The sequence below is a fragment of the Aureimonas sp. AU12 genome (genome assembly GCF_001463705.1).
Classification (GTDB): Bacteria; Pseudomonadota; Alphaproteobacteria; order Rhizobiales; family Rhizobiaceae; genus Aureimonas.
On record NZ_BBWH01000021.1, the window covers coordinates 1 to 56437 of the forward strand.

Below are 56437 nucleotides of genomic sequence, written 5' to 3' on the forward strand. Positions count from 1 at the left end.
CCTGTCCTAGCCCACCCGCCCGCCCGTTTGAAGGCGGCGAGACGATGGCGCGGTCTCGCAGTCTTCTCGTTCGAACGCAAAGAGGGCCGGGCGCCGCGTGGCGACACCCGGCCCCGGACGGCCGCCCGCAGAAGGGACGGGACGCGAACGGCCGTTGGGATGGGGCGCAGCCTCTTTCGCGGCAGCGCCCGGTCGGGATGGTGGCCGTCCAGCCAGCGATGAGGGGAGGTCGGGAACCCTCAGCTTTTCGCTGGGGCTCCCGACCCCGAACGGCTGCCCGCAGAAGGGACGGAATGCAGGCGGCCGTTTGGCGGGGGACGGATCGACGGCGATCCGCCCGGATGAGGGCTGGCGCCGCGCGGCGAGGGTGCGCGGGCCGGATGGAGGTGTGCGAGGTCGGGAACCCCCTTCGAGGTTCCCGACCCCAAGCGGCTGCGTCGGAAGGGACGGGACGCCGCTGCCGTTGGCGAAGAGGCGGGGCCGCGATGCGGCCGAGCCTCGATGAAAAACTTTGTGCGCCTTCCTAGCCGCCGAAGCCGAGGCGGCTGGCCGGGCTGGAGGCGCGGCGCTCCTCGTTTCGGAACCGGTCGAAGTCGCGGCGGTCGTATCCGCGCGTCCAGCCGAGACGCTCGGAGCCGAGAATGTCCCCGTCGCCGGCATCGAGCGCGATGCGGAACACCGCACCGTTGGCCCGCACGGCGGTGACGACGTAGCGGTCGCGGCGCAGACGGATGTCCTCGATCCCGACGAAACCCGAGCGTCGAAGAATCCGCTCGATGCGCTGCTCCGACAGGACGCCGTGCGCCGCACCGCGTCCCTCCTCGCTGCCCTGGCCGCGGAACGCCTCGTCGTTGCGAAGGGCCTCGCGACGGGGCTCGAGCCGTGCGCTGCGCCAGTCGAGCCCGTCGTCGCGCTCCACCCCGATGCCTCCGGCCGGTGCGGCCGAGGCGGGCAGTGCGACAGCCCAAACGCCGAGCGAGACCAGAAGCGCTGCGAGAACCCGTATCATGCCAACCTCCCGACGGATGCCGGATGAACGCCGGCGGCTCTGGGGGACCCCTGCCGCTCGAAGGAGCGGCTGCGGATCGTTGGAGCCACCATGATGCCGATCACGTGAACGGGATCGGAAGGCGACGTTCATTTTCGGTTCAGGCTGCGGGCGCGATCGCCCGGCCTTGCGAAAGCGCCTTGGAAACAGGACGATGCGGCCTGTCGGAAAATTCGCATGCGGCGATCTTGAAGCGTTTTTTCCGCTTTCCCATCTGAACCTTGCGGTCGCCGAAACGGGGCCGCTGGCCATCGGGACCATCGCCGCCTCGGGCGGGATGCTCTTATCCCATCGCTACGTTCGCAAACCTGTTGCTTCCTATGGAGAACGATCATGCGTGCTTATGATTTCGCCCCCCTCTATCGCTCCACCGTCGGCTTCGACCGGCTCTTCTCCAAGCTCGACACGCTCGGCACGGCCGAGAACACGCAGAGCTATCCGCCCTACAACATCGAGCGCACCGGCGAGAACGCCTACCGCATCACCATGGCGGTGGCCGGCTTCGGCGAGAGCGAACTCTCGATCGAGTCGCGCGAGAACGGGCTGACCGTGACCGGCGAGAAGGCCGAAGAGAAGAGCGAGGGCTCCGAGTTCCTCTATCGTGGGATCGCGGGCCGCGCCTTCGAGCGCCGCTTCCAACTGGCCGAGCATGTCGAGGTGAAGGGGGCGACGTTGAAGAACGGTCTCCTGCACATCGATCTCGTCCGCGTCATTCCCGAGGCGCTGAAGCCCCGCAAGATCGAGATCGCCACGGCCAATGCCAACGCGCGGTCGATTGAGGCCACCGCCGCCTGATCACGGGCGGAGCGGGATAGAAGAGGAAAGCGGCGTCCTTCGGGGCGCCGTTTTTCGTTGAGCGGCGGTCGTTTTGAGTGGCAGCTCGCGGCCAGGTCGGAGGCGGGTCCGGATCCCTGGCTTTTGCAGCGTTGGTGGCTCTTGCCCGCTGCCTTGACCGAAAGCCGCGCGGCGAAATCATGCCGACGTCTCGGCATGGATCCCGGGTCGAGCCCGGGATGACGAGAGGTTTTCGGTGTCGGGGGAGAGTGAAAGAGGTTGGCTGCGGCGTGGTCCGTCAGCCTCTCGGCCTCTTCTTCAGGCGATAGCGGCGGCGAAGCGGGTGACGTCGGCGGGGTCGGTGGACCAGCTGGTGACCAGCCGGATGAGCTGTTCGTCCTCGCCGATCAGCGTCGGGCTGCCGTGGGGCGGGTTCCAGTCGTAGAAGACGGCGCCCTCGGACCGCAGCTTGGCGGCGGTGGTCTTCTCGACGATGGCGAAAACCTCGTTGGTGCGCGTGTTCCAGGCCTCGCGCGCATGGGTGGAGCGGCGGATCCCCTCGCGCAGGGCATCCGCCATCGCGTTGGAATGGGCGGCGAGCTTCAGCCACAGGCCCTCGTCGAGATAGGCGAGAAGCTGCGCCGCGACGAAGCGGGTCTTCGAGAAGAGCTGGGCGCCGCGCTTGCGGATGTAGGGAAACTGCCGGGCCTTGTCGGGGTCGAAGAAGACCACCGCCTCGGCGCACCAGCAGCCGTTCTTGGTGGCGCCGAAGGAGAGGATGTCGACGCCCGCGCGCCAGGTCATCTCGGCGGGCGAGGCGTTGGTGGCGACGAGCGCGTTGGCGAAGCGCGCGCCGTCCATGTGCAGCGTCAGGTCGCGCTCGTGGGCGATGCCGGCGATCACCTCGATCTCGTCCACGCTGTAGAGCGTGCCGGCCTCGCCCGGCTGCGACACGGTGACCGCCATCGGCTGTCCCGCATGGATGAAGTCCGGCCGGAAGCGGGCGAGCTCGCGTCGGAGGTTGTAGGGGTCGATGAGGCCGTTCGCCCCGTCCACCGGCGCCATGCGCGCGCCGTGGGTGAAGAATTCGGGCGCGCCGCACTCATCCTCCACCACATGCGCCTCGCGGTGACAGAGCACCACGCCGCCCGGCCGGTTGACGGCGGCAAAGGACAGCGAGTTGGCGGCGGTGCCGGTGCCCACGAAGAACACGGCGACCTCGCGCTCGAACACCTCGTTGAAACGCCGCTCCACCGCCTTGTCGATGTCGCTGGCGCCGTAGGCGGCCGCCATGCCGGCGGCGTTGGCCTCAAGCGAGGCATTGATCGCCGGATGGGCGCCGGACCAGTTGTCGGATGCAAAGATCATGGGGCCTGCCTACCGCCTCGCCGGGCGCCGAACAAGACGGGAGATCCGATGCCGCGGCGCACCCCGCTTCAACTCGCGCGCGGGCCGGGTTAGAACGGATCTTGTCGGAGGCGCGCAAGTCTGGCATAAGCTCGGCAATAGGTCAGCATTGCTGCCCTAAATGCGCGGGCTTGAGGGCCCGGCGCGAGACGCGAGACGACAGCCTGAGCCAGCGGCGCGGACGACCCGAGGGTCGAACCGTGCCCGTCGGGCTGCGAGGAAGGGGGCCGGTCCATGGTGGGACGGCGCCCCGCGAAACGAGGGAGACCGCCGTGATGACGAACGAGACGCCATCCATCATCGAGGACGCCGCCGCGACGGTCGCGAACGCCCCGATCACCGCGGTCAAACCCCGGACCCTGCCGAAGCGCCAAGGGCTTTACGATCCGCGCCGCGAGCACGATGCCTGCGGCGTCGGCTTCATCGCGCACATGAAGAACCAGAAGTCGCACTCGATCGTCGAGAAGGGGCTCCAGATCCTGGAGAACCTGACGCATCGCGGCGCCGTCGGTGCCGATCCGCTGATGGGCGACGGCGCGGGCATGCTCGTGCAGATCCCACACGAATTCCTTAAGGCCGAGATGGCCGGACAGGGCGTCGAACTCCCCGAGGTCGGCCAGTACGGCGTCGGCTTCGTCTTCATGCCGCAGGACGAGACGCGCCGCCTGCACTTCAAGGAGCTCTTCGAGAAGGCCGCGGCCGAAGAGGGCCAGACCGTGCTCGGCTGGCGCGACGTGCCGGTCGACAACGCCTCGCTGTCGAAGGCGCCCGAGATCATGGCGACCGAGCCGGTGCATCGGCAGGTCTTCATCGCGCGCGCGCCTTCGGTGGAGAGCGACGACGATTTCGAGCGCAAGCTCTTCATCATCCGCAAGGTCGTGTCGAACCGCGTCTATGCGGAAGCGGCCGGCGAGGAATCCGACTTCTACGTCGTGTCGCTCTCCTCGCGCACGGTGGTCTACAAGGGCATGTTCCTCGCCTATCAGGTCGGCGCCTACTACCGCGACCTGAAGGACCCGCGCTTCGAGACGGCGCTCGCGCTCGTCCACCAGCGCTTCTCGACGAACACCTTCCCCTCCTGGAAGCTCGCCCACCCCTACCGGATGGTCGCCCATAACGGCGAGATCAACACGCTGCGCGGCAACGTCAACTGGATGGCGGCGCGTCAGGCTTCGGTGGATTCCGAGCTCTTCGGCAACGACATCTCCAAGCTCTGGCCGATCTCCTACGAGGGCCAGTCGGACACGGCGTGCTTCGACAACGCGCTCGAATTCCTGTGCGAGGGCGGCTACCCGCTGGCGCATGCGATGATGATGCTCATTCCCGAGGCGTGGTCGGGCAACAAGGAAATGGCGCCCGAGCGCCGCGCCTTCTACGAGTATCACGCCGCGCTGATGGAGCCCTGGGACGGGCCGGCGGCGGTGTGCTTCACCGACGGTCGCCAGATCGGCGCGACGCTCGACCGCAACGGCCTGCGGCCGGCGCGCTATGTCGTGACCGACGACGATCTGGTGATCCTCGCCTCGGAAGCCGGCACGCTGGAGATCCCGGAGGAGCGGATCGTCAAGAAGTGGCGCCTGCAGCCGGGCAAGATGCTGCTCATCGATCTCGAGAAGGGTCGCATCGTCTCCGACGAGGATATCAAGGGCGAGATCGCGTCGGCCAATCCCTACAAGGACTGGCTGAAGTCGACGCAGCTCATCCTCGAGGACCTGAAGCCCGTGGCGCCGCGCGCCTCGCGCGCCGACGTGTCGCTGCTCGATCGCCAGCAGGCCTTCGGCTACACGCAGGAGGACACGCGCATCCTGATGGCGCCGATGGCGACCACCGGCCAGGAAGCCATCGGCTCGATGGGCACGGACACGCCGATCTCCGCCATGTCGGAGAAGTCGAAGCTCCTCTACACCTATTTCAAGCAGAACTTCGCGCAGGTCACCAACCCGCCGATCGACCCGATCCGCGAGGAGCTCGTCATGAGCCTTGTGTCCTTCATCGGTCCGCGCCCCAACATCTTCGATCTCGAGGGCACTTCGCGCCGCAAGCGGCTGGAGGTGCGCCAGCCGATCCTCACGAACGGCGATCTCGAGAAGATCCGCACGATCGGCCACACCGAGGACCGTTTCGACACCAAGACGATCGACACGACCTATCCCGTGGTGCAGGGCGCCGAGGGTATGGCCGGGGCGCTCGACCGCCTGTGCGAGCGCGCGGAAGCGGCGGTGGTGGGCGGCTACAACATCATCATCCTGTCGGACCGGCAGGTCGGGCCGGATCGCATCCCGATCCCGGCGCTGCTCGCCTGCGCCGCCGTGCATCATCACCTGATCCGCAAGGGCCTGCGCACCGCCGCCGGCCTCGTGGTGGAATCGGGCGAGCCGCGCGAGGTCCATCACTTCGCCTGTCTTGCCGGCTACGGCGCCGAGGCGATCAACCCGTATCTGGCCTTCGACACGCTGCTCGGCATGCACGAGCGCGGCGACTTCCCGCCCGAGGTCGACGCCAAGGAAATCGTCTCGCGCTTCATCAAGTCGGTCGGCAAGGGCCTTCTCAAGGTCATGTCCAAGATGGGCATCTCGACCTACCAGTCCTATTGCGGCGCGCAGATCTTCGATGCGATCGGGCTGCAATCGGGTTTCGTCGAGCGCTACTTCTTCGGCACGGCGACGACGATCGAGGGCGTCGGCCTCGACGAGATCGCCCGCGAGACGGTGGAGCGCCACACGCTCGCCTTCTCCGACGATCCCGTGCTGGCGCGCTCGCTCGAGATCGGCGGCGAATACGCCTACCGCATGCGCGGCGAGGCCCATATCTGGTCGCCGGACGCGGTGGCGACGCTGCAGCATGCGGTGCGCCTCGAATCCTACGAGAAGTATCGCGAATACGCCGCGCTGGTGAACGAGTCCGACGTCGCCAACTCCTCGATCCGCGGCCTGTTCAAGATCAAGATGGCCGAGGAACTGGGTCTTGCGCCCGTTCCGCTCGACGACGTGGAATCGGCGGCGACGATCGTGCGTCGCTTCTCCACCGGCGCCATGAGCTTCGGCTCGATCTCGCGCGAGGCGCATGCGACGCTCGCCGTCGCGATGAACCGGATCGGCGGCAAGTCCAACACGGGCGAGGGCGGCGAGGAGCCCGACCGCTATCTCAAGCTCGTGGACGGCACGCAGAACCCGGAACGCTCGGCGATCAAGCAGGTGGCCTCCGGCCGCTTCGGCGTGACCACCGAGTATCTCGTCAATGCCGACATGCTGCAGATCAAGGTCGCGCAGGGCGCCAAGCCCGGCGAGGGCGGGCAGCTGCCCGGCCACAAGGTCGACGCGACGATCGCCAAGACCCGCCATTCCACCCCCGGCGTCGGCCTGATCTCGCCGCCGCCGCACCACGACATCTATTCGATCGAGGATCTGGCGCAGCTCATCTTCGACCTGAAGAACGTCAACCCGGAAGCCGCGATCTCGGTGAAGCTGGTGTCGGAGGTCGGCGTCGGCACGGTGGCCGCGGGCGTCGCCAAGGCGCGCGCCGACCACATCATCGTGTCGGGCTACGACGGCGGCACCGGCGCCTCGCCGCTGACCTCGATCAAGCATGCCGGCTCACCTTGGGAAATGGGTCTCGCCGAGACGCAGCAGACGCTGGTGCTGAACGGTCTTCGCTCGCGCATCGCGCTGCAGGTCGACGGCGGGCTCCGTACGGGCCGCGACGTGGTGATCGGCGCGCTGCTCGGCGCCGACGAGTTCGGCTTCTCCACCGGTCCGCTGATCGCGGCCGGCTGCATCATGATGCGCAAGTGCCACCTCAACACCTGCCCCGTCGGCGTCGCCACGCAGGACCCGGTTCTGCGCAAGCGCTTCAAGGGCACGCCCGAGCACGTCATCAACTTCTTCTTCTTCATCGCCGAAGAGGTCCGCGAGATCATGGCGGCGATGGGCGTTCGCACGGTTGCCGAACTCGTCGGCCACTCCGAGCGCCTCGACAAGCGGGAAATGATCGATCACTGGAAGGCGCGCGGGCTCGACTTCACCCGGATGTTCTACAAGCCCGAGGCGGCGCACGAGGAGACGCTCTGGACGCAGCGCCAGAAGCATCCGATCGACGACGTGCTCGACCGCAAGCTGATCGCCGAGGCGATGCCGGCGTTGCAGACGCGCCAGCAGGTGACGATCAACACCGCGATCTCCAACGTCGACCGTTCGGCCGGCGCCATGCTGTCGGGCGAGGTCGCCAAGCGCTACGGCATGAAGGGGCTCGCCGACGACACGATCAAGGTGCGGCTCACCGGCACTGCCGGCCAGAGCTTCGGCGCGTTCCTTGCCCGCGGCGTCACGTTCGAGCTGGTGGGCGACGGCAACGACTATGTCGGCAAGGGCCTGTCGGGCGGCAAGCTGATCGTGCGGCCGCGCGAGGACACCCGCATCGTACCGGAGGAGTCGATCATCATCGGCAACACCGTGCTCTACGGCGCGATCTCGGGCGAGTGCTACTTCCGGGGCGTGGCGGGCGAGCGCTTCGCGGTGCGCAACTCCGGCGCCATCGCGGTGGTCGAGGGCGTCGGCGACCATGGCTGCGAGTACATGACCGGCGGCGTCGTCGTCATCCTCGGGCACACGGGCCGCAACTTCGCGGCCGGCATGTCCGGCGGCATCGCCTATGTCTACGACCCCGAAGGCAACTTCGCCGATCGCTGCAACATGGCGATGGTGGAACTCGAGCCGGTGCCGGAAGAGGACGACCTCCTCGAGAAGCTGCACCATCACGGCGGCGACCTCCAGCACAAGGGCCGGGTCGACGTCTCCTCCTCGATGACCGGGCACGACGACGAGCGGCTCTACCAGCTGATCTCCAACCATCTCCACTACACGGGCTCGGCCCGCGCCAAGGAGATGCTGGACAGCTGGGAGACCTACCGTCCGAAATTCGTGAAGGTCATGCCGGTCGAATACCGCCGGGCGCTTCTCGAAATGGAGCGCATGCGCATGGGCATCGCCGCGGAGTAGCCACGCGCTGGCTTGCCGCTATATCGCCGACGAGAGGCCGCGACCGGTGTCGCGGCCTTTTTCGTCAGGGGAGAGCAAGCATGGCCGATCTCAAGCTCTGGGGCTTCAACGGCTCCACCTATGTCCGCACGGTGCGGATGCTGCTCGCCGAGAAGGGCGTGACCGACTACGAGCAGGATCCGGTGAACGTGCTGGCCGGCGAGCCGCACAGCCCCGAACATCTCCAGCGCCATCCGTTCGGCAAGGTGCCGGTCATCGAGCACCAGGGCTTCCGCGTCATCGAGACGGCGGCGATCACGCGCTACCTCAACTCCGCGTTGCAGGGCCACGACCTCGTGCCCGCCGAGCCGCGCGACGTCGCGCGCATGGACATGGTGATCTCGATCATCGACTCTTATGGCTACGGGTCCATCCTCGGCGGCGTCGTCGCCTATCATCTCTTCCCCGAGTTCGTCGGCGGCAAGAACGAGAAGGCCCATCACGAGGGGATCGAGAAGGGCAAGGCGGTCATCACCGAGCTCATGAAGATCAAGGGCGCCTCGCCCTTCCTCGCGGGCGACGACCTCTCGATCGCCGATCTCTATCTCGCGCCGCTCATCACCTACGTCGCGATGACGCCGCACAAGGACGAGTTCCTGGCTCTTCCCGGCATGGCCGATTGGTGGACGCGCATCGGCGCCCTCGACAGCTTCAAGGCGACGGCCCCGCAATAAGGAAACACTGAGGCCGCTCGTCGCCCTCGCGCGTTCGAAGGCGACGGCCGTCCGGCATCCGCCCACCCCTTGCGGCCCTTCCGAAAATAGGGCAGTAGTGCTGTCGCATTTAGCGTGCGCGATCGTGGCTTCGGCTGCGACCGTCCCAGCTCGGCCGGCACGCGAAGTTTGGACGCGTTCTATTTGGGCGCGGGTTCGTGTAAGGACGGTCCGAAGGCTCGGCGCGGGTCATATCCCGCCGGGCCTTTTCGCTGCGAGCGGACCCGAATGCGGACGGCTACGGCCATCGACCGCCGCGTCGATGGAATTGGGGACATCGGATCGCCCGCGCACGTCTCGTGCCGATCGGGCGTCCGTCAGGGACGGGAGTGGCGCATGGGTAAGGTCACGGGCTTTCTCGAGATCGATCGGCAGACGGCGAAATACCAGCCGGCGTCGGATCGCATCCGCCATTTCCGCGAGTTCACCCTGCCGATGTCCGACGCCGAAGTCGGCAAGCAGGCGGCGCGCTGCATGGATTGCGGCATCCCCTATTGCCACGGCCCGACCGGTTGCCCCGTCCACAACCAGATCCCCGACTGGAACGACCTCGTCTATGCCGGCGACTGGGAGACGGCCGTCCGCAACCTGCATTCGACGAACAACTTCCCCGAATTCACCGGCCGCATCTGTCCCGCCCCGTGCGAGGAGGCCTGCACCCTCAATCTCGAGGACTCGCCGGTCGCCATCAAGACGGTGGAGCAGGCGCTCGCCGACAAGGCCTACAAGCTCGGCCTCGTGGTGCCGCAGCCCGCGACCACGCAGTCCGGCAAGCGCGTCGCGGTGATCGGCTCGGGGCCGGCCGGTCTGGCCGCCGCCCAGCAGCTCGGCCGCGCCGGGCACCGCGTCGACGTGTTCGAGCGCGAGTCGAAGCCGGGCGGCCTGCTGCGCTATGGCATTCCCGACTTCAAGATGGAGAAGCACTGGATCGACAAGCGCGTCGAGCAGATCTCGGGCGAGGGCGTCACCTTCCATTGCGGCGTCGAGATCGGTCGCGACCGGATGCTCGCCGACCTTCAGGCCGAGTACGACGCGATCGTCTATTGCGGCGGCGCCGAGCGTCCGCGCGATGCCGGCATCCCCAATCACGGCCTGTCGGGCATCCACGACGCCATGCCCTATCTCGTGCAGCAGAACCGGCGCGTCGGCGGCGAGCCGGTGCAGAGCCGCGGCTGGGCCGCAGGCGAGATCTGGGCCGGTGCCAAGCATGTCGTGGTGGTCGGCGGCGGCGACACGGCGTCCGACTGCGTCGGCACCGCCTTCCGCCAGGGCGCGGTGAAGGTCACGCAGCTCGACATCCGGCCACAGCCGCCCAAGACCGAGAACAAGCTGGAAGTCTGGCCCTACTGGGCGACGAAGATGCGCACTTCCTCATCACAGGCCGAGGGCGCGGTGCGCGAGTTCCAGGTGGCGACGCTCGAATTCGTCGGCGAGGACGGCGTCCTGACCGGCGTCAAATGCGCCGAGGTCGACGAGCGTCGCAAGCCGATCGCCGGCACCGAGTTCGTGATCAAGGCCGACCTCGCCTTCATCGCCATCGGCTTCGCCGGACCGTTCGAGACCGGGCTCCTCGCCGAAGCCGGCGAGGCCCTGTCGAAGAAGGCCGACAGCCGCGGCAACGTCGCGGTGGCCGCCGACGACACGTCCTACCGCACCTCGATGGACAAGCTCTATGTGGCGGGCGACGTGCGCCGCGGCCAATCGCTCGTGGTCTGGGCGATCCGCGAGGGCCGGCAGGCCGCGCGCGCGGTGGATCTCGAACTCATGGGTACGACGACCTTGCCGCGCTGAGCGGCATCGATCCGGACATGCACAGGAAAGGCGGTCTCGCGGGGCCGCCTTTTTTCATGGGACGAAGTGTCGCGAGGTCTCTCGCGGCGACGGGGAGCGGCGACCGGGAGGGGCGCTCGTCCGCCGACGAGGGGTTCGGTCGGGCGGCGAGCGACGCTCGGAACCGGGGTTACGGCGTGGATGCGCCGCCGGCGGGCGCGGGGACGAGGGCGCCGGCGGCTTTGGCGGCCGCGGCGGCTGCATCGTCGGCGGAGGCTGCAGCCGAGCCGGCGCGGCGCAATTCGTCGAGCGTCGTCGAGCCGCGAAAGACGATGGCGTTGTCGCGTGTTGCCGGCGCCACGGCGGTGCCGCGGCCCGTCCAGTTGAACTGGTCGGCGCGCCCTTCGGCGGCGGCGACGGGCGAGCCGCCACGCACGAGGTTGTCGCGCGGGCTGCCGGCGCCGGCCGGGGTCGCCGTCTTGGCCGCACCGCCGAGCAGCGTTTCGCCGCCATCGAGGCCGGGATCGCCGAAGGACATGGGCGGCGTCGCGACGGCCGTCGCGGCCTGGCTGGCGACGCCCGGCAATTCGGCGGCCGAAAGCTGCTGTGTTCCGAGGCTGGCGACGAGATCGTCGACGTTCAGGCCGAGGATCTTCGTCACCGGCTTCTCGACGAAATAGGCGAGCTTGTCCTGACCCGCGGGCGTCATTGTGATGCCGTCCGAATTGCGCAGTCGCACGGTCTGGCCGGCCATGTCCGGCCCGGAGGCGGCGAAGGCGCCGGCCGCATCCGTGAAGCCGCCCCAGACATCGACGAACTCGCCGCCGACCCGCAGCGCCGCCGTGCGGTAGAGGTCGTTGAAATAGACCATGTCCTCGCTGGCGCGATCGGACTGGAAGGCGGGCATGCCGACCCAGACGAGCGGCACGCCCTTCGCCTTCACGGCGTCGGCGAGCGCCGCGACGCGGTCCGCATAGGCGCTCGCCCATTCGGGCGTGCGCAGCGCCAGCGTCGAGGAGCCCTGGCGCAGCGCCTGCCGGTCGTTCGAGCCGAGCATCACCACCACGGCGGCGGGCTTCGCCTCGTCGATGGCTGCGCCGATCGAGGCGGGCCAGTCGTAATGGTCGTCGCGCACCAGTCCGGAGGAGCCGTTGGCGCGTCCGACGACGCGGATCTCGCGGCTCTCGGCGACGGCATCCTCGAGGCCGGTGGCCAGCGAAGCGGCCATGAAGTCGCCGACCACGAGGATGGTGCGGGCGGTCGCGCTCTTTTCGACGGGCGCAGCGGCCACGGCGGCGGCAGCGCCGGCCCCGGCACCCGCGGCGGCCGTCGTTGCAGCGCGGCGGGCGGACGCCGAGCCCGGCCGGGCGGCGCTCTGCGCCTGCGCGGGCTTGCGTTGTTTGCGGACCTTCTTGATCACCCGGCGGGGCGCCGGCGCGCCGTCCTGGAACTGAGCCGGCGGGCGCGCCTGCTGGGGCGTGCCGAACAGCATGTCGAGGATGCCGCGCCGCTGCTGGGCCTCGGCCGGCGCGGGCATGGAGACGAGCCCCGCACAGCCGAGGGCGAGGACGAGCGAGACGGACAGGAGCCCTTCGCCGAAGCGTGTGCGACCGGTCCGCTGGCCCATGATGATCAATGCCTCCTGAGAAGGTCGAGCAGCGCCTTCGAGGCGTTGCCGTCCTCCGCGACGCCGGTGCGGCGCTGATAGGCGGTGATCGCCGTCTTCGATCCCTCGCCGATCTTGCCGTCGATCTTGCCGTCGTACAAGCCGTGCTGCGTCAGGCGCTGCTGCATCTCGTAGCGCTCCTGCATCGAAAGCGGCGTGTAGCCGCGCGGCCAGGACTGCGCGAAGTCGCCGCCGCCGCCGATCCGGTCGGCGAGATGGCCGACGGCGAGGGCGTACTTGTCGGCATTGTTGTAGCGCTTGATGACGAAGAAGTTCTTCGTCATCAGGAAGGCCGGGCCGTTCGCGCCGGCCGGCATCACCAGGTTGGCGTTGTCGCCGCCATTGGGGAAGGGGCGGCCGTTGGCGCGGCGGAAGCCGAGCTTCTCCCAGGCCGCGAGCGTCCGGTTGGAGCCCTTCAGCTTGGCGGCGCCGGCCGGCGCCACGATCTCGTAGCCCCAGGTCTTGCCGGACTGCCAGCCGTTCTTCTTCAGAAGATTGGCGGCGGTGGCGAGCGCGTCGGGCACCGAGCGCCAGATGTCGGGATGGCCGTTGCCGTCCATGTCCACCGCATAGGCCTGGTAGCTCGTCGGGATGAACTGGGTGTGGCCCATGGCGCCGGCCCAGGAGCCGGTGAGCCCTTCGGGCGTCACGTGGCCGGCCTGCACGATCTTGAGGGCGGCGATGAGCTGCTGGCGGGCGAACTTGGCGCGCTTGGGGTCCATGTAGGCGAGCGTCGCCAGCGCCTGCGGCACGCTCTTCATCACGTCCGTGCGCTCGAGGATGCGGCCGTAGTTGGATTCCATCGACCAGATCGCGAGGAGCACGTCACGGTCGACGCCGAAGCGCTGTTCGATGCGGTCGAGCCAGGGCTTGAGCTGCGCCTCGGCGCGGCGGCCGTCGGCCACCGACTCGTCGTTCACCCGGTTGTCGAGATAGTCCCAGATCGTGTCCTTGAACTCGGGCTGGAAGCGCGCCTTCTGGATGACGTCGAGATCGGGCTCGTCGACGCCGGCAAAGACGCGCTCGTAGACGCGCGGGCTGATGCCGGCCGCCACCGCGGTCTTCTCGAACCCGTCGATCCAGCGACGGAAGCCCGCATCGGCCGCGGCGGGGGACACGGCTCCGAGGCTGAGGGCCAACGCGAGGCCAAGCGCGCCGAAGCGGGTGAACGGCTTGAGGATCGGTGCGGGCATCGGGGTCTTCCTCCGGTCGACGGACAGTTTTCCAGGGTTTCGACTGTAGCGGCAGGGAAGTGAACGTTTCCTTTACCACGATCGAGCCGGGAAAGGCGCGCGTCGGGTGTTCGTCATTCAATCCTCATCTTTCCCGGCAAAATCGCGGCAATGCACTCGTCTGTCGACAGTCGACGACGAGTTGACTTATGAGTGATCCCGACTTCATCGGCAGGAAGGAAGAGTGCATGCGCAAGGTCAGGAAGGCCGTATTCCCGGTGGCAGGACTGGGAACGAGGTTCCTCCCCGCCACGAAGGCGATTCCGAAGGAGATGCTGACGGTCGTCGACCGGCCCGTGATCCAGTACGTGGTGGATGAGGCGCGCCAGGCCGGGATCGAGCACCTGATCTTCGTCACCGGGCGCAACAAGGGCGTCATCGAGGACTATTTCGACATCCAGGTCGAGCTCGTCAGCACGCTGTCGGAGCGCGGCAAGAAGGCCGAACTGGCGCTGCTCGAAGAGATGCAGCCGACCGCCGGCACCGCCAGCTTCACCCGCCAGCAGGCGCCGCTCGGCCTCGGCCATGCCGTCTGGTGCGCCCGCGAACTCGTCGGTCCCGAGCCCTTCGCGCTCCTTCTCCCCGACATGATCATGCAGTCCGAGCAGGGCTGCCTGAAGAAGATGGTCGAGCTCTACGAAGAGACCGGCGGCAACGTCATCTCGGTCGAGCAGTGCGACCCGAAGGAGACGAACAAGTACGGCATCGTCGGGCGCGGCTCCGACGTCGGCAACGGCTTCAAGATCGACGGCATGGTCGAAAAGCCCAAGCCCGAGGAAGCGCCATCGAACTTCTTCATTTCCGGTCGCTACATCCTGCAGCCCGAGATCTTCGACATCCTGTCGACGCAGGAAAAGGGCGCCGGCAACGAGATCCAGCTCACCGACGGCATGCTCAAGCTTGCCCAGAAGCAGGATTTCTTCGGCTATCACTTCACCGGCCGCACCTTCGACTGCGGCTCGAAGGAAGGCTTCATCCAGGCCAACGTCGCCTTCGCGCTCTGGCGCCACGACATTCGCGGCAAGGTCTTCGACAACCTGCAAGAACTGATGCAGACGGTCGAGCCGATGGAGCGCCGCAACGAGACCCGCACCGCCGCTGAATAGGCCGGGCGAGCCGAGACTCGAAAAGAAAAGGGGGCGCTTTCGGGCGCCCCTTTTTCACGCCGGCCGTGGCCTCGCGTCAGCGCTGCAGCCGGACGCCGAAGCGCAGCGTGTTGGCGGCGTAGTCACCGATCGAGCCGAGGGTGTCGAAGCGGTCGTAGCGGTAGCGGCCGAGCAGCGCGAGCTGCCGGTTCAGCCAGTAGGTGAAGCCGGCCTCCGCCGAATAGACGCGCTCGCGCTCGCCCACTTCGCGATCGCGCAGCGCCGCGATGAGCTGCGTCTCGAGGTCGAGGCGCGCCGTGGCGCGGTGGCGAAGACCGAGCGTGCCCTGGTACAGCGTCGCCGTATCGGTGCCCGAGGCGTCGGGCTCGAAGAAGGTCGCGGCCTTGAGGAGAACGTCGGTGCCCCGGCGCGGCGACCAGGTCAGCGCGGCGTCGAGCGTCGGGCTGCCGGTGGTCTTGAACGCGTCTTCGTCCGGCACGTTCCAGGCATAGCCGAGCGCCACCTCGCCGCGCAGCTTCTCGCCGAAGTTCAGGCCGAGCCCGGCCTTCGCCGCCGGAATGACGCTGTCGCGCGAGACGCCGAGTGCGCCCGCATCGTCGAAGACGCGGCGGCCGGCGCTGAGCGAGACGAAGGGGCTGAGCGGCGCATCGAGATCGTAGCCGCCGCGAAGACCGGCGGTGTAGGTCGAGAAGCTGTCGCCGGGCGACAGCGTGCCGCCGTCGAAGACGCCGTCCTCGCGGTCTTCGCGTACGGCCTCAAGCGTCATCGCCGCGTTGAAGCGCCCGATGTCGCGCGCCAGCTCGCCGCTCACCGAGTAGGCGAGAACGTCGGACTGGTCTGCGGCGATCTGCGACTCGCCGGTGAGGATGCCGTCGTCGCGGCTGAAGGCCAGCGCCCCGCGCAGCGTCGCCGTCAGCTCGCGCGAAAGATCGAGCCGCAGCCGCCCGTCGAGATCGATCTGCGGCTCCTCACGGACGGGGCCCTCGAAATTGCGCCGATAGGCGGCGGCGGCGTTGATCTCGGCCTCGTGGCGCGACCAGTCGGAGACGGCGCGCGCCGACAGCGTGGTCTGCGAAAAGGCGCCGCGCACCCCGTCGCGCGAATTGGTGAGATTGTCGGAGACGCCCAGGCTCTGCTCGATCGTCGGCGTGACGACGAAGCGACCGACCCGCACGCCCACCGGCGCGAACGGGTCGTCAGCCGAGCTCGGCAGAGAGCGGCGGAGCGCATCGAGGCCGGTGTTCAGCCGCCGGCCGCCGACATCGTCGAAGGCGGGGCTGCGCACCGGGCCGATGGAGCGGAAGAGATCAGCCGCCTCGGACGGGCCCGCCGCGGGATCGTCGGCCGTCGGCACCGCGCCGATGCGCGGGGCGCGCGTGGCGGCCTGCGGCGCGTCGGCGGCGGCCGGCTCGTCCGGCAGGTTCTCGCGGCGCGAGATGGCGGGGCCGGCGAGGAGATCGACGGGGGGAACCTCGACGATCCCGTCGGCGGACGGCGCATCGGCGCTCCGCTCGCCGGGTGCGCGCAGCGGCGCATTCCCCAGATCCTGTCCGAGACTGCGCGAGTTGTCATTGCCGCTGCGCCCCAGCGGTTCGACCAGGCGGCCGTTGCCGTCGCCCGGCACGCCGCGATCGGACGTGGGTGCGTCGGTGCCGATGGCGTCGGTGCCCGTGCGAAGCTGAAAGCCGTCGGAAAACCGCGCGTCGTCGCCGAGCACCCTCGACGCTGTCGGCGGGGGGGGAGGGGCGTCGCTCGCCTCCTGCGCCGACGCACAGGACGCCCAGAGGGCCAGCCCGCAGCTTGCGAGCGCCCATCGCGCCGATCTCCTGCGGGGCCGTTGCGCCATCGTCCAACTCGTTCAAGATGTCGCCGCCGGCGGGACTGCGGGCGGCAAGGCTGAACGATTGGTAAACGCCGATGGTTAACGCAACCTTGACGCGGTGAAGGATGGAGGAGGCGTTTCTGGGGGCCTTCGCTCGTCCTTGAGGAGGCAGGGACCCCCGCGCGGGTGGCCAGCCGGCTCGCGTCGCGCTAGAGCATCGCGCGATGACCCGTGACCCCGTATCCGCCGCCGCCCCGCCGCCCTCGCCGGGGCAGCAGTCCGCCCTTCGCACCGTGCGCACCGAGGCGAATGCGCTCGACGCCCTCGCCGCCGCCCTCGACGGCGAGATGGGCGCGGCCTTCGAGCGCGCGCTCGGCCTCATCGCCGCCGTAAGCGGGCGGCTCATCGTCACCGGCATCGGCAAGAGCGGGCATGTCGGCGTGAAGATCGCCGCGACCTTCGCCTCGACGGGCACGCCGGCCTTCTTCGTCCATCCGGTCGAAGCCACGCACGGCGATCTCGGCATGATCGGCGCGGGCGACGCGGTGCTCGCCATGTCCTGGTCGGGCGAGTCGGCGGAACTGCAGGGGATCGTCGCCTATACGAGGCGCTTCCGCATCCCGCTCATCGCGATGACCTCGCGCGAGCACTCGGCGCTGGCGCGCGAGGCCGACGAGCGCCTGATCCTGCCGCGCGTCGAGGAGGCCTGCCCGCACGGGCTGGCGCCGACCTCCTCGACCACGATGCAGCTGGCGCTCGGCGACGCGCTGGCGGTGGCGCTGCTGGAGCGTCGCGGTTTCACGCCCGGCGACTTCCGCGTCTTCCATCCCGGCGGGCAGCTCGGCGCGAGCCTGCGCCTCGTCGGCGACATCATGCATCGGGGCGAGGCGCTGCCGCTGGTCGCCTCGGGCACCTCGATGTCGGAGGCGATCGTCGCGATCTCGCGCAAGGGCTTCGGCTGCGTGGCGGTGGTGGACGAGGCGGGGCGTCTGCTCGGCATCGTCACCGACGGCGACCTGCGCCGGCATCTGGCCGCCGACCTCCTGCAGCGCACGGTCGACGAGGTGATGACCCGCGCGCCGAAGACGATCCGCCCGGAAACGCTGGCGGTGAAGGCGCTGGACATGCTGAACGCGGCCAACATCACCGCGCTGATGGTGGTGGAGGACGGGTTGCCGGTCGGCATCATCCATCTCCACGATCTCCTGCGCATCGGCGTTGCCTGAAGCGTCAGGTCGCGGCCGGGTCTGGAGCCGATCCGGACAGCGGCTCGACGATGAGCACCGAGCCGCGCGCGCCGACGATCCGCACCGGCGTGCCCGCGGCCAGCGCCGGCCCCTCGGCCTGCCAGCCGCCGTCCTCCACCGCCACTCGCCCGCCGCCCGGCCCGATCGCCTCGATCACGGTTCCTGTGCGTCCGACCAAGCGGTCGGTGCGCCGATGCAGGCTGCCCGGCCCCGCGCCGATGCGGGCGCGATACCAGCGATGGCCAAGAAGGACGGTGGCCGCCGAGACCACCAGGAAGCCGACGATCTCGGCGGGGAGACCGAGGTTCGGCATGAGAAACCCGTTCATGCCGATCACCAGCGCCGCGATGCCGAAGAACAGGAAGTAGACGCCGGGCGCGACGATCTCGAGGCCGAGAAGCAGGAGGCCGGCGATCCACCAGCCATAGGCAGCCAGTCCGGCGATCATGCCTCGGGCGGCCCGGCGATCGGGAAGGTGGGGGCAACCGGGGCGGCGGCCGGGCGGCGGGACCTCGGCACGGCCGATGCGGGGGCGGGCGACGACGATGGCGGCGACGCATCGGACCCGAAGGCGGCCTTGGCGATCTCGCCGATCCCCGCGATCGAGCCCATCAGCGAGGCCGCCTCGAAGGGGATCATGATGACGCGCTGGTTGGGCGCGGTGGCGATCTTGCCGAGCGCCTCGGTGTAGCGCTGCGCGACGAAGTAGTTGATCGCCTGCACGTCGCCCGCCGCGATCGCCTCAGAGACGAGCCGCGTCGCGGTCGCCTCGGCCTCGGCCAGCCGCTCGCGCGCCTCCGCCTCGCGGAAGGCGGCCTCGCGCTTGCCCTCGGCCTCGAGGATCTGCGACTGCTTTTCGCCCTCGGCCCGCAGGATCTTGGCCGAGCGCGCGCCTTCGGCCTCGAGGATTTCGGCGCGCTTCTCGCGCTCGGCCATCATCTGGCGCGCCATCGAATCCACAAGGTTCTTCGGCGGGTTGATGTCCTTGATCTCGATCCGGGTGATCTTGATGCCCCAGGAACTGGCGGCCTGATCGACGACCCGCAGGATCCGCTCGGAGATCGCATCGCGGTTCGACAGGAGATCGTCGAGATCCATCGAGCCCATGACGGAGCGAAGGTTGGTCATCACGAGATTGAGGATGGCGTTCTTCAGGCCGGAGACCTCGTAGGCCGCGGCGGCGGCGTCGAGCACCTGGTAGAAGGCGACGCCGTCGGCGGCGACGGAGGCGTTGTCGCGGGTGATGACCTCCTGCGTCGGCACGTCCAGCACCTGCTCCATCATGTTGAGGCGATGGCCGATGCGCTCCACGAACGGGATGATGATGTTGAGGCCGGGCGTCAGGGTGCGCGTGTAGCGGCCGAAATTCTCGACCGTGTAATTGTAGCCCTGCGGCACGATCTTGACGGTCGAGACGAGCGCGACGACCGCCACCACCAGAAGCACCGCGACGAGGATGCCGCCGGCCGGCAGTCCATCGATCCAACCGTCCATTCGCAAGTCTCCCGCCGCTTCGCATCGCTCAAGCTCGGTTGTCGCCGATCCCGCCACGGGGAGCAACCGCAGGTTCCGACGTCGGGGCAGGGGGCGCAGACGCCTGGCACACGATCGCTTGACCGGCCGAGGCGCGCCGTTGAAGGCCGGTCGTGCGCGATTAATTGCGCGGATGAATTCGCGTGGTCATTCGACGCGCGAGCGTTTTCAACGCATCCTGCGCAAAGGACGATCCGCCACATGCCGAGACTTCGACCCTTTCTTGTCGCCGCCAGCCTTCTCGCGCTCAGCGCTGCCACCGCGCAGGCGCAGACCCCGATTGCCGACGTACCGGCGGTCGGCGCAGACCCCAACTTGCCGGCCATCGATAAGGCGCATGAGGGCACGATCAAGCGTGTCAGCGTTATCGGCTGGGCCGAGGGCGGCAAGCCGAAGGCTGTGGATGGGTTCGAGGTGGAGGCCTTCGCACGCGGCCTCGACAATCCGCGCTGGCTGCATGTCCTCGCCAACGGCGATGTGCTGGTCGCCGAAGCGTCGACGCTGATCAAGGCCGATGCCGGCTCGATCGACGGATCGGCGGCCGAGAGCGCCAACCGCGTCACGCTGCTGCGCGATGCCGACAAGGACGGCGTCTCCGACAGTCGTTTTACGCTTCTGGCGAACCAGTCGCAGCCCTTCGGCATGCTGGCGCAGGGCGACTTCCTCTATGTGGCCAATACCGACGGCGTGATGCGCTATCCGTTCAAGCCCGGCGAGACCGAGATCACGGCCGAGGGCACGAAGATCCTCGAACTGCCAGCCGGCGGCTATAACAATCACTGGACGCGTAACATCGTTGCCAATCCCGACGGCACCAAGCTCTACGTCACGGTCGGCTCGGCCTCGAATGCCGGCGAATACGGGCTTGCCGAGGAAGAGGGCCGCGCGGCGATCCACGAGATCAACCCGGACGGCACGGATCACCGCATCTTCGCCAGCGGCCTGCGCAATCCCAACGGCCTCGCCTTCGAGCCGGCCTCCGGCGCGCTGTGGACGGCGGTGAACGAGCGCGACGACATCGGCGACGATCTCGTGCCCGACTACGTCACCAGCGTTCGTGACGGCGGCTTCTACGGCTGGCCCTTCTACTACTGGGGCAAGAACCGCGATCCGCGCATCGAGCCGACCGCCAAGGTGGCGGACAAGGAGGTGCTCGTCCCCGACTACGCGCTGGGCGCCCACACCTCGACCATGTCGATCGCCTTCCCGGCAAGCGCCAGCTTCCCCGAAGCGTTCCGCGACGGCGCCTTCGTGGCACAGCGCGGCTCGTGGAACCGCTCGCAATATGCGGGCTACCGCGTGCTCTACCTGCCCTTCGTGGACGGCAAGCCCTCGGGCCAGCCGATCGACTTCCTCACCGGCTTCTTCCGCGACGAAGCGGCGGGCGAGGTCTACGGCCGGCCGACGGGCCTCGCAGCGCACGCCGACGGCTCGCTCCTCATCGCCGACGACGCCGGCAACACGATCTGGCGCGTCGCCGCGGCGGACTGAACGGAGAGACGGGCGGGCGGGCTGGCAGGACCGGCTCGCCCGGTCGCGTGCGATGGGGACCGTTGACGCCGTTTCATGATGGCTTTGAGGTTCGAGCGTTCGGCCTTCTCAGCTCAGCTTCTCAGCATGCGAACTCGCTGTCATCGTCTCAGGATCGTCATACCGGGCTCGACCCGGGATCCATGCCGCTACGCGTCCGGTCCACAGTGGTTCTTTCGTTCCTGCCAGGGCCTGCCGAAATGGACGACAGCGCCCTGGATCTCCCGGCTCGGGGCGGGATGACGAAGCGGAGAGGGAGTGTCGTGACAGGAGAGGGTCCGGCGCCCCGAACCCTCAGTCGAGCCAGCCGCGCAGTTCGCGGCGGACCATGTGCTCGATCACGTCCATGCCGGGCTCGGAATCGTTGAGGCAAGGGATGTGGGCGAACTTCTCGCCGCCATTGTGCAGAAAGATCTCGCCGGCCTCGCCCGCGATCTCTTCCAGCGTTTCCAGGCAGTCGGAGACGAAGCCGGGATTGAGGACGGCGATGCGCTTCACGCCCTTCTGCGCCAGTGCCTCCACCGTCTTGTCGGTGTAGGGCTGCAGCCATTCCTCCGGCCCGAAGCGCGACTGGAAGGTCGTCATCAGCCGCCCCTTCGGCCAGCCGAGGCGCTCGTCGAGGAGGCGTGAGGTCTTCTGGCAGTGGCAGTGGTAGGGGTCGCCCTTGCGGAAATAGCTCTGCGGAATGCCGTGATACGAGGTCAGCACATGCTCGGGCTCGAAGTCGAGCGTGGCGAGATGTGTCTCGATCGAGCGGGCGAGCGCGTCGATATAGACGGGCTCGTCGTGATAGGCCGGCACGGTGCGGGCCGCCGGCATCCAGCGCTGCGCCTGCAGGTGCTCGAAGAACTTGTCGTTGACGGTGGCCGTGGTCGAGGCCGCATATTGCGGGTAGAGCGGGAAGCAGAGCACGCGCTCGCAGCCCTGGCTCATCAGCGCGTCCATCCGCTCGGCGATCGAGGGCTGGCCGTAGCGCATCGCCCAGTCGACGATGACGCTCACATCGCCAGCCATTCGCTCCGCCAGTTTCTCCCCTTGCGCGCGGGTGAAGGTGCGCAGCGGGCTCTCGTTGCGCTCGTGATTCCAGATTTCCTCGTAGGCCTTGCCGGATTTCTTCGGCCGGGTGTTGAGGACGATGCCGTAGAGGATCGGGAACCACGCCGCGCGCGGCCATTCGATGACGCGCTTGTCCGACAGGAACTCGCGCAGGTAGCGCCGCATCGGCCGGTACGAGGTGCCATCGGGCGTGCCCAGATTGACGAGGAGGACGCCGATCTTCTTCGCGCGCACGACCGGATGGCTGGTCGGCAGGGGGCCGACGGCGGTGGTTGGGGAGATCTCGGCGCGAGCGTTCATGAGGGATCCGGACTGTCGATGGCGCGGCGGGCCTTGGAACGACCCGAACGAAACGCGGCGGTCCGGGCCGGACCGCCGCGCCGCAGATATGGCCGAGGGCACCGGGCCGCACAATGCGACCCATCCGCGCCGGGCCGGGAAGAGGGCTCAGGCGCAGCGATGCCCGAACGCGGATGCGCATCAGGCGCGGCGGCTGAACTCGAAGCGGCTGCCGCCGGAATTGACGCAGGCCAAGCGGCTCGCCGACATCAGGTTGCAGGTCACCGAGACCGACTCGTTGCGGGTGCGCGAGCGATAGATGATGCTGGCCTGCGTCGGGTTGGTCTTGGTGTAGTTGCCATCGGCCAGCACCGCGCCGGTCGCCGCTTCCTTCGAGGTGAAGCGCCCGCCCGCGAAGGAGGCGGTGTAGGCGACGGGGCCGCCGACCGACGACCAGTTGCCCTCGATGCCGGCCGGCGCCTGCGGCGTCAGCGCGATCTGCTGCTGGGGCTGCGTCTGGCAGCCGACGAGAAGCAGTCCGGCACCCAACGCGGATGGCAGAAGGAAAGAACGGCGCATGTCGGGGTGCTCCTCGAGCGGGAATCGGGTGAGAACAATTTTAAGGGATTTCGCGGCGCGAGTCATGGCATTCGACCGATGGAGCGGCCGGGTTCCCCGGCCATCCTCGGGCTCTCTCCCGATGCCCCGTCGCTACAGCACGGGGCCGACCGAGTTTTCGGACCGGCGCGCGGCGATCACCGAATGGATGGAGCCGATCGTCTCGATCGACCGGATGCGCCCGTCGCTGGTGAAGCCGAACCAGTACATGGTGGTGCCGGTGACGAGCGAGCCGTTGGATTCGTCCTGTCGCGTCCAGTCGCAGCGGCTGGCGGCGTCGTCCCCTTCGACGATCGTGCCGCGCGGCTTGTAGGAAATGTAGGTCGCGCGCTTGAGAAGGGCGTTGAGGAAGGACTTGGCCTCTTCTTCGCCGTTCAGCCGGTACTCGCCCTCCATCCGGTCGAACCAGGGCGCGTCGATGATGCCGGCATTGTTCTTGTTGGAGAAGACGGCGCCGGGCGCGAAGTAGCGGGCAATGGTTCCGGACGAGCCCGACATCACGGCGTCCATGATCTCCTTGACCACCGCCCTGCGCTTCTGGGCCTCGCTCGAAAACTCGCCCATGCGGGTCGCTCCTGTAAGTGCATCAAGCACTTGAGCAACGATGGTAGTGCGCCGCCGGACAATGACCAGCGCAGACGCGAAAAGCCGCGGCGTTGCCGCGGCTTTTCCACGCTTGTTTATCCTTCGTCCTCTACCGAACGAGGATATTGCGGAATTGCCAGGCATCCTTCTCGTCGAGGTCTTCCGGGAACAGGCCGGGACGGTCGGTCAGCGGGGTCCAGTCGGTGTAGTAGCCCTTCACCGGACCGAGATAGGGGCGCTGGATCTCGAGGCAGCGGCGATAGTCCATCTCGTCGGCCTCGACGATGCCGGCCTCCGGGTTCTCGAGCGCCCAGACCATGCCCGCCAGAACCGCCGAGGTGACCTGCAGGCCGGTGGCGTTCTGGTAGGGCGCGATGCGGCGGGTCTCTTCGAGCGAGAGCTGCGAGCCGTACCAGTATGCGTTCTTCTCGTGGCCGTAGAGCAGCACGCCGAGCTCGTCGATGCCCTCGACCAGCTCGTTCTCGTCGAGCACGTGATGCTCGGGCTGGATCTTGCCGGCGGCGCCGAACAGCTCGTGCAGCGACAGTACGGCGTCATTGGCCGGATGGTAGGCGTAGTGGCAGGTCGGACGATAGGTGACCTCGTCCTCCTTGTTGCGATGGGTGAAGAAGTCGGCGATCGAGATCGACTCGTTGTGCGTCACGAGGAAGCCGTACTGGGCGCCGGGCGTCGGGCACCAGGAGCGCACGCGCGTGTTGGCGCCCGGCTGCTCGAGGTAGATCGCGGCCTGGCAGCCCTTCTTGTGCTCCTTGGCGTTCTTGGGCATCCACTTCTCGTGCGTGCCCCAGCCGAGCTCGGCCGGCTGCATGCCCTCCGACAGGAAGCCCTCCACCGACCACGTGTTCCAGAACACGTCGCGGGGCTTGGGGCTCGCGGCGACCTGCGTGTCGCGCTCGGCGATGTGGATGCCCTTGACGCCGACCTTCTTCATCAGCTTGGCCCAGCCCTCGCGGTCGTCCGGGCCCGGCTCCTCGAACTCGGTGCCGGTGTCGCGCGCGACATCGACGAGCGCCTGCTTGACGAACCAGGAGACCATGCCGGGATTGGCGCCGCAGGTGGAGACCGCCGTGGTGCCGCCGGGGTTCTTGCGCTTCTCCTTGCGCAGCGTCTCGCGCAGCGCATAGTTCGTGCGGTCGGCGTTCGACATGTTCTCGTCGAAGTAGAAGCCGAGCCAGGGCTCGATCACCGTGTCGATGTAGAGGACGCCGAGCTCGCGGCACATGCGCATCAGATCGACCGAACCGGTGTCGACCGAGAGGTTGACGAGGAAGCCCTGGCCCTCGCCCTGCGTCAGCAGCGGGGTGAGAAGGTCCTTGTAGTTGGCGCGGGTCACCGCCTCCTGCACGAACTTGATGTCGCGCTCGTCGAGAAGGTGCCGGTCGTTGTCGCGCGGGTCGATGACGGTCATGCGCGACTTGTCGAACTTGAAGTGACGTTCGATCAGCGGCAGCGTCCCGCGGCCGATGGAGCCGAAGCCGATCATCACGATCGGACCGGTGATCTCGGCATGAACCGGGTGGTTCTCGTGCGCCATGCGGATTTTCCCTTCGGGCTGGACTCTTGTCTGAACCGCCGGGCTAGAGCAGAACGCTGTCAAATAAAAGGGCAAAGCGGCGCCGGGTTGTGCCGGGATGCCCGCGCCACCCGTCCCGCATCCCGCAAAGGCGCTCGCCGATCATGGAATTGCCGCGCCCGCTCCGGTCCGCCGTCGATGCCGCGCTGGTCGGCGTGCCGACCGCCGACCTCGCGCGCGCCGGCGAGATCCTGTCGGGGCGCTACCGGGCCGAGACGCGCGACGGGCGGCTGCATCTCTCGGACGATCTCTTCGCCCGCGCCTATATCGCCGCCCGCCTTCCCGCGACCTTCGCCGCGCTCGCCGCATCGATCGACGCGGTGGCGCAGGCGCTGCCTGGTTTCGAGCCCAAAAGCCTGCTCGACGTCGGTGCCGGGCCGGGCACCGCGCTCTGGGCCGCCACCGGGCGCTGGCCGCAGATCGACGCCGCGACGCTGCTCGAAGCGAGCCGCCCTATCCGCCGCATGGGCGAGCGGCTGGCCGAGGGGAGCTTCGGCTTCGCCCCGGACTGGCGCGAGGGCACGCTCGGTGCCGATCTCACGGCGTTGCCAGCGGCCGATCTCGTGACGATCTCCTACGTGCTCGACGAACTCGACCCCGCCGCGTTGCCGATGCTGGTGGATCGGCTATGGGAGCGGACCGCCGGCGTCCTTCTCGTGGTGGAACCCGGCACGCCCGCCGGCTGGCGGCGGATCCTCTTGGTGCGCGATCGCCTGCTGGCCCTCGGCGCCGCCATCGCCGCCCCTTGCGCCCATGAACGCACCTGTCCGGTGACGCCGCCGGACTGGTGCCATTTCGCGCAGCGGGTGGCACGCACGCGCATTCATTTGCGCACGAAGGAGGCCGTGGTGCCCTTCGAGGACGAGAAGTTCATCTATCTCGCGGCCTCGCGCGCCCCGGTTCCCGTGCAGCGCAACCGCGTCCTCGCCCCGCCGCGCGCCGGCAGCGGCAAGGTCCAGCTCAAGCTCTGCAGCCCCGACGGCGCGCTGGCCGAGACGCTGGTGACGAAGCGCAACGGCGAACGCTTTCGCGAGGCCCGGCGTGCCGACTGGGGCGATGCGGTGGGCTGACGGCGGTTCAGCCGAAATCGACGCGCTCGATCGAGGACGGAAGCTGCAGTCGTCGATCGTTCGACAGGAACGCGGTGCAGTTCGCACTGAGAGCGCAGGCGACGTGGATGGCGGCGGGCGTTCGCAGACGCAAGGTCGCTCGAAGCCGGGCGGCCTCGATCAGGATCGAAGTGTCGATCGGTGTGGGCATGAAGGCGCCGGAGGTCTCGATCCGCGAACGATAGGCCTCGACGTCCTCGTCGGCGCCGCGCCGGAAGGGCTGAACGAGGACTTCGCAGAGCGTGAGGTTCGAGGTGAAGGCCTCGAACGCGCGCTCGATCAGGAGGTGACGAAACGCCTGTGCAGCCTCGCCGAACTCTTCGACCGCTTCGATGAGATAGATGAAGACGTTCGCATCGACCTAGACGCGTTGACCGGACAGCGCCTCGCTCAATCCCATTCGTCACGAAGCCCGTCGAGATGCGATCGACAGCGGCGCTCGACCGGAAGGACCGGCCGCGACCGAGCCAAGGGCCGATGTCGATCCCTGTCGCCGAGGGTTTAGAACCCGTAGGGGCGCTCACCCGCGGACTGCGTCCTTCGAGGGCCACCTCGACCTCGTCTCCCGCCGCGAGGCAAAGGACACGGCGCATGTCCTCGGGAAGGACCAGATGTCCATCTTCCGACAATTTAAGCACTGTCATCTGCCACCTCGATGGTCCTTGGGCCGTCCTCGCCTCAGGCATCCGACCCATCGTTCCAGACTATCATGACGCGAGCCGGCCTCGCGCCGCTACTCCATCGCCTCCAGCTCGTCGATGAAGCCGGAGATGACGGAGAGGCCCTGGCGCCAGAAGGCGGGGTCGGAAGCGTCGAGGCCGAAGGGGGCGAGAAGCTCCGAGTGGTGCTTCGTGCCGCCGGCCTCCAGCATCGCGAAATACTTCTCCTGAAAGCCGCTCTCGGAAGTCTGGTAGACGGCGTAGAGCGAGTTCACGAGGCAGTCGCCGAAGGCGTAGGCGTAGACGTAGAACGGCGAGTGGATGAAGTGCGGGACATAGGTCCAGAAGGTCTCGTAGCCGGGGCCGAGATGCACTGCCGGCCCGAGCGAGCGTCCCTGAACCTCGACCCAGATCTCGCCGATCCGCTCCGCCGTCAGCTCGCCTTGGCGCCGCTCGGTGTGAAGCTCGCGCTCGAAGAGATAGAAGGCGATCTGGCGGATCACCGTGTTGATCATGTCCTCCACCTTCGAGGCGAGCAGCGTCTTGCGCTCGGCCTTGTCGGTGGTGGCGTCGAGAAGCGAGCGGAAGGTCAGCATCTCGCCGAAGACCGAGGCGGTCTCGGCCAAGGTCAGCGGCGTCGAGGCCATGAGCGCGCCCTGCGGCGCCGCCAGGACCTGATGCACGCCGTGGCCGAGCTCGTGCGCGAGCGTCATCACATCGCGCGGCTTGCCGAGATAGTTGAGGAGCACGTAGGGGTGCGCGGAGGGGACGGTCGGGTGCGCGAAGGCGCCCGGCGCCTTGCCCGGGCGAACGCCCGCATCGATCCAGCGATCCTCGAAGAAGCGGTCGGCGATCTCGGCCATGTCCGGCGCGAAGCCCCGATAGGCTGATATCACGGTGGCGCGCGCCTCGTCCCAGGGAATGGAACGGCGCGAGGCACCCGGCAGCGGCGCATTGCGATCGTAGAATTCGAGCGTCTCCTGCCCGAGCCAGCGGGCCTTGAGCGCATAGTAGCGGTGCGAGATCGTGGGGTAGGCGTCGGCGACGGCGCTCGCCAGCGCGTCCACCACCTCGCGCTCGACCCGGTTGGCGAGATGGCGGGAATCGGCGACGTCGGCGAAGCCGCGCCAGCGATCGGCAATCTCCTTGTCCTTGGCAAGCGTGTTCGTCAGCAGCGTGAAGGTGCGAAGGTTCGCGCCGAAGACGGCGGCCAGCGCCTCGGCGCCGGCCCGGCGCCGAGCACGGTCGGGATCCTGCAGGAGGTTCAGCGTCTCCTCGAGCGCCAGCGTCTCGCCGTCCACCTCGAAGCGCAGCGAGGTCATCGTCTCGTCGAAGAGGCGGTTCCAGGCGCCGTGGCCGGTCACCGACTTCTCGTGGAACAGCTCCTCGACGCGGTCCTCGAGCTGGTAGGGCTTGTCGAGGCGAAGGTCGACGAGCCAGGGCCGGTAGCGCGTCAGCACCGGGTCGGCCGATATCGCCGCGTCCATCGCGGCATCGTCGATGCGGTTCAGCTCGAGCGGGAAGAAGAGCAGCGACGACGAGATGTCGGTGACCTTCGACTGGATGTCGCCGTAGAACTTGGCATTGCCGGGGTCGGCCGTGTCACCGGAATAGACGAGGCCGGCAAAGGACACGAGCCGGCCGAGGATTTCCTCGATCGCCTCGAACTCGGCGACGGCCTCGCCCAGCGTGCCCCCGCCGGGGGCGGCGGCCTGTGCCGCCAGCGTGCCGCGCCAGCGCGCCGCGAAGGCGCTCGCGCGTTTCGCCGCGGCCGTGATGTCGGCCTCGACCTCCGGCGCGCCGATCCCGGCATAGAGGTCGGCGAGGTTCCATTCGGGAAGCGGGCCGAGATCGTCGGCGGCGGGCCGGGCGTGGGATGGGGATGCGGTCATCGATGTCCTCGTCGAAAGGCGGCGGCGGTGAGCCGATGCGCTCGCGGCCGGCGTGACGATGCCGGCGCGACAGCGAAAGATTCACACGTCCCGTGCCAGACTTATGACGATGCGCCAAGAAAGCGAACTCATCGAGGCCTCCGGCTTCGCCATTCTCGTGATCGACGACGATCCCGTGCAATGCCGGCTCGTCGAGGCATCCGTTGCGCGGGCGGGCGGTCGCACCGAGCGCGCCGGCGGGCTCGAAGCGGCGTTCGCGCGCCTGACGGATCCCGCCCTGCCGGCCTTCGACGCGCTCGTGCTCGATCTCATGATGCCCGACGGCTACGGGCTCGACCTCCTGACGCGACTGCGCGCCACCGGTCTGCAAGTTCCGCCGACGGTGGTTCAGACCTCGCGGGCGGGCATCGATACGGTCGTGGAAGCGATGCGCGCCGGGGCCTGCGACTTTCTCGTCAAGCCGGCCTCTCCTGCCAAGATCACGGCGGCGATCGCGGCCGCCTGCCGTGCGGGCCAAGCCGACGGGGGGGAGGGTGCGAGCGGGCGATCGACCTTGGCGGCCGAACCGGGCATCGAGACCTCTACGGGACATGCACTCGGCCGCGCCATGGCCGAAACGCTACGGCTCGCCGACAAGGCCGCACGCTCGGCGATCCCCGTGCTGCTGCAGGGCGAGACCGGCACCGGCAAGGAATGGCTGGCCCGGCGCATCGTCGAGGCGGGGCCGCGCGCCGGGGCGCCCTTCGTCGCCGTCAATTGCGGGGCCCTGCCGCGCGATCTCGCCGAAAGCATCCTGTTCGGCCATGAGCGTGGCGCCTTCACCGGCGCGACGCAGCGCTCCCTCGGCCGCTTCGGCGAGGCGGACGGCGGCACCCTGTTTCTCGACGAGGTGGGGGAACTGGCGTCGGAGGTGCAGGTCAAGCTCTTGCGGGCGCTGCAGGAAGGGGAGATCGATCCGGTCGGCGCCTCGCGCCCGGTGCGCACCGATCTGCGCATCATCGCCGCCACGCATCGCGATCTGGCGCGCGACGTCGCCGACGGGCGCTTCCGCGAGGACCTGTTCTATCGTCTCGCGGTGTTTCCGATCGCGCTGCCGCCGTTGCGCGATCGGCGCGACGAGATCGCGGCGCTGGCACGGGCCTTCGCCCTGCGGTTCGCCGGGGTGGCCGCGTTGGCCGAGGACGCACTCCGGTTTCTGGAGTCGCAGGACTGGCCGGGCAACATCCGCCAGTTGCAGAACGCCGTGCACCGCGCCGCGGTGCTGGCCGAGGGGGAGACGTTGACCGCCGCCGACTTCGGCGTGGTGCCCTCGCCCGACGCGGAACCCAGCGCCGCCGGCGATGCGAAAGGGACGGCCGGACCAGCCGCCGTAAATCCGGCTGACCAGTTCGTGACCGGCCAAGAGGCAGAACCGGAAGCCGGCTACAGGATTTCGCTGATGAGCGGGAATGGTGAGATCATCACGCTGGCCGATGCCGAGAAGCGCCTCATCGCGGCGGCGATCGATCGCTACGAAGGCCGGCTTTCCGCGGTCGCGCGTCATCTGGGGATCGGCCGCTCGACCCTCTACCGCAAGATGCGAGGGTATGGTCTCGAGCGTTTCGCGCAGACGTGAACCGACAGAGTCGCACGGGCGACCCCCGCCGGTCGACGCCATTTTCATTGTCAGTTAACCATTTTCCCGTGTACTAGCGAAGAAATTGAACGAGTGTCATTTTCGTGCCGCAGTCCTTGTCGATGAGAGTCTCCAGAAACAGAGCTCTCGTCGCCGACATTGGGGAACGAATGATCGGCGCGAGATCCGGGGGAAACAGCCGCATGTTCGGATGGACCGAATGCGTATCGCGACGTGTGGTCAAACGCGCCGCGGTTCTTCTAGCCGGGCTCGCCGCCATGGTGTCGGTCACGGCAGCGCAGGCCGAGACCCGAACGCTGAAGCTCTACCATGTCCATCTCCAGGAAAAGACCGAGATCACGTTCAAGCGTGACGGCAAGTACCTGTCGGACGGCCTGAAGAAGGCCAACTGGGCGCTGCGCGACTGGCGCGAGAGCAAGCCCACCAACATGGACCCCAAGCTCCTCGACCTCCTCTGGGAGGCCTACCAGCAGTCGGGATCGCGCGGCTACATTCACATTATCGGCGGCTACCGCTCGCCCGGTACGAACAAGATGCTCCGCTCGCGCTCGTCGGGCGTCGCCGGCACCAGCCTCCACATGTCCGGCAAGGCCGTCGACTTCTTCATGCCCGACGTGCCGCTGAAGAAGATCCGCGACATCGGCCTGCGCATCCAGCTCGGCGGCGTCGGCTACTATCCGCGATCGGGCTCGCCCTTCGTCCATTTCGACACCGGCAAGGGCCGCTACTGGCCGCGCATGAGCCGCTCCGAGCTCGCGCAGGTCTTTCCGAAGGGCAACACCATCCATCTTCCGGCCGACGGCAAGCCGCTGCCGGGCTACGAGACCGCGCTCGCCTCCTACAACAAGCGCAAGGGTTCGAACGACATCCAGATCGCCTCGTCCTCCGGACGTTCGGGCGGCGGCAAGTCGCTTCTGGCGATGATCTTCGGCGGCGGAGCCGACGAAGCCGAGGACGAGGCCGAGGCCACCTCGGCGCCGGTCGCCCGCAAGCCGGCTGCACCGGCTCGCGCCGCGCCGGAGCCCGAGGTCCAGATCGCCGCCGTCAGGCCGTCGCGCGCCGCGCCGCAGCCCGTCGCACCGCCCGTGCTGCCCGCCGGCGTGCCGATGCCCGACCGCGACGCGTTCGACAGCTCGGTGCCGCGCGCCCAACAGCCGCCGGCCGGGCTTCCCGCCGCGGCCGTCGAGACCGAAGTCGCCGCGCTCGTTCCCGTCCGCGTTCCCCTGCCGACCACAGCGCCCAAGCGCCCCGCCGAGGCGGACGCCGTCGTGCCTCAGACTCTGGACGAAACCCTTGTGGCCGCGCTCGAGGAAGAGGCCCCGCCCGCTGCGCCCGGCCAGCTCGCCTACGCCGTGCCGATGCCGCGCGCTCGTCCGCCCTTCGAGGCGGTCCTGCGCAACGAGCAGGCCGCCCTGCCGACGCCGCGGATGATCGGCAGCGAGCCCGAACTGACGCCCGAGGCCATCATCGCCGCGGCCATGCCCGACGCCGCTGGCCCTGCACCTGCCGCGATCCCCGTCGCCTATCCGTCCGAGCGGCCCGAGGTCTCGCAGATCGCCGCGGCGATGCTGCCGACGGCCAAGGTCGCGGCGCCGGCCGAGAAGCCGTTCCTCGTCGCAGCGCTCGAACGCCAGCCCGCACCGCCGGCGGCGGTCGCGCCCGCCGGCAAGCCGGTTGCCGCCGCGAAGAAGAGCGGTAGCGCCAAGGGTGGCCGCGTCGTCGGTGACGATGCTGCGCTGGCCGCAGCCGCCAAGCCGGCTCCGCGTCCCGCCGCAGCCTCGGCTGCGACGATCGCCCGCCGGATCGAGATCGCGTCGCTGATCACCAATCCCGAGCGCCGGGCGATGGAGACGAAGCTGTCGCGGCCCGTGGCCGACGGCCTGATCGGCAACCTGCCCGCCGCGGTGTTCGCCAAGGGCTTCTCGGCCAAGGGCGTCTCGCCCGCGGGAACGCAGCATTTCGAAGGCACCGCGGTGAACTTCCTGCCGGTTCACAAGATCGACTGACGGCGTTCGCCGGCATCCATCTCCATGGCAACCCGCGCGACGGTGCGGGTTGCCATGCCAAGTCAGTGTCTCGTCCTGCCCTGGCACTCGTTGGTCATGTACGTCCGGCAGTCCGCCGCTGGATCTGTTGACGCACCATCCGCCGTTGAAATGCCGTGGTCCGGGTTCCAAGACGTTCGCGCATCTGTGAAAGTTTCATAGCGTGCGGTGCCGAGTTTTCCCCACCAATGCCGTCGTGGATATCCCCACTCGACAAGGGATTTCACAGGTTTTCGTCAGGCAAAACTTTGGCCGCGCTCCGTGAAACTTGACACTCGCAAAGACGTTCAGCATGACCGAATGGCTCTGAGCGGCTGTCGGCGATGATGAATTGCGACGTGCGAACGCGAAAATCCATGGGAACGCCCTGCCGAGGGGCGGACATGGATCTGGCGACCAGCGACCGGGATAGGTGGACATGGACGGGATCGAACAGATCGACAACAACGAGATGATCATGGAACTGACGGCGGAGGTCGTCGCGGCTTATGTCAGCAACAATTCGCTGCCGGTCGTCGATCTCCCGACACTGATCTCGGACGTTTTCGTGGCGCTCGGTCGTACCAGCGCGGTCCCGACACTGACGCCCGCCGAGAAACCCAAGCCTGCGGTGTCGATCAAGCGCTCGGTCACCGACGACTACATCGTGTGCCTGGAAGACGGCAAGAAGTTCAAGTCGCTCAAGCGCCACCTCATGACGCATTACGACATGTCGCCGGAGGAATACCGCGAGAAATGGGATCTCCCGGCAGACTACCCGATGGTGGCGCCGACCTATGCGGCCGCACGCTCGCGCCTCGCCAAGCAGATGGGCCTGGGTTACAAGCGACGCCGCGGACGGTAGGGCGCAACCCGATCGCGGCAGGCGGCCGTCGATGGGGCGCTTGAGGCGCCGAGCCTCCGATCTTTCTTCGATGATTCCAGGTCTGTAGGGCGATCCGCTCTGACTGTTCAGTCTTTCAGACCCAAACACTTGTTGGCCGCGTCGGCACTCCGAGACGACCTGAATCGATGTAGGTTCAAAAGGTCGAGGTGCCGCCGGGCACCTCGACCCAATTCGACGAGCCGAGATTACCGCCGGCTGGCGAGCTTGGCGGCGGCCGCGGTGATGAGCCCGAACAGGATGTGGTTCATCGCATGCATCCCGATCGTATCGCGACCGGCCTGCCATTCCGGCTTCTTGACGCCGAGAAGCGGTCCCGCGATCCAATGCATCGCCCCGTAGAAGGAGAGGCCGAACAGGAGGCCGGACGAGAGAACGTCGGCATCTTCGTCGGTCGAGGCCGCGTAGACGGCGGCTGCGGCGGCCGAGAGTAGGAGGTGACCGCCCTGGATCACCGCCTGCTCCCTTGGGCCTGGAAGGGCCGTCTCTTCGGCCGCGTCGAAACCGAGGCGGGGCGCGGCTGCCCGTTCGAGTTCGGCGAGTTCCGAGGGCTTGCCACTCTTGCGTTCACCGGCCACCAGCATCGCGGTCAGGCCGAGTCCCGCGACCAGTCCACCTGCGACGGCGCCGAACAGCCGCGCGTCGCTCATGCGCCGGCCTTCGCCGAGCCGGACGGCTCGTGCATCGGGCAACCGTTGAAGCGCTGGCGGAAATCCGCCGAGTGCTGGTAGGGCGCCTTGCGGGCGCGATTGATGTTGCCGAGCGGCTGATGGGCGGCGAGGCCCGTCCAGATGCTGAAGCGCATCTCCTCGTCGACCGCCTGCACCTTCGCGGCGGCCCAACTGTCCTGCGGTGCCGCGGTGATCGTCGCCACGCGCTGGAAGGGCGCTTCGTCTTCCTTCCACTCGACGGTCGGATCCTCGACGGGCTGCTTGTCGAGGTCGCGGCAGAGCTGGACACGCAACTCCCAGACGCCCTCGATCCCCTTCATCTCGGCCTGCACGGTCTCGCGGATCGCGTTCTCACGCCCGCTGGCATCGATCTTCGTTCCCGTCAGCGCGGTCAGATCCGGTGAGATCGGGGCGACGCTGAACTTGGCGATGTAGTCGCCATAGCGAAACGGCGTGACGCTGTAATAGGTCTCGCCGAGCGGATCGACGTTGGGCGCACCGCCCATCGACTGGAGCGTCGAGCTTTCGATGCCGACGGCTTCGAGCGCCGTATTGACGCCGCGAAGGACGGTCGACATCACCGTCTTCGTGCCTTCCAGCTTGTCGGTGGTTTTGGCCAGCATCTTCAGGCTGCCGTGGAAATCCTTGGCGGTCCTGGCCTGGAAGATCGGGCCGTTGACCATGATGAAATCCTGCGTCGTCCCCTTGGCGCCCGGAAGCCGCTCGCCCTCGACGTCGAGGATCTTCAAGGCCATGCCGCGGGGCAGGGAGATCGCGTCGGGCAGGATGTCGCCCGCATTGGTCGACAGGCGCAGGAAGACCTTGTGCTCGCCGGGCCCGGCAAAGAGGCCCTGCGCCAGTTCCGGCGGCAGGTTCGGCTCGATGCGCAACGTCCCCTCCAGAATGCCATGGGCCTTGGCATGCACGGAGCGGACGGCGTGGCCGTAATCCTTGGCCGTCGTCTCGAGGATGGTGTCGAAGGTCTCGTTCAGGCCTTCGATGGTCGCGGCCTCGTCGGGCTGTATGTCCTCGACGGACGGCGAAAAGCGAACGGGTGCGGACGGCGTCATCTCTGGAACCTTTCGATATCTGAGAAGAAGACGCTGCGCGGTCGTGTCGCGTTCCCATTCCTGTTGCCAATATATTTAGCGCACGAAGTAATTTGCCGCGTGTGTCGGTATGGGCAGGACGGTTCGCTCGCGGAAGCCGATGACGATTCTGGCCGTATTCTGGTTCTGGTCCGGGCTGGCGGAACGCGGTGATGTGCGGTCCGCCAGCCTGCCCGACAAGGGTGGCGCCGCCGACGATCAGGCGACGCGGGTCCAGGCGACGAAGGGATCGGGCAGGTTCGTCCAGGCGGCAGGTGTGAACGCCTCGGCCTCGACGAGGCAGGCATCGAGCCGGGCGCGGATCGCGGCCTCGTCCATCGGGTCGGTGCCGATGAAGACGATCTCCTGGCGCCGATCGCCCCAGACCGGATCGAGAACGGGCTCCATCAGGCGCCGCCATTCCGGCGTCTGCGGCCATTTCGACCGGGGAACCGAGGCCCACCAGAGCCCACGCTTCTCGGTCTTCACGAGGGATCCGGCCTGCGCGACCTCGCCGACATGGTCGGGCCGCGTCGCCAGCCAGAAGAAGCCCTTGGCGCGGATGACGCCCGGCCAGGCCTCGCCGACGAAGGCCTGGAAAAGCAGGGGGTCGAACGGGCGCCGCGCGCGATAGACGAAGGAGCGGATGCCGTATTCCTCGGTTTCGGGAACATGGTCGGCAAAGCCGTTGAGCTCGCGATACCAGAGCGGATGCTCGTGCGCCCGCTCGAAGTCGAAGAGCCCGGTGCCGAGAACCTCGTTCAGCGGCACCACGCCGAAATCGGTCTCGACGATGCGTGCGTCGAGATTGAGCGCGCGGATGATCTTGAGGGCGGCGTCGCGCTGTCCGGGGCTGGCGCTCGAGACCTTGTTCAGGACGATGACGTCGGCGAACTCGATCTGCTCGACAAGGAGATCGACGAGCGTGCGCTCATCGCCCTCGCCGGCGGTCTCGCCGCGCTCGCGTAGAAACGCGCCTGACGCGTAGTCCTTGAGCAGGTTGGCGGTGTCGACCACCGTCACCATCGTGTCGAGCCGCGCAATGTCGGAAAGGCTGACGCCCGCCTCGTCGCGAAACTCGAACGTCGCGGCGATGGGCAACGGCTCGGAGATCCCGGTGGACTCGATCAGAAGATGGTCGAAGCGACCCTCCGACGCCAGCTTGCGGACCTCGGCCAGGAGATCGTCGCGCAGCGTGCAGCAGATGCAGCCGTTCGTCATCTCCACCAGTCGCTCATGGGTGCGCGACAGGTCGGCCCCGCCGTCGCGAACGAGGGCAGCGTCGATGTTGACCTCGCTCATGTCGTTGACGATCACCGCGACGCGCAGGCCCTCGCGATTGGCGAGCACATGGTTCAGCAGGGTCGTCTTGCCGGCGCCCAGGAAGCCGGACAGGACGGTAACGGGCAGGCGGTTCATAGCAATCTCCATCAAGCAATACCATTTCTGTTATGATATAACATTACATGCTGCAAGCCGGCTCCCCACTTTGGCCTCGCCGACCGGACCTCGATCGCACGCGCCCCGACGCGCGATCGAGGTCCGCGCTTCACGGCCGAAGGTCGATCTCGCCTTCGATCCTCTCCAGCACGAAGTCGTCGACGAGCACGTCGATGCGGACCGCCCAGCGACCGGGGACGGGCAGCGAGAGATCGGCTTGCCAAGTGCCGTCGCCGGGCTTTTCCGCAGCGCGCCTTATCGGCTCGATGCCAGCTAGCGGGTTCGAGAAGACGAAGGTGACTTGCCGGGGATCCACGGGGCCGTAGTCGATCGTCATCAGCGAGACGTTTGCGACCACCGGACCGGTATGGCCGGGCGTCACCGTGAGGTCTGCCATCACGCGGGCCGACATGGCGTGGACGCTCGCCGGCTGCGCGGCGGCGATCACGATCGCCCGCGGCGGCGGCGTGAAGCGCCAGAGCGCGACGGTGCCGAGGACGAGAACGGCCACGACGATCTCGGCGGCGAGCGAGCGGACGAGGCGACGGCGGGCGATCGCCTCGCCTTGTAGAGTGGGGCCTGTCCATCGCCAGCGGTTGGCACCGGCCAGGGCGAAGAGAACGCCCAGCAGCGCCAGCTTGACGAGGAGAACGCGGCCGTAGGCGGTTTCCCAGAGCGCGGCGGGCGTGCCGATCTGGATAATGGCGAGGATGAGGCCGGAGGCGAAGAGCGCCGCGACGACCCACGGGATGAGCGACGAAAAGCGGCGGAGGCTTGCCGAGGCCGACGGTCCGTTGCCCCGAAGCGCGAGGCAGAGGGGCACGAGGGCGCCGATCCAGGCGGCGACGGCGAGCGCATGAACGAAGACCGCCGGGCGCGTCAGCCATTGCGGCGACGCGCTGCCGGCATGGCCGCTGGCCGCCAGCGCCCATCCGATGGCGAGAAGGGCGAGGGCCGTGACGGCCCGCCGCGCCGCCTGCCTCCGCAGCGCCAGGGCGAGGAGGGCGAGGAGGAAGGCCGTCGCGCTGAAGGCCACCGTCCGCCCGAAGCTGGTGCTTGCGCCGGCCTGCCAGACCGCGGGTTGGCCAAGCGCACCGAGCGAGGCTCCCAGCGCGTCCAGACCCTGCGCCCCGATCGCGAGCGGCGCGGCGGCGAGGCCAAGGAGCAGAGCGCTGCGCACGATGTTTCGTGCCCCGCCGCCGAGACGCCGGATGCAGGCGTCGCTCGCGAGGCCGCCGACGCCGAAGACGAGGCCGAGATAGAGCATCAGCTTCGTCGTCCAGACGAAGGCCCTGATGGGCCGGTCAACCTCGGCGACGACGGGCGCACCGCCGGTGCTCGCGGCACCGATCGAGAAGACCACCGACCCGCCGACGGGATGTCCGTCCTTGGAGACGACGCGCCAGCTGAGGACATGCGTGCCGTCCGTCAGTCCGGCGGGCGCGGGGATCGCCAGCGCGCCGTCCCGCAGTTCGGCACCGCCCAGCACCGTCACGGTCCCGTCGGGCGCGACGAGGCGCAGCGTCAGCGGCGATACGGCCTCGCTGAAACGCAGATCGAAGCGCGCCGGTGCCATCGCCAGCACTGCGCCGTCGCTCGGTTGCGAGGCGACCAGCGCGGCATGGGCCGATGCCCGCGAGGCGGTGCCGACGACACCGGTCGAGACGACGGCGAGGACGATGGCGAGGATCGCCAGGGCTCGAAGGCCTGCGGACGGGATCGTTCGGGTCATGGTGCGTGCCTTCCACGTGTCGGAGGAACGGGCGCGGCGCGGGTCAAGCCGTGTGGCGCCCGACATCGCGTCAGCCCTCGGGAAGGAGCTTCAGTCCCGGAGCGGGCATCTCGTAATCGTCGGCCACCTTGCCCGTCGCCGGGATCTCGATCCAGCGTTCGGCCTTGCCCTCCGGGCATTCCTGCACGACCGGGAAGTAGAGCACCTGCGTGGTCGGCAGGTCCGCGGTCAGGTACACGCGCATCACGAACTCGTCGTAGAAGTCGTCGGGCAGGCTGCCGCCGCTCCAGACGACCTCCGTCACGCCCTCCGTCGTCGGGGTGCCGTAATAGTCGTAGGCTTTGGCGTAGGCGCCCTTGACGGTTTTCAGCTCCCAGCCGGCCTTCGGCATCGGCTTGGCCGAGATCACGCCTTCGGGAATCCGCACGCGGATCGTCGTGGTGGGGGCGCCCTCGCAGCCATGGCCGACGCGGAACACCGCCTTGTAGGCGCTGCCGACCTTGGCCTCCTGCGTTTCCAGCGTGACATGCGCGAAGGCGGTGCCGAGGGTCGCCGCCAGGATGGCGGCCGTGGCCGCGATGAGGGTTTTCATGGGGATTTCCTTGGGGTGAACAGCAAGTGGGGGAGGGGTGCGAGCTGCGGGGAAGCGTCAGGCAAGGCGCGGCCGCCGGAGGCGGGTCATCGTCCAGTCGAGTGCCAGCATCACGAGAAGCGAGGCGCCGACGAGCGGGAAGACGATGCCGCCGACCACGAGGATCGCGAGGAGCCCGCGGAATACACGGGCATCGCGGGGCATCGGTGGGGTGCCCATCGAGCCCTTCGGGCGCCGTTTCCACCACATGACCCCCGCCGACATCGACAGGAGCACCATGCCGGCGCAGGCGGCGAGGAGGACGAGCTGGTTGGCGAGGCCGAACTGCTGGCCGAGATGGACGTTGATGCCCCATTCCAGCCAGCGCCCGAGCGGCCCGTAATCGGCATAGGACATGTCGACGAGCGATTGGCCCGTGTACTGGTCGAGATGGACGACGCGCTGGGCGGCGACATCGTCGGGATAGGCGGACCCCGTGAAGACCCCGTCCGGCGTGGACGGGATGTTGACGGCATAGCCGCGATGCAGCCCGAGTTGGTCGAAGGTCGCGACGGCGCGATCGAGGCCGATCGATGAGGCGCCCGATCCTGCGGCGGGCGACAGCGGCACTTGCGCCTGTTCAAGCGACCAGGTGGTAGGCGCGACGTGGTCGAGGTGTTCGTCCGACATCGGAACGGCGATGCGCAGCGCGGTGGGGTAGCCGAAGTTGTTGCCGTTCGCCCATGCGTTCACCTGCCCGCCCCAGACGTTCGACCAGGGCATGCCGGTGATCGCCAGGAAGACGATGAAGCCGCCGACGAAGAGCCCCGTCACGGCGTGCAGGTCGCGCCAGAAGACCCGCTTGGGCGGCGTGCCGCGCACGGAGACGACGCCGCCCTTCTGTCCGCGCGGCCACCAGAGATAGATCCCGGTGCCCACCAGCAGGATCGCCCAGCCGGCGGCGATCTCGATGAGACCGCGCGCCACTGGACCGAAATACTTGAGGCTGTGCAGAGTGCGCACCGTTCCCATCACCGTCCCCTTGTCCGGCAGCGAACCGAGGACGCGGCCGTCATAGGGATTCACGTAGACGGCGAGGCGCTCGCCGCCCTCCGCCGCCACGGTGATCTCGCTCGACGCCCCGGCGTCGGCGGGATCGGTGTACTTCACCGCCGTTCCCGGATGGACGGCGAGCGCCGCGGCCACCTGCGCGGAGAGCGCGACGCGCTGAACGCCCTCCTGAACCTCGACCCGCTTCACGTCGGCATGGACGAACGCGTCGATCTCGTCGCGGAAGAGGTAGAGCGCGCCCGTCACCGCCAGCGTGACGAGGAAGGGCAGGACGAAGAGCCCGGCATAGAAATGCCAGCGCCAGACGGCGCGGTAGAGATCGGCGGCGGCGGGAGAGCGCGTTGCGGCTCCCGCACGGTCGAGAGTGGTGTCGGACATCGGACATCCTCGCGGTCGGAAAAAACGGGGTCGACGACCGTTCGCTTCGGCCGGCGGTGCGGTTCATGTGGGGGAGCGCCCGACCGGCGCGGGCGCCGAACGGACGAGGCGCCGCTGCGTGCCGGCACAGGGTCGGACGCCCCGCGCCTCGACCGGCGCGGCCGGCAAGGACGAAGGCATCGACGATCCATCCAAGGTGAGATGGACACCGACATGACATGCGCCGGCATCTCCGCCGGTTGCCGCGCGATGTCGGATCCTGCCTCGGGGCGACGGTCTGGGGCCAAGCGCGGCTCGCCGAGCACTCAGCCGAGGTGGTCGCGTCCGGCAAACGGCCCCGTGGCTGTCCGGGGCGGGTTTCGCCTACCGGGTCTGGCCGGCAGCGTTCTCGCCCATCGCGTCATGCGAGGGAGCCTTGGCGCCCATCGAGTCGACCTCGAGCTGCACCGTCACCGCGCCGGCCTTCTCGAAGGTCAGCGTCAGCGGAACCGTCTCGCCCTGAACGAGCGGCCGGGTGAGGCCCATCAGCATGAGATGATAGCCGCCGGGCGCCAGCGCGACGCTGCCGCCGGCGGGGACCTCGAGGCCACCCACCACGGGCTTCATCGTCATGATGCCGCCCTCGACGGCCATCAGGTGAACCTCGACGCGCGGCGCGACGGGCGAACTCAGCGCGATGAGCCGGTCCGGCGTCGAACTCGTGTTGGTCAGCCCGAAATAGCCCGCGCCCGTCTTGGCGCCGGGGGGCGTCGCGCGGCTCCAGGGATGCTCGACCTCGATTGCGCCGACCTTGAATTCATGGGCGATCGCGAGCGCCGGCGAGAGGGCGGCGAAGAGGCCGAAAAGCGCGGCGAACCCGGTCGCGCGGCGCACGGCGACAGCGTGCGCAAGGGCGCGAAGGACGATGGACATGAATGAACCTCTCGGGGCGCGCGCCGGGCATGATGGGGCGGCGGCCGGATCTTGAGCGAAGCGATCCCGGTGCGCAGGCAGCGGGACACGAAGCACGGATCAGATCGAGAGGGGCGGGCCCCGGGTCTGTCGCGGCGTCTCGACCGCGCCGGTGCCGACATCCTCGAAGAGGACGAAGACGGCCGTGCGCACGAGCGGCTGGCGAACGAGAAGGGCGCTGAGTGTCGGCGGCGGTGCCATCGCGCCACCGAACATCGGGCAGCCGAGCGTGCAGCAATCGAGCTTGCCCGACGAATGACCGGCGTCACCCAGTCCCGTATGCGCGGCCGATCCGTCGGCCGGCGAGCAGATCACGTTGCCGAACTGATCGCGGGGAAAGTCGTGCGCCTGAGCGCTGCCAGTGAGGCCTATGAGCAGCACCTGGAGCGCGAACAGAAGAGCGGCGAGCGTCGCCGTCCATCGGTTCGATCCATTGCGCCACATCTTCAAGGCCACGAGACTCCCTTCGAGGTCACCGCCGATAGCACGGCCGATCCCACGTGCCTACCGGGATCATGGACGCATGCGCGCCGGCGCCTCGACATTGGGGCCGCACGCCTGCCGCCGCACGGGTGTCGCAAGGCGGGAGACGTCTATGCCGCTGCGACGCCTTGGACCACCGGCCACCCGGCCGGACCCAATGGCCTGACCACCAAACCCGGCCTTCGTCACACCATCCCGAGGGCTTGGAGGTAGAGATCGAGAATCGCCTCCTGCTCGGCGCGCTCGTCGCGATCCTGCTTGCGCAGAGAAACCACCTTGCGGAGCACCTTCACGTCGTAGCCCCGGGACTTGGCCTCGCCGTAGACGTCCTTGATGTCGTCGGCGATGGTCTTCTTCTCCTCCTCCAGACGCTCCACGCGTTCGACGAAGGATCGCAGTTCGTCCGCGGCGACGTTGGTTTCGGCTGACGTTTCGAGGGTCTGGGACATGGGGCTTGCCTGGGTGATGGGATGGAGCGGGGAGCATCAGCTGCGAGACGCCGCGGGAAAGGCCGGCGGGATGGAAGACGAGGACCAGGAGACGCCGCGTCGGGGCAGGACTGCGGCGATCGGCCTATCCTGCTGCGGGGCCGCTTGGCCCGGCGAACGAAACGCGTCCACGGCAGCTACCTTCGCAAGGTCCGACATCGGCACTGGTCTCTCGCGACGCGCCGGCTGGATGGAAACAATGTGCCACGCGTGCTGGTCCTTCGATGACGCGCAATGGTTTCCCGAAGGTTACCGGGTCCCGCGCGCCGAGGCTACTCCGTCGGGCGGTTGCGCTCGAAGGCCTTGAGCGAAGCGGCATCGACCTCGCGCTGGTTCGTCTCGCGCCAGACGTCGTAGGGCATGCCGTAGACGATCTCGCGCGCCTCGTCCTTCGTCATCTCGGCGCCCGTCTCCACGGCGGCGTCGCGATACCAGTTGGCGAGGCAGTTGCGGCAGAAGCCGGCGAGATTCATCAGGTCGATGTTCTGGACGTCGCCGCGGCCGGCCAGGTGATCGCGCAGCCGGCGATAGACGGCGGCCTCCCGTTCGATCCGCTGAAGGTCGTCGTCGCTCATGACTTCGTTCGTCATTGGGAAGGTCCTCGCCATCGGGGTCTGCCCGACGCGCCGGCCTCTGGCGCGCGCGTCGAAGGGGTCGATTATCACGCCGGGATATCGGACCTCTCGCGCGCCGGCGCAAGCGCGACCTGGATCCCGCCCGGGGATCGGTGCCGTGTCAAAGAATCTAGCCCCCGTCGTCGCTGCGTCCTTTGTGTTGTCGATTTTCCCGGCTATGCCAGAAAACGACGCCGCTCGAACCGCCCGACGCCGAGGATCTTCCCAGGGATGCCCATGCCGTTCCGTCCGATCGTGGGGATCCGATCCCCCGTCGCCGCTCTCTTCATCGCCGCCTTCGCCAGCCTCCTTGCCGCTCCGCTTCTCGCCGCGCCCGCCCGAGCCGACTTTCGCGTCTGCAACGGCACGCAGACGCTGGTCGGCGTCGCGGTCGGCCAGCGCACGCCCGACGGCTGGGTCAGCGAGGGCTGGTGGCGCATTCCCGCCACCACCTGCCGCTCCGTCGTCGAGGGCGAGCTTCAGTCGCGCTACTACTATCTCTACGCCGAGGATGCCGAAGGGCTGGGGCGCTGGGCCGGCGACATCGACATGTGCATCGCCGAAAACGAGTTCAAGATCGTCGGCGTGGCGGATTGCTTCGCCCGCGGGTTTCAGAAGATGGGCTTCCGGGAGTATGACACCGGCGGTCAGGGAAGCTGGATGGTTCAGCTGACCGAATCACCACGCGGGGGCACCGAGCAGCCATGAAACGCAATCGCAGGGTCAAGATCCTCGCCACCCTCGGGCCGGCTTCGTCCGACGAGGCGATGATCCGCAAGCTGCACGATGCGGGCGCCGACGTGTTCCGCATCAACATGAGCCACACCGACCACGAGTCGATGCGCGAACTGGTGCGCCGCATCCGCCGCGTCGAGGAGGCCGTCGGCCGGCCGATCGGCATTCTCGCCGATCTCCAGGGCCCGAAGCTGCGCGTCGGCAAGTTCGCCGCCGGCAAGGTCGATCTGGCCGCCGGCGACATCATCACCCTCGACGACAATCCCGAGCTCGGTGACGCCACGCGCGTCTACCTGCCCCATCCCGAGATCCTCGAATCGGTGAAGGTCGGCGACCGCCTCCTCATCGACGACGGCAAGCTGGCCCTCGTCGCCGAGGAAACCACGGGCAAGGCGATCCGCTGCCGCGTCGTCGCGGGCACGCGCATTTCCGACAAGAAGGGCGTCAGCCTGCCCGACACCGTGCTGACGAGCGGCGCGCTGACCGAGAAGGACCGGCGCGACCTCGATGCGGTGCTGCTCGAGAGCGTCGACTGGATCGCGCTGTCCTTCATCCAGCGTCCCGAGGATCTCGCTGAAGCCCGCAAGATCTCGCGCGGCCGGGTGGGTCTCCTGTCGAAGATCGAGAAGCCGCAGGCGGTCGAGCGGCTGGAGGAGATCATCGAGCTGTCCGACGCCATCATGGTGGCGCGCGGCGATCTCGGCGTCGAGATGCCGCTCGAGCAGGTCCCAGGCATCCAGAAGCGCATCACCCGCGCCGCGCGCCGCGCCGGCAAGCCGGTGGTGGTCGCCACGCAGATGCTGGAATCGATGATCACCGCCCCGGTGCCGACCCGCGCCGAAGTGTCGGACGTCTCGATCGCCGTATTCGAGGGCGCCGATGCGGTCATGCTCTCGGCCGAATCGGCTGCCGGCGACTATCCGGTCGAGGCCGTGGCGACGATGCACAAGATCGCCGTCGAGGTGGAGAAGGACCAGCTCTATCCCGGCATCATCTTCGCCCAGCGCCCCGCCGCCGAGGCGACCGGTGCCGACGCCGTCTCGCTCGCCGCCCGCCAGATCGCCGAGACGCTGAACGTCGCGGCGATCGTCACCTACACGGCGACCGGCACGACGGGCCTTCGCACCGCTCGCGAGCGGCCGCAGATCCCGATCCTCGCCCTGTCGCCGATCGAGGCGACGGCGCGGCGGCTCAGCCTCGTCTGGGGCCTGCACTGCGTCGTGACGGAGGACGCCACCGACATGGAAGAGATGGTCGACAAGGCCTGCCGTCTCGCCGTCGAGCAGGGCTATGCCCGTGCGGGCGAGCGCATCATCATCACCGCCGGCGTGCCGCTGCGCACCCCCGGCGCCACGAACATGATCCGCATCGCCTATATCGGCTCGGACGGTGCCTCCGCCGTCTGACCATCGCGAGCTTGACGCGGCGTCGGCGATCCGACGCCGCAGGCCATGAAAGACGCCGACCCGCCAAACCCAGCCGGTCGGCGTTCTGCGTCTTGTTCCTCGGTCGAACGATGACGAGCAGGCACGACGGATCGTCAGGCGCAGGCTTCAGCCTCGACCGCACTGGGCCGTGCCGGTGCGGTCGGCCGTTCTGCGGGACGATGTGCAACCAAGGCTGGTGACTGCCTGTCGTCCGCCGCCAGCCGCTTTGCTCAGGCCCGCTCGCCCGCCAGTTCGTCGGACAGGCGCAACGCCGCATCCTGCGCCTCCTTCAACGCCGGATAGATCGCGAGGACGCGCAGATAGGTGGCGAGCGCGCGGCGGCGCTGGCCAAGTTCCTCCTGCATCGTCGCTAGCCCCGTCAGCGCGGCGAAATGCCGGGGCTCGCGTCGCAGCGTCTCTTCGACATCGGCCATCGACAGGTCGTAGCGGTTTTCGGAATAGTTGACGGTGGCGCGCCGGTTCCAGCCTTCGGCGTAGCCGGGGGAAAGCACGATCGTCTGGTCGAGGAGGTCGAGGGCGGCCGCGGTCTCCTTCTTGGCGGCGGCTTCGGCCGCGCGGCTCATCAGAAGGTCGATCGTGGCGCTGCCGCTCTGCAGCCACTGCGCCTGGATCAGCGTCGAGATCTCGCCGGCCTTGGCCGCGTCAGGCTCGCGCCGCAACTGCTCGAACAGCGTGTCGAGGCGCTCCGCCGGCGTCGAGACATCCGCCGCCACGCTCGGCGCGATCTCGCGCGGCGCCGGGAGCGGGGCCACAGTCGGCAGGCCCGCAGGGGGCGGGGTGGTATCCTGCGCCTGCACAAGGGTCGCGAAGGGAAGAAAGATTCCGAGGATCAGACATGACAAAACGCGCATCGGAGGAGGTTAGTCCGTCCGTGCGCGTCGTCAAATCGAATTTTCGAGCGCAGGGGTCGATAAGGCCCCCTGCCGTCGCGGCATCAGCCCTGACGCGCCTTGTAGCGCGGAGCTTCCTTGTTGATGATGTAGATGCGGCCCTTGCGGCGAACCATGCGGTTGGCGCGATGGCGGCCCTTGAGCGACTTCAGCGAGTTCTTGATCTTCATGGGATTCGACCGTCGGTGGGAGGCGACGATCGGAAGGCCCGGTTCCGCCGCACAATGAAAACGCGCCGTCTCCGGCGCGCCTGTCTGGGGCTGTGCGATAGCCGCTGCGGGGGCTTCGTGTCAACCTTAAGACGGCGGGCGCCCGCCGGATTCAGCCCACCGGGCGCGGCCGAAGCCGCGTGAAATGGCCCATTTTGCGGCCGGGTCTGGCTTCGAGCTTGCCGTAGAGCGTCAGCATCGTCGCCGGTTCCCCGGCGAGCGCCGCGGCGCGCTCGACATCGGATCCGATGAGATTTTCCATCGTGCAGTCGGCATGGCGGGCGGGGTCGCCGAGCGGCAGGCCGACCACGGCGCGGATGTGCTGCTCGAACTGCGAGACGAGGCAGGCCGCTTCCGTCCAGTGGCCGGAATTGTGGACGCGCGGGGCGATCTCGTTGACGAGAAGCTCGCCCGTCTTGGTCACGAAGAACTCGACGCCGAGGACGCCGACGTAACCCAGCCGTTCGAGGATCGTCGCGGCGATCCGCATCGCTTCCTCGGCCAGCGCCGGTGGCACGGATGCCGGAACCGTGGAGCGCTTGAGGATGCCGAGGCTGTGGACGTTCTCGGCGGGGTCGAAGGCCCGCACCGATCCGTCCGCTCCCCGCGCCGCGATCACCGAGATCTCGCTGGCGAAGGCCACCTTCTTCTCGAGGATCGAGGGAACGGCGCCCAGACTCGCAAAGGCGTCGCCATGCGGGCTGCCCTGGCGCAGTACGGCCTGTCCCTTGCCGTCGTAGCCGAGACGGCGCGTCTTGAGGATGCCGTCGCCGCCGAGCTCCAGCAGCGCGTGGTCGAGCTCCTGCGGGTCGTCCACGGCGCGCCATTCGGCGGTGCGGATGCCGATCCCGTTGAGGAAAGCCTTTTCCACCACGCGGTCCTGCGCCACCTCCAGCGCCTGCGCGGGCGGATGGACGGGCACGATTCCCTCGATCGTGCGCAGCGGCTCCACCGGCACGTTCTCGAACTCGTAGGTCACGACATCGCTGCGCTCGGCCAGCTCGCGCAGGGCGGCGACGTCGTCGTAGCGCGCGGTGATGAGGGCGTTGGCGGTCTGGCCCGCCGGGCAGGCGGAGTCGGGATCGAGCACCAGCATCCGGTAGCCGAGGCGCGCGGCGGCCGCGCCCATCATCCGCGCGAGCTGGCCGCCGCCGATCATGCCGATCGTGGAGCCGAAGGGGAGGGGGCCGAAGGGGAGGGGGGAGGCGGGTGTCGAGGACATCGCGGCGCTCAATGACCCGGAGCCGGGGCCGGTTCGTCGACCGGGCGCTCGGCCACGGCCTCGCTCTGCCGCCGCCGCCAGGCGTCGAGCCGCTCGGCCAGGCCTTCGTCGTTCAGCGCCAGGACGCTCGCGGCGAGAAGCGCGGCGTTGACGGCACCGGCGCGCCCGATGGCGAGCGTGCCCACGGGAATGCCGGCGGGCATCTGGACGATCGAGAGAAGGCTGTCCTGTCCCGACAGGGCCCGGCTCTCGACGGGCACGCCGAAGACGGGAAGCGGCGTCATCGCCGCCGTCATGCCCGGCAGGTGGGCTGCGCCGCCCGCGCCCGCGATCACCACGTGGAAGCCGGCGGCCTTGGCGCCCTTGGCGAAGTCCACGAGGCGCTCGGGCGTGCGATGCGCCGAGACGATGCGCGCGTCGAAGGCGACGCCGAGCGCCGCCAGCGTGTCGGCGGCGTTCTTCATCGTCGGCCAGTCGGACTGGCTGCCCATGATGATGGCGACGCGCGGCCGCTCCGTCGGCACGGCGCTCATGCGCTCCAGTCCGGAATGACCTGATCCTCGAGATCCTGCAGCCGGTCCTTGATGAAGAGCTTCTTCTTCTTCATGCGCTGGATCTGGAGCCGGTCGCAGCCGGTCGTCTCCATCGCATTGATCGCCGCGTCGAAATCCGTGTGTTCCTGGCGAAGGCGCGCCAGCTGCAGTCTGAGTTCGGCCTGTTCCTGATCCGCCACCAAGTGTCCCTCGAACGCTGCACCCACGATCCGACGGACCGGCGGGAAAAGGCTCGTCGCACCGGCGCGGACGAGACCTCGCGAGCGCTGGGGCGAGGGCTTGCAACCGGGCGGTGTGACGCGAACCACCGGCGGGCGTCGTCGTCCATCATTCGTTATCAGCACCGCAGAAAAATCGAAACCCGGCTCTTGATCCTCATTCGACAGTGCAAAGCTATTGTGACACCTTCACGCGGTCCATGACGGCTCCGATCGTCTCGGAACCGGTGGAAGGGAAGAAATCAAAGGAGCTCAAGAATGTCCTTGGATGTCCACCTCGCGACCTTGGAACAGCGCCATTCGGCGCTCGACGACGAGATCGTTTCGGCCAAAGCCAAGCCTGCCATGAGCGATGCGGAACTTCGGGAGTTGAAGCGACGGAAATTGCAGCTGAAGGACGAGATCGAGCGCCTGCGGGCCTCCGCCGACTGATCGGCGACGACTGACTTTTTCTTCGAGCGTTGAAGCGGGAGCGCGGCCTTCATCGGCCGCGCTCCCTTTTCATCGGGACGAGAGGAAGGATGCCGGCGCCCGGGTTCGACGGGACGCTGCAGCTTTGCCCAAGCCCCCGAGCCCCCGAGCCGCGCCCTCGCGCCGCGGATCGGACGATCCCGGTGCTTTTCCCGCCGCGCGCTTGTCTGTAGTGTCGCCGCATTCCGCCGCTACGGCGCCTGTCGCGACCGGGCCATCCCGCCCGCGGCCGATGGTGCCGCGGCGATCCCGCCGACCGCAGGCTTTTCGCGCTTCGCCCTTCGGGGTGCGGCGACCCAACGAACGTTCAAGCGATGACCGACGACGACCGCATCCGCCCCCGCCTCGTGCTGGCGACCACCCTTCTGCCGGACGGGGAGGCCGGGATCGCGCTCCTGCGCGAGGCGCTGGCGGCCGGCGACGTCGCCACCGTGCTCGTCGATCCCGCCGGCCGATCCGATGCCGCCTTCCAGGATTTCGCCGAACTCGTCGTGCCGGTGATCCAGGAGGCGGGCGCCGCGGCGATCGTCGCCGAGGACACGCGCTGCGCCGGCCGGGTGAAGGCCGACGGGTTCCACACCTCGGCGGGCAGCATCGCCGGGCTTCGCGAGGCGGTAGGGCGGCTGGCGCCCAAGCTCATCGTCGGGGGCTCCGGCTTCACCACGCGCCACGAGGCGCTGGAGGCCGGCGAGGCGATGCCGGACTATCTCTTCTTCGGCAAGCTCGGTGCCGACCGCGACCCCGAGCCGCTGCGGCGCAACCTCGAGCTGGCCGAATGGTGGGCGGCGATCGTCGAAATCCCCTGCATCGTCCAGGGCGGCGCGGATCTCGCGACGCTGGGCGAGGCCATCGAGACGCGCGCCGAGTTCATCGCGCTCTCGGTCGCGATCTTCGCCGATCCCGCGCGGGTCGCGGACCACGTGCGCGAGGCCAACCGGCTGTTCGACGCCGTGCTCGAAGCGAAGGCGGCCTGATTCCCATGCGCCCGCTTCGTCTCCTTCTTGTTGCGTTGACGCTCGGCGGCGTGTCGGCGAGCGTCGTGCGGGCGCAGGAAACCGCCGCGCCGCCCTCGCTCCTCGTCTCGCCGTCGATCGAGACGCCGCCCCCCGCGCCGTTCTCGCCCTTCCCCGAAGCGCCGGCAGGGACAGCACCGGCGGCAGCGGTCGCCGATCCGAACGCCGCGCCGGCGCCGAGCTTCCTGCCGACCCCGGTCGCCACCGCCGCCATGCCGGCGGGTTCCGCCGCGCCTCCGGGCTCGCCGGCGGCGGAGGCCTACGGCGCCTTCCAGCGCGGCTATTATCTGTCCGCCATGCGGCTGGCCGAACCGCTCGCCAATCTCGGTGATCCCGCCGCGCAGACGCTTCTCGGCGAGATCTATGCGCGCGGGCTCGGCGTGCCCCGCGACGAGAAGGAAGCGGCGCGCTGGTATGGCATCGCCGCCAAGGCGGGCGTGGCAGAGGCGCAGTTCCGCTATGCGCTGATGCTCATCGACGGGCGCGCCGTCGAGCGCGACGACGCTGCGGCGCGCGATCTGATGAAGGCTGCGGCGGACGCCGGCAATCCGCTCGCCGCCTTCAACTACGGGCAGATGCTGATCCAGTCCTCGCCGACCGGTGGCTTTGCCGAAGCGCTCGGTTATTTCCGCAAGGCTGCCGGCAGCGGGGTGCCCGACGCCGAATACGCTTTGTCGCAGCTCTATGCCTATGGCCGCGGCACCGAAAGAGCCGACGACGGCGAGGCCCGGCGCTGGCTGACCGAGGCGGCGCGCTCGGGCCACGACACCGCGCAGATCGAGCTCGGCATCTGGCTGATCAACGGTCGCGGCGGCGCCGCCGACCCGCGCGAGGGTTTTCGTTGGCTGAAGGGCGCCGCCGAGCGCGGCAACCCGATCGCCGTCAACCGCGTGGCGCATCTCTACAAGGACGGCATCGGCATCGCCGCCGATCGGCTGGAGGCCGGCAAGTGGGTGGTGCTGGCGCGCCGCGCCGCCAATTCCGACGCCGCACTCGACGGCTGGTTCCGCTCGCTGCCGGACGGCGACCAGAAGGCCGCACTCGAGGCCGCCAACCGCTTCCGCTCGGGCTGATACCGGGGCGCCGGGAAGGCGGCACGGCTTGAACGGCAACGGGTTTTGTGGTTTCCAGCCCGTTCGGGCCGTGAGCGGCCCTCCCATTTCCCGTGCGAACTGTTTTTCGACCCATGAAGATCAACGGCAACGAGATCCGGCCCGGCGACGTCATCGAGCACGACGGCGGGCTGTGGGCGGCGGTGCGCACGGCCCATGTGAAGCCCGGCAAGGGCGGCGCGTTCAATCAGGTCGAGCTGAAGAACCTCGTCGACGGCACCAAGCTGAACGAGCGCTTTCGTGCTGCCGAGACGGTGGAGCGGATCAAGCTGGAGCAGAACGACTACCAGTTCCTCTACGCCGAGGGCGAGATGCTCGTCTTCATGGATCAGGCGAGCTACGAGCAGCTCGAACTGCAGCGCGACTTCGTCGGCGACCGCGCCGCCTTCCTGCAGGAAGGCATGAAGGTGACGGTGGAAAGCCACGACGAGCGCCCCATCGGCATTCGCCTGCCCGACTACGTGACGTTGGAGATCCGCGAGGCCGACCCGGTCGTGAAGGGTCAGACGGCGGCATCCTCCTACAAGCCGGCGATCATGGAGAACGGCATCCGCGTGATGGTGCCGCCCTTCATCGGCGCGGGCGAGCGCATCCTCGTGGACACCAGCGAGATCACCTACGTGCGCCGCGCCGACTGACCGTTTCGGGTCGCCCGGCTCGCCGGGACGACCCTGACCCTGATGCCTGATATGCCGTCGCGCCGGACCGTCTCCGCGAGGCGTTTGTGACTTGATCGTCCGTGGCCCCGGCCGCGTGTTCTGACCCCGTTTGAAGAAGGTTCGAGACCCATGGCCCGTTCGGCGCTGATGAATGTCATGACGCAGGCCGCGATGAAGGCGGGCCGCTCGCTCACCCGCGACTTCGGCGAGGTCCAGAACCTGCAGGTCTCGATGAAGGGGCCCGCCGACTTCGTCAGCCAGGCCGATCGCAAGGCCGAGGAGGTCGTCTTCCAGGAACTGTCGCGCGCCCGGCCGGACTGGGGCTTCCTCATGGAAGAGCGCGGCACGGTCGAGGGCAAGGATACCCAGCACCGCTGGATCGTCGATCCACTCGACGGCACCACCAACTTCCTGCACGGCATCCCGATCTTCGCCATCTCGATCGCGCTCGAGCGCGATGGGCAGATCGTCGCCGGCGTGGTCTTCAATCCCGCGCTGGACGAGCTCTACACGGCCGAGAAGGGCGGCGGCGCCTTCCTCAACGACCGCCGCATCCGCGTCGCTGCGCGGGCCAAGCTGCCTGAAACGGTGCTCGCCACCGGCATGCCCTTCCTCGGCCACGGCGACCACGGCCGCTTCCTCTTCGAGGCGCGCAAGATGATGGGCGAGACGGCAGGCCTGCGTCGCATGGGCGCCGCCTCGCTGGATCTCGCCTATGTCGCCGCCGGCCGCTTCGACGGCTACTGGGAGCACGGGCTGCAGCCCTGGGATATCGCGGCCGGCTCGATCCTCGTTCGCGAGGCCGGCGGTTTCGTCACCGACACGGAAGGCGGCAAGTTCGACGCCATGCAGGGCGATATCGCCTGCGCCAACGAACTCATCCACAAGGCGATGCTCGCCGAGCTCAAGAAGGCCAACATGGCCTTCGGGGCCTCGACCCGCCCGATGCCGGTGCCCGACCCCACCGTCTGACGCTCGCGCCCCGCCGCGCTGGGCTCAGGCGGCGCGTGCCTCGCTGCGGTTCGCAACCATCTCGCGAACATTTGCTGGAGCTTGGCCCTGCGGCGCGGTAAAAGAGCGTGATCGCGACGCCGGGGGCGCAACGCTGCCCGGCGCCTGGAACCGGATGACGCGTCGATGCAGGTTTTGAGTCCGTCGCCTGAAGCCTCCCGGCCCGCCGAACCCGGCGGCGAGCGCCTCGGCAGTCCGATGGTGTTCCTCTACGCCATGATCGTGTTCCTGGCGCTCGTCGGCTTCGTGGCGATGATCCTCGGCCGGCAGGTCCGCACCGCCTTCGTCACCAATCCCGGCCTCAACGGCCTCATCGTCGGCGTGCTCGCCGTCGGCATCCTGATGGCGCTCGGCCAGATCTGGCGGCTGCGGCGCGAGGTGCGCTGGGTCAACGCCTTCCGCGACGGCGAGATCGAGACCGGCCGCGTGGCCTCGCCGCGCCTTCTCGCGCCGATGGCAGCGCTGCTCGGCGGACGCCGCCGCCAGGCCTCGGTGACGCCGACGGCGTCGCGCACCATCCTCGATTCGGTCGCCATGCGCCTCGACGAAGCCAGAGACACCGCGCGCTACCTCATCGGTCTTCTCGTCTTCCTCGGCCTTCTCGGCACGTTCTGGGGACTTCTGGGCACGATCGGCTCGATCTCGGCGACGATCCAGTCGCTCAATCCGGCGGCGTCCGATGCGGCCTCGGTGCTCGACAGCGTCAAGACCGGCCTCTCGGCCCCGCTTTCGGGCATGGGCACGGCCTTCTCGTCCTCGCTCTTCGGCCTCTCCGGATCGATGGTGCTGGGCTTCCTCGACCTGCAGGTCGGGCGTGCCCAGAACCGCTTCTACACCGAACTCGAAGACTGGCTCTCGGGTGTCACCGACACCGGCGCCGATCTCTTGATTCCCCCGGTGCTGTCGGGCTCCACGAACGTCTCGCCGATCCAGAACGGCGCCGAGGAGTTCCGCATGCTGTCCGACCGCATCAACCGCCTCGTTCTCGAACAGAGCACCAGCCCGCGCACCTCGGCGGCGATGGCCAGTCTCGCCGAAAGCATCCAGGGGCTCGTGCAGCACATGCGCGGCGAACAGCAGATGCTGCGCGACTTCGTCGAGGCGCAGTCGGGCGAGCAGCGCGAGATGCGCCGGGTGCTCGAACGGCTCGACCGGTCGATCTCCGAAATCGAGCGGACCTGACGGCGTGGCCCTCTCGCGCCGCCGCACCCGCCGCGACATCGACTACTGGCCCGGCTTCGTCGACGCCCTGTCGACGCTGCTGCTCGCCATCATGTTCCTCCTGTCGGTCTTCGTGATCGCGCAGTTCCTGCTCAGCCGTGACCTGTCGGGGCGCGACACGGTGCTCGACCGCCTGAACTCGCAGATCGCCGAGCTGAACCAGCTCCTATCGCTCGAACGCTCGAACTCCACCGACTTCCAGGACCAGATCGCCGCACTCCAGGCCTCGCTCGCCGGCGCCGAGAGCGAGCGCTCGCGTCTTCAGTCGGCGCTGGATTCGGGGCGCGCGGCCCCGGCGGCCGGCGGCGCGGGCGGGCCCAATGCCGGCGAGCTGGAGGCCGCCGTCGAGAGCGAGCGGCAGATCTCGGCGCAGGCCCGCACCCAGATCGACCTTCTCAACCAGCAGCTCTCGGCCCTGCGCCAGCAGATCGCCGCGCTGGAGGACGCGCTCGGCGCCTCCGAGAGCCGCGACCGCGAATCGCAGACCCAGATCGCCGATCTCGGGCGTCGCCTCAACGTCGCGCTCGCCCAGCGCGTGCAGGAACTGGCGCGCTACCGCTCCGACTTCTTCGGCCGCCTGCGCGAAATCCTCGCCGATCGCGAGAACATCCGCATCGTCGGCGACCGCTTCGTGTTCCAGTCCGAGGTGCTGTTCTCGTCAGGCGCCGACGTGCTGCAGCCGGCGGGGCAGGACGAGATGCGCAAGCTCGCCGACGCCATCATCCAGCTCAATCGCGAGATCCCGTCGGACATCAACTGGATCATCCGCGTCGACGGCCATACCGACAACGTGCCGCTGTCGGGCGGCGGGCGCTTCACCGACAACTGGCAGCTCTCGACCTCTCGCGCGGCCGCCGTGGTGCGCTTTCTCGTGGAAGCCGGGGTGCCGCCGACGCGGCTGGCTGCCACGGGCTTCGGCGAATATCAGCCGCTCGTCGCGGGCGACACGCCGGACGACCGTGCCCGCAACCGCCGCATCGAACTGAAGCTCACCGAACGCTGACGCTGTTGGGTGTGGCTGGCAGGAGCGGCGTCTACTCGGCGGCGGTGCCGCGGATCGCCTCGTGGCCGACGTCGAACTGCAGGCGCGCCAGACGGGCGTAGATGCCGCCGCGCGCGATGAGGCTGGCATGGGTGCCCTCTTCGACGATCCGCCCGCCGTCGAGCACCAGGATCCGGTCGGCCTTGAGGATCGTCGCGAGGCGATGGGCGATGACGAGCGTCGTGCGCCCGGTCATCAGGCGGTCGAGCGCGCGCTGCACCAGCACCTCGCTTTCGGCGTCGAGCGCCGAGGTGGCCTCGTCGAGGAGGAGGATCGGCGCATCGCGCAGCACCGCGCGCGCGATCGCCACGCGCTGGCGCTGGCCGCCCGACAGGGTGACGCCGCGCTCGCCGATCTCGGTGTCATAGCCTTTCGTCATCGCGCGCACGAAGCCGTCGGCCTGCGCTGCGACGGCGGCCGCCTCCACCCGTTCGCGTGCCGCCCCCGGCTCGCCGAAGGCGATGTTGGCGGCGACCGTGCCGGCGAAGACCGTGACGTCCTGCGGCACCAGCGCCATGCGTCGGCGCAGGACCTGGAGGTCGGCGGCGGCGATGTCGACCCCGTCGACGAGGATGCTGCCGGCGGTCGGGTCGTAGAAGCGCTCCAGGAGCGCGAAGATCGTCGACTTGCCGGCGCCGGACGGGCCGACGAGCGCCACCGTCTCGCCGGGACGCACCTCGAAGGAGAGATCGTGCAGCGTCGGCTGCTCTTCGGCCGTCGAGTAATGGAACGAGACATGGTCGAAGCGCACGGCGCCGAGCGCGCGGGCCGGCAGCGGTGCGGGCACGGCGGGCGAGCGGATCGTCGGCTCCTCCGACAAAAGCTCCGACAGGCGCTCGGTGGCGCCGGCCGCCGCCGTCAGGTCGCCCCAGACCTCCGAGAGCTGGCCGAGCGAGGAGGCGGCGAAGACGGCATAGAGCAGGAACTGTCCGAGCGTGCCGCCGCTCATCGTGCCGGCGATGACCTGCTGGGCGCCGGTCCAGAGCACGAGCACGATCGAGGTGGTGATGAGGAAGATGGCGAAGGCAGTGAGGAAGGCGCGGGCGGTGATCGACCGGCGCGCCGCCTCGAAGGCGTCGTCGACGGAGGCCGAGAAGCGGGCGCTGGCGGCCGGCTCGGCCGTGAAGGCCTGGACGGTGCGCACCGAAGAGATGGCTTCGCCCGCATAGGCGCTGGCGGTGGCCAGCATGTCCTGCGCGGCGCGCGAGCGGCGGCGCACCGAGCGCCCGAAGGCGACGAGCGGCAGCACGATGAGGGGGATCGCCCCGATGACGATGAGCGAAAGGCCGGGGCTCGTCACCACCATCATCGCGACGGCGCCGACGAAGAGGATCGCGTTGCGCAGCGCCAGCGACGTCGTGGCGCCGACGGCGGACTTGATCTGCGTCGTGTCGGCGGTCAGCCGCGAAACGATCTCGCCGGACAGGTTGCGGTCGTAGAAGCCGGGCGAGAGCTTCATCACGTGGTCGAACACGTCGCGCCGCAGATCGGCCACCACGCGCTCGCCGATCGTGATGACGAAATAGTAGCGCCCGGCCGAGGACAGAGCGAGCACGACGCTGAGGATGGCGAGCATCGCGAAATAGGTGTCGACGAAGGTCGTGTCGGGCGAGGCGAAGCCATGATCGACCACGCGGCGCACCGCCAGCGGCAGCGACAGCGTGGTGAGCGAGGCGAGCGCCAGGAACACGAGCGCACCGGCGACCAGGCCCTTGTGGCGCAGGACGTAGGGGGCGAGGCGCGCCAGCGGCTTCAGCGTGCGACGGGGCTTGTCCGGTCCCGCAGTGTCGCCCGCGCGAGCGGGCGTGGCGGTGGTCTTGCGTGCCAAAATCGTATCGCTCCCGGCGGCCCTTGTGCCCTTACCGGGCCTGATGTATAGGCTCGCCCTTGAATTTGAAAGCGATCGCG

48 protein-coding genes and 1 pseudogene are annotated in these 56437 nt (G+C 68.6%); 20 read left to right on the top strand and 29 right to left on the bottom strand.

Going from position 1 to position 56437, the window contains the following annotated elements; genetic code table 11:
* Positions 1–523: 523 nt before the first annotated feature.
* Positions 524–1009, bottom strand: coding sequence for a hypothetical protein (locus AUL33_RS07730; protein ID WP_062206176.1), 486 nt, complete (start codon positions 1007–1009; stop codon positions 524–526).
* Positions 1010–1381: 372 nt separating this feature from the next.
* On the opposite strand from AUL33_RS07730, the gene AUL33_RS07735 reads away from it, so the two are divergent.
* On the top strand, positions 1382–1843 hold the full coding sequence (locus tag AUL33_RS07735) for an Hsp20 family protein (RefSeq protein WP_062206179.1): 462 nt from the start codon (positions 1382–1384) through the stop codon (positions 1841–1843).
* A 297-nt stretch (positions 1844–2140) separates the two neighbouring features.
* Here AUL33_RS07735 and AUL33_RS07740 read toward each other — a convergent pair whose 3' ends face one another.
* Positions 2141–3190 (bottom strand): low specificity L-threonine aldolase, encoded by a 1050-nt coding sequence (locus tag AUL33_RS07740; protein ID WP_062206182.1) that lies wholly within the window; start codon positions 3188–3190, stop codon positions 2141–2143.
* A gap of 314 nt (positions 3191–3504) precedes the next feature.
* Here AUL33_RS07740 and gltB point away from each other — a divergent pair, with 314 nt between their 5' ends.
* The 3 genes from gltB to AUL33_RS07755 all read left to right on the top strand — a co-directional run bounded on the left by gltB (position 3505) and on the right by AUL33_RS07755 (position 10766).
* Entirely contained in the window at positions 3505–8223 is a 4719-nt protein-coding gene (gltB, locus tag AUL33_RS07745) for a glutamate synthase large subunit (protein ID WP_082652412.1), read from the top strand.
* An 80-nt stretch (positions 8224–8303) separates the two neighbouring features.
* On the top strand, positions 8304–8936 hold the full coding sequence (locus AUL33_RS07750; protein WP_062206185.1) for a glutathione S-transferase family protein: 633 nt from the start codon (positions 8304–8306) through the stop codon (positions 8934–8936).
* Between the two features lie 375 nt (positions 8937–9311).
* On the top strand, positions 9312–10766 hold the full coding sequence (locus tag AUL33_RS07755; protein ID WP_062206188.1) for a glutamate synthase subunit beta: 1455 nt from the start codon (positions 9312–9314) through the stop codon (positions 10764–10766).
* Between the two features lie 169 nt (positions 10767–10935).
* Here AUL33_RS07755 and AUL33_RS07760 read toward each other — a convergent pair whose 3' ends face one another.
* Positions 10936–12372, bottom strand: coding sequence for a DUF459 domain-containing protein (locus tag AUL33_RS07760; protein ID WP_156419324.1), 1437 nt, complete (start codon positions 12370–12372; stop codon positions 10936–10938).
* 5 nt (positions 12373–12377) lie between these two features.
* Entirely contained in the window at positions 12378–13604 is a 1227-nt protein-coding gene (locus AUL33_RS07765; protein ID WP_062206194.1) for a lytic murein transglycosylase, read from the bottom strand.
* 227 nt (positions 13605–13831) lie between these two features.
* Here AUL33_RS07765 and galU point away from each other — a divergent pair, with 227 nt between their 5' ends.
* A complete protein-coding gene (galU, locus tag AUL33_RS07770) occupies positions 13832–14749 on the top strand; it encodes a UTP--glucose-1-phosphate uridylyltransferase GalU (protein ID WP_062206532.1) in 918 nt (305 codons plus the stop codon).
* A 76-nt stretch (positions 14750–14825) separates the two neighbouring features.
* Here the strand turns inward: galU and AUL33_RS07775 are convergent, their stop codons facing one another.
* On the bottom strand, positions 14826–16466 hold the full coding sequence (locus AUL33_RS07775; RefSeq protein ID WP_062206197.1) for an outer membrane beta-barrel protein: 1641 nt from the start codon (positions 16464–16466) through the stop codon (positions 14826–14828).
* Between the two features lie 329 nt (positions 16467–16795).
* Here AUL33_RS07775 and AUL33_RS07780 point away from each other — a divergent pair, with 329 nt between their 5' ends.
* Positions 16796–17797, top strand: a complete 1002-nt coding sequence (locus AUL33_RS07780; RefSeq protein ID WP_062206200.1) for an SIS domain-containing protein — start codon at positions 16796–16798, stop codon at positions 17795–17797.
* Between the two features lie 4 nt (positions 17798–17801).
* On the opposite strand, the gene AUL33_RS07785 is transcribed toward AUL33_RS07780, so the two are convergent.
* Both AUL33_RS07785 and AUL33_RS07790 read right to left on the bottom strand, forming a co-directional pair.
* Positions 17802–18266, bottom strand: a complete 465-nt coding sequence (locus tag AUL33_RS07785; RefSeq protein WP_062206203.1) for an NfeD family protein — start codon at positions 18264–18266, stop codon at positions 17802–17804.
* Positions 18263–19312, bottom strand: coding sequence for an SPFH domain-containing protein (locus AUL33_RS07790; RefSeq protein ID WP_062206206.1), 1050 nt, complete (start codon positions 19310–19312; stop codon positions 18263–18265). Before AUL33_RS07790 ends, AUL33_RS07785 begins: the two co-directional genes overlap by 4 nt.
* A gap of 240 nt (positions 19313–19552) precedes the next feature.
* On the opposite strand from AUL33_RS07790, the gene AUL33_RS07795 reads away from it, so the two are divergent.
* Positions 19553–20842 carry a sorbosone dehydrogenase family protein gene (locus tag AUL33_RS07795; RefSeq protein WP_062206209.1) on the top strand — a complete coding sequence of 430 codons (1290 nt, stop codon included), beginning with the start codon at positions 19553–19555 and terminating at the stop codon, positions 20840–20842.
* A 333-nt stretch (positions 20843–21175) separates the two neighbouring features.
* Here AUL33_RS07795 and hemH read toward each other — a convergent pair whose 3' ends face one another.
* From hemH to AUL33_RS07815, 4 genes are all read right to left on the bottom strand, one after another.
* The gene (gene hemH / locus AUL33_RS07800; RefSeq protein WP_062206212.1) at positions 21176–22237 is read right to left on the bottom strand and encodes a ferrochelatase; all 1062 of its coding nucleotides are present in this window, start codon (positions 22235–22237) and stop codon (positions 21176–21178) included.
* A gap of 180 nt (positions 22238–22417) precedes the next feature.
* Positions 22418–22795: a hypothetical protein gene (locus AUL33_RS07805; RefSeq protein ID WP_062206215.1), complete on the bottom strand. Its 378-nt coding sequence runs from the start codon at positions 22793–22795 to the stop codon at positions 22418–22420.
* A 132-nt stretch (positions 22796–22927) separates the two neighbouring features.
* Positions 22928–23398, bottom strand: coding sequence for a nuclear transport factor 2 family protein (locus AUL33_RS07810; RefSeq protein ID WP_062206218.1), 471 nt, complete (start codon positions 23396–23398; stop codon positions 22928–22930).
* A gap of 130 nt (positions 23399–23528) precedes the next feature.
* Positions 23529–24974, bottom strand: coding sequence for a homospermidine synthase (locus tag AUL33_RS07815; protein WP_062206221.1), 1446 nt, complete (start codon positions 24972–24974; stop codon positions 23529–23531).
* A 143-nt stretch (positions 24975–25117) separates the two neighbouring features.
* Here AUL33_RS07815 and AUL33_RS07820 point away from each other — a divergent pair, with 143 nt between their 5' ends.
* Entirely contained in the window at positions 25118–26083 is a 966-nt protein-coding gene (locus tag AUL33_RS07820) for a small ribosomal subunit Rsm22 family protein (RefSeq protein WP_062206223.1), read from the top strand.
* A gap of 7 nt (positions 26084–26090) precedes the next feature.
* Here AUL33_RS07820 and AUL33_RS21560 read toward each other — a convergent pair.
* A pseudogene (locus AUL33_RS21560) lies at positions 26091–26471 on the bottom strand (type II toxin-antitoxin system VapC family toxin); the annotation flags it as partial.
* Between the two features lie 384 nt (positions 26472–26855).
* A complete protein-coding gene (locus tag AUL33_RS07830; RefSeq protein ID WP_062206230.1) occupies positions 26856–28673 on the bottom strand; it encodes a M3 family oligoendopeptidase in 1818 nt (605 codons plus the stop codon).
* A gap of 109 nt (positions 28674–28782) precedes the next feature.
* Between AUL33_RS07830 and AUL33_RS07835 the strand changes: the two genes are divergently transcribed.
* The 3 genes from AUL33_RS07835 (at position 28783) to AUL33_RS07845 (ending at position 33198) form a co-directional block, all read left to right on the top strand.
* On the top strand, positions 28783–30288 hold the full coding sequence (locus AUL33_RS07835; RefSeq protein WP_062206534.1) for a sigma-54 dependent transcriptional regulator: 1506 nt from the start codon (positions 28783–28785) through the stop codon (positions 30286–30288).
* Between the two features lie 278 nt (positions 30289–30566).
* Positions 30567–32315: a DUF882 domain-containing protein gene (locus AUL33_RS07840; RefSeq protein ID WP_192843155.1), complete on the top strand. Its 1749-nt coding sequence runs from the start codon at positions 30567–30569 to the stop codon at positions 32313–32315.
* 457 nt (positions 32316–32772) lie between these two features.
* Complete coding sequence (locus AUL33_RS07845) at positions 32773–33198, top strand: MucR family transcriptional regulator (RefSeq protein WP_062206236.1); 426 nt, start codon at positions 32773–32775, stop codon at positions 33196–33198.
* Between the two features lie 227 nt (positions 33199–33425).
* On the opposite strand, the gene AUL33_RS07850 is transcribed toward AUL33_RS07845, so the two are convergent.
* From AUL33_RS07850 to AUL33_RS07895, 10 genes are all read right to left on the bottom strand, one after another.
* A complete protein-coding gene (locus AUL33_RS07850; protein ID WP_062206240.1) occupies positions 33426–33887 on the bottom strand; it encodes a hypothetical protein in 462 nt (153 codons plus the stop codon).
* Positions 33884–34978 carry a catalase family protein gene (locus tag AUL33_RS07855; protein WP_062206242.1) on the bottom strand — a complete coding sequence of 365 codons (1095 nt, stop codon included), beginning with the start codon at positions 34976–34978 and terminating at the stop codon, positions 33884–33886. The genes AUL33_RS07850 and AUL33_RS07855 overlap by 4 nt, the downstream gene beginning before the upstream one ends.
* A gap of 237 nt (positions 34979–35215) precedes the next feature.
* Positions 35216–36415 carry a GTP-binding protein gene (locus tag AUL33_RS07860; protein WP_062206248.1) on the bottom strand — a complete coding sequence of 400 codons (1200 nt, stop codon included), beginning with the start codon at positions 36413–36415 and terminating at the stop codon, positions 35216–35218.
* Positions 36416–36545: 130 nt separating this feature from the next.
* Positions 36546–38168: a copper resistance CopC/CopD family protein gene (locus tag AUL33_RS07865; RefSeq protein WP_062206252.1), complete on the bottom strand. Its 1623-nt coding sequence runs from the start codon at positions 38166–38168 to the stop codon at positions 36546–36548.
* Between the two features lie 70 nt (positions 38169–38238).
* Positions 38239–38760 carry a YcnI family protein gene (locus tag AUL33_RS07870; protein ID WP_062206256.1) on the bottom strand — a complete coding sequence of 174 codons (522 nt, stop codon included), beginning with the start codon at positions 38758–38760 and terminating at the stop codon, positions 38239–38241.
* A 57-nt stretch (positions 38761–38817) separates the two neighbouring features.
* A complete protein-coding gene (locus tag AUL33_RS07875; protein WP_062206259.1) occupies positions 38818–40188 on the bottom strand; it encodes a PepSY domain-containing protein in 1371 nt (456 codons plus the stop codon).
* A 363-nt stretch (positions 40189–40551) separates the two neighbouring features.
* Complete coding sequence (locus AUL33_RS07880) at positions 40552–41100, bottom strand: copper chaperone PCu(A)C (protein WP_062206262.1); 549 nt, start codon at positions 41098–41100, stop codon at positions 40552–40554.
* A 99-nt stretch (positions 41101–41199) separates the two neighbouring features.
* The gene (locus AUL33_RS07885; RefSeq protein WP_156419325.1) at positions 41200–41595 is read right to left on the bottom strand and encodes a DUF2946 family protein; all 396 of its coding nucleotides are present in this window, start codon (positions 41593–41595) and stop codon (positions 41200–41202) included.
* A gap of 212 nt (positions 41596–41807) precedes the next feature.
* The gene (locus tag AUL33_RS07890) at positions 41808–42071 is read right to left on the bottom strand and encodes a DUF2312 domain-containing protein (protein ID WP_062206269.1); all 264 of its coding nucleotides are present in this window, start codon (positions 42069–42071) and stop codon (positions 41808–41810) included.
* A 311-nt stretch (positions 42072–42382) separates the two neighbouring features.
* Positions 42383–42700, bottom strand: a complete 318-nt coding sequence (locus AUL33_RS07895) for a DUF1244 domain-containing protein (RefSeq protein ID WP_082652415.1) — start codon at positions 42698–42700, stop codon at positions 42383–42385.
* 261 nt (positions 42701–42961) lie between these two features.
* Between AUL33_RS07895 and AUL33_RS07900 the strand changes: the two genes are divergently transcribed.
* The gene (locus tag AUL33_RS07900; protein ID WP_062206538.1) at positions 42962–43432 is read left to right on the top strand and encodes a DUF1036 domain-containing protein; all 471 of its coding nucleotides are present in this window, start codon (positions 42962–42964) and stop codon (positions 43430–43432) included.
* Positions 43429–44865: a pyruvate kinase gene (pyk, locus tag AUL33_RS07905; RefSeq protein ID WP_062206271.1), complete on the top strand. Its 1437-nt coding sequence runs from the start codon at positions 43429–43431 to the stop codon at positions 44863–44865. Before AUL33_RS07900 ends, pyk begins: the two co-directional genes overlap by 4 nt.
* A gap of 251 nt (positions 44866–45116) precedes the next feature.
* On the opposite strand, the gene AUL33_RS07910 is transcribed toward pyk, so the two are convergent.
* From AUL33_RS07910 to AUL33_RS07930, 5 genes are all read right to left on the bottom strand, one after another.
* Positions 45117–45659 carry a hypothetical protein gene (locus AUL33_RS07910; RefSeq protein ID WP_062206274.1) on the bottom strand — a complete coding sequence of 181 codons (543 nt, stop codon included), beginning with the start codon at positions 45657–45659 and terminating at the stop codon, positions 45117–45119.
* A 182-nt stretch (positions 45660–45841) separates the two neighbouring features.
* Positions 45842–45967, bottom strand: coding sequence for a type B 50S ribosomal protein L36 (gene ykgO / locus AUL33_RS07915; protein ID WP_062017685.1), 126 nt, complete (start codon positions 45965–45967; stop codon positions 45842–45844).
* A 151-nt stretch (positions 45968–46118) separates the two neighbouring features.
* Positions 46119–47228 (bottom strand): 5-(carboxyamino)imidazole ribonucleotide synthase, encoded by a 1110-nt coding sequence (locus tag AUL33_RS07920; RefSeq protein WP_062206277.1) that lies wholly within the window; start codon positions 47226–47228, stop codon positions 46119–46121.
* An 8-nt stretch (positions 47229–47236) separates the two neighbouring features.
* Positions 47237–47761, bottom strand: a complete 525-nt coding sequence (gene purE / locus AUL33_RS07925) for a 5-(carboxyamino)imidazole ribonucleotide mutase (RefSeq protein ID WP_062206280.1) — start codon at positions 47759–47761, stop codon at positions 47237–47239.
* Positions 47758–47961 (bottom strand): YdcH family protein, encoded by a 204-nt coding sequence (locus AUL33_RS07930; RefSeq protein WP_062206540.1) that lies wholly within the window; start codon positions 47959–47961, stop codon positions 47758–47760. The genes purE and AUL33_RS07930 overlap by 4 nt, the downstream gene beginning before the upstream one ends.
* Positions 47962–48258: 297 nt before the next feature.
* Between AUL33_RS07930 and AUL33_RS21565 the strand changes: the two genes are divergently transcribed.
* The 7 genes from AUL33_RS21565 (at position 48259) to AUL33_RS07960 (ending at position 54490) form a co-directional block, all read left to right on the top strand.
* Positions 48259–48432: a YdcH family protein gene (locus AUL33_RS21565; protein ID WP_082652416.1), complete on the top strand. Its 174-nt coding sequence runs from the start codon at positions 48259–48261 to the stop codon at positions 48430–48432.
* Between the two features lie 353 nt (positions 48433–48785).
* The gene (locus AUL33_RS07935; RefSeq protein WP_062206283.1) at positions 48786–49445 is read left to right on the top strand and encodes a thiamine phosphate synthase; all 660 of its coding nucleotides are present in this window, start codon (positions 48786–48788) and stop codon (positions 49443–49445) included.
* A 5-nt stretch (positions 49446–49450) separates the two neighbouring features.
* Entirely contained in the window at positions 49451–50557 is a 1107-nt protein-coding gene (locus tag AUL33_RS07940) for a tetratricopeptide repeat protein (protein ID WP_082652417.1), read from the top strand.
* 113 nt (positions 50558–50670) lie between these two features.
* Positions 50671–51234: an elongation factor P gene (gene efp, locus AUL33_RS07945; RefSeq protein ID WP_062206286.1), complete on the top strand. Its 564-nt coding sequence runs from the start codon at positions 50671–50673 to the stop codon at positions 51232–51234.
* Between the two features lie 150 nt (positions 51235–51384).
* A complete protein-coding gene (locus AUL33_RS07950; RefSeq protein WP_062206289.1) occupies positions 51385–52227 on the top strand; it encodes an inositol monophosphatase family protein in 843 nt (280 codons plus the stop codon).
* A 165-nt stretch (positions 52228–52392) separates the two neighbouring features.
* Complete coding sequence (locus tag AUL33_RS07955; RefSeq protein ID WP_062206292.1) at positions 52393–53448, top strand: hypothetical protein; 1056 nt, start codon at positions 52393–52395, stop codon at positions 53446–53448.
* A gap of 4 nt (positions 53449–53452) precedes the next feature.
* Positions 53453–54490 (top strand): peptidoglycan -binding protein, encoded by a 1038-nt coding sequence (locus AUL33_RS07960; protein ID WP_062206295.1) that lies wholly within the window; start codon positions 53453–53455, stop codon positions 54488–54490.
* 31 nt (positions 54491–54521) lie between these two features.
* Here the strand turns inward: AUL33_RS07960 and AUL33_RS07965 are convergent, their stop codons facing one another.
* Positions 54522–56357: an ABC transporter transmembrane domain-containing protein gene (locus tag AUL33_RS07965; protein ID WP_062206298.1), complete on the bottom strand. Its 1836-nt coding sequence runs from the start codon at positions 56355–56357 to the stop codon at positions 54522–54524.
* Positions 56358–56437: the final 80 nt, after the last annotated feature.

Bases quoted from the DNA above. Each gene is read 5' to 3' on its own strand.
- AUL33_RS07730 (WP_062206176.1), bottom strand. From the start codon at position 1,009: ATGATACGGGTTCTCGCAGCGCTTCTGGTCTCGCTCGGCGTTTGGGCT.
- AUL33_RS07735 (WP_062206179.1), top strand. From the start codon at position 1,382: ATGCGTGCTTATGATTTCGCCCCCCTCTATCGCTCCACCGTCGGCTTC.
- AUL33_RS07740 (WP_062206182.1), bottom strand. From the start codon at position 3,190: ATGATCTTTGCATCCGACAACTGGTCCGGCGCCCATCCGGCGATCAAT.
- gltB (WP_082652412.1), top strand. From the start codon at position 3,505: ATGACGAACGAGACGCCATCCATCATCGAGGACGCCGCCGCGACGGTC.
- AUL33_RS07750 (WP_062206185.1), top strand. From the start codon at position 8,304: ATGGCCGATCTCAAGCTCTGGGGCTTCAACGGCTCCACCTATGTCCGC.
- AUL33_RS07755 (WP_062206188.1), top strand. From the start codon at position 9,312: ATGGGTAAGGTCACGGGCTTTCTCGAGATCGATCGGCAGACGGCGAAA.
- AUL33_RS07760 (WP_156419324.1), bottom strand. From the start codon at position 12,372: ATGGGCCAGCGGACCGGTCGCACACGCTTCGGCGAAGGGCTCCTGTCC.
- AUL33_RS07765 (WP_062206194.1), bottom strand. From the start codon at position 13,604: ATGCCCGCACCGATCCTCAAGCCGTTCACCCGCTTCGGCGCGCTTGGC.
- galU (WP_062206532.1), top strand. From the start codon at position 13,832: ATGCGCAAGGTCAGGAAGGCCGTATTCCCGGTGGCAGGACTGGGAACG.
- AUL33_RS07780 (WP_062206200.1), top strand. From the start codon at position 16,796: ATGACCCGTGACCCCGTATCCGCCGCCGCCCCGCCGCCCTCGCCGGGG.
- AUL33_RS07785 (WP_062206203.1), bottom strand. From the start codon at position 18,266: ATGATCGCCGGACTGGCTGCCTATGGCTGGTGGATCGCCGGCCTCCTG.
- AUL33_RS07790 (WP_062206206.1), bottom strand. From the start codon at position 19,312: ATGGACGGTTGGATCGATGGACTGCCGGCCGGCGGCATCCTCGTCGCG.
- AUL33_RS07795 (WP_062206209.1), top strand. From the start codon at position 19,553: ATGCCGAGACTTCGACCCTTTCTTGTCGCCGCCAGCCTTCTCGCGCTC.
- hemH (WP_062206212.1), bottom strand. From the start codon at position 22,237: ATGAACGCTCGCGCCGAGATCTCCCCAACCACCGCCGTCGGCCCCCTG.
- AUL33_RS07805 (WP_062206215.1), bottom strand. From the start codon at position 22,795: ATGCGCCGTTCTTTCCTTCTGCCATCCGCGTTGGGTGCCGGACTGCTT.
- AUL33_RS07810 (WP_062206218.1), bottom strand. From the start codon at position 23,398: ATGGGCGAGTTTTCGAGCGAGGCCCAGAAGCGCAGGGCGGTGGTCAAG.
- AUL33_RS07815 (WP_062206221.1), bottom strand. From the start codon at position 24,974: ATGGCGCACGAGAACCACCCGGTTCATGCCGAGATCACCGGTCCGATC.
- AUL33_RS07820 (WP_062206223.1), top strand. From the start codon at position 25,118: ATGGAATTGCCGCGCCCGCTCCGGTCCGCCGTCGATGCCGCGCTGGTC.
- AUL33_RS07830 (WP_062206230.1), bottom strand. From the start codon at position 28,673: ATGACCGCATCCCCATCCCACGCCCGGCCCGCCGCCGACGATCTCGGC.
- AUL33_RS07835 (WP_062206534.1), top strand. From the start codon at position 28,783: ATGCGCCAAGAAAGCGAACTCATCGAGGCCTCCGGCTTCGCCATTCTC.
- AUL33_RS07840 (WP_192843155.1), top strand. From the start codon at position 30,567: ATGGTGTCGGTCACGGCAGCGCAGGCCGAGACCCGAACGCTGAAGCTC.
- AUL33_RS07845 (WP_062206236.1), top strand. From the start codon at position 32,773: ATGGACGGGATCGAACAGATCGACAACAACGAGATGATCATGGAACTG.
- AUL33_RS07850 (WP_062206240.1), bottom strand. From the start codon at position 33,887: ATGAGCGACGCGCGGCTGTTCGGCGCCGTCGCAGGTGGACTGGTCGCG.
- AUL33_RS07855 (WP_062206242.1), bottom strand. From the start codon at position 34,978: ATGACGCCGTCCGCACCCGTTCGCTTTTCGCCGTCCGTCGAGGACATA.
- AUL33_RS07860 (WP_062206248.1), bottom strand. From the start codon at position 36,415: ATGAACCGCCTGCCCGTTACCGTCCTGTCCGGCTTCCTGGGCGCCGGC.
- AUL33_RS07865 (WP_062206252.1), bottom strand. From the start codon at position 38,168: ATGACCCGAACGATCCCGTCCGCAGGCCTTCGAGCCCTGGCGATCCTC.
- AUL33_RS07870 (WP_062206256.1), bottom strand. From the start codon at position 38,760: ATGAAAACCCTCATCGCGGCCACGGCCGCCATCCTGGCGGCGACCCTC.
- AUL33_RS07875 (WP_062206259.1), bottom strand. From the start codon at position 40,188: ATGTCCGACACCACTCTCGACCGTGCGGGAGCCGCAACGCGCTCTCCC.
- AUL33_RS07880 (WP_062206262.1), bottom strand. From the start codon at position 41,100: ATGTCCATCGTCCTTCGCGCCCTTGCGCACGCTGTCGCCGTGCGCCGC.
- AUL33_RS07890 (WP_062206269.1), bottom strand. From the start codon at position 42,071: ATGTCCCAGACCCTCGAAACGTCAGCCGAAACCAACGTCGCCGCGGAC.
- AUL33_RS07895 (WP_082652415.1), bottom strand. From the start codon at position 42,700: ATGACGAACGAAGTCATGAGCGACGACGACCTTCAGCGGATCGAACGG.
- AUL33_RS07900 (WP_062206538.1), top strand. From the start codon at position 42,962: ATGCCGTTCCGTCCGATCGTGGGGATCCGATCCCCCGTCGCCGCTCTC.
- pyk (WP_062206271.1), top strand. From the start codon at position 43,429: ATGAAACGCAATCGCAGGGTCAAGATCCTCGCCACCCTCGGGCCGGCT.
- ykgO (WP_062017685.1), bottom strand. From the start codon at position 45,967: ATGAAGATCAAGAACTCGCTGAAGTCGCTCAAGGGCCGCCATCGCGCC.
- AUL33_RS07920 (WP_062206277.1), bottom strand. From the start codon at position 47,228: ATGTCCTCGACACCCGCCTCCCCCCTCCCCTTCGGCCCCCTCCCCTTC.
- purE (WP_062206280.1), bottom strand. From the start codon at position 47,761: ATGAGCGCCGTGCCGACGGAGCGGCCGCGCGTCGCCATCATCATGGGC.
- AUL33_RS21565 (WP_082652416.1), top strand. From the start codon at position 48,259: ATGTCCTTGGATGTCCACCTCGCGACCTTGGAACAGCGCCATTCGGCG.
- AUL33_RS07935 (WP_062206283.1), top strand. From the start codon at position 48,786: ATGACCGACGACGACCGCATCCGCCCCCGCCTCGTGCTGGCGACCACC.
- AUL33_RS07940 (WP_082652417.1), top strand. From the start codon at position 49,451: ATGCGCCCGCTTCGTCTCCTTCTTGTTGCGTTGACGCTCGGCGGCGTG.
- efp (WP_062206286.1), top strand. From the start codon at position 50,671: ATGAAGATCAACGGCAACGAGATCCGGCCCGGCGACGTCATCGAGCAC.
- AUL33_RS07950 (WP_062206289.1), top strand. From the start codon at position 51,385: ATGGCCCGTTCGGCGCTGATGAATGTCATGACGCAGGCCGCGATGAAG.
- AUL33_RS07955 (WP_062206292.1), top strand. From the start codon at position 52,393: ATGCAGGTTTTGAGTCCGTCGCCTGAAGCCTCCCGGCCCGCCGAACCC.